The organism is Mesorhizobium sp. M1312, from assembly GCF_040318115.1.
Taxonomy (GTDB): Bacteria; Pseudomonadota; Alphaproteobacteria; order Rhizobiales; family Rhizobiaceae; genus Mesorhizobium.
The window spans coordinates 1-57,671 of the sequence record NZ_JAMYLQ010000037.1 but is presented as its reverse complement, the minus strand read 5'-3'; the positions used below and the strand labels follow the sequence as shown (position 1 = coordinate 57,671).

Genomic DNA, 57,671 nt, shown 5'->3' with positions numbered 1-57,671 from the left:
TCGAGCGCATCATCGCGCGGGTCGGGTCGGCGCCCAAGGTGGCGATATCCGCTTCGTCGTCACCAACCTTGCCGGTGGGAAGGCCAAGGCCCTCTACGAGGATGTCTACTGCCGGCGCGGCGCGGCCGAGAACCACATCAAGTCGTGGAAGACGCATCTCGCCGCCGACCGCACATCCTGCACCAGAGCGACGGCCAACCAGTTCCGGCTATTCTTGCATGCCGCTGCTTACTGGTTGATGTGGGGCTTGTGGGCCGCGATGCCGAGGCGCTCGAACTTTGCCGTCGCCCAATTCGACACGCTGCGATTGCGCCTCATCAAAATCGCTGCGCGGGTGGTCGAGATGAAATCGCAAATCCGCCTGCACCTGCCGACATCGTGCCCCGACCAGCGCATCCTGCGCATCGTCCTCGATCGCATCCCCCAACTCGCGACATAACGATGGGGGCAGACGCCCCGAAACGAACCCGTCGACCGCAACCTGAAAACCCCCGCCTGCCATCACGACGGAGCAATCCCGGCGCCTGACGAGGCGCGTGGAAAAGCACCGCAACGGCGACCACAGCGTCGCTTCAGGCCGTCAAAAGCTTATCGCCGTGCATCAAGGCGGTTAGGTCGCCGCCCGCAGCCAGCACCCTGACCGGGCCATCGAAGCCCGCCGGCAGCACCAGCGGCTCCGGCGCGAAGCCGCGCGCGCGCCGCAACACCGAAATGCCGTGCCCGTCGAATCGCACCACGCTGTCGTCGAGCCGGTTGACAATCTCGCGGTCGTGCATCAGCCAGAAGTCGGCGATCCCGGCAAGCTCCTGCCGCGCCTCGTCATTGTCCGTGCATTGCGGCTCGCCCGAGCGATTGCCGGAGGTCATCACCACCGGACCGTCCAGCGCCCGCAGCAAGAGATGATGCAACGGCGTGTAGGGCAGCATGAAACCGAGCCGCTCGTGCTGCGGCGCCACGCCCGCCGCAACGCCGCAGCTGTCACGGCGCTTCACCAGCACGATCGGCGCCGCTCGGGCGGCAAGCGCCACGCACTCCTCGCCCGACAGCTCGGCGAATTCGGCAAGCTGCTCCAAGTCGCGCGCCATCAGCGCGAACGGCTTGCCGTTGCGCTTCTTGCGGGCGCGCAGCTGCGCCACCGCCGCTTCGTCCGTCGCGTCGCAGGCGAGGTGGAACCCGCCGATGCCCTTGATCGCGACGATGCGCCCTTCCCTGATCAGCGCCGCCGCCTCGCGGATCACCGCCTGCGGGCCGCCGCCGACCACGACGTGGTCTGGACCTTCCAACCAGACGCGCGGGCCGCAGGCCGGGCAGGCGATTGGCTGGGCGTGATAGCTCCGGTCGGCCGGATTTTCATACTCGGCCCGGCATTCCTCGCAGGTCGAAAATCGTGCCATAGCGGTCGAGCGGCGGTCATAGGGGATAGCCTTGACGATTGACAGCCGCGGCCCGCAATGCGTGCAATTGGCGAACGGGTAGAAATAGCGCCGGTCCTTGGGGTCGAGCACTTCCGCAAGACATTCCAGGCAGCAGGCGGCGTCGGGCACGATGCCGGTCTTCACCCGCCCGCCCGCACTCGCCGCTATGGCGAAGCCGCCCGCCGGCCGCAGCCCCTCAAGCGTCGCCGTCTCGATCCCGTCGATCCGCGCCAACGGCGGGCATTGCGCCTTTAGCCTGTCCGCGAAGGTCTCGAACTCGGCCTCGCTGCACCACAGCGCGATCTCCACGCCTGCAGCATCGTTCCGGACGTGACCCGATAGCCCCAGAGCGGTCGCGATGCGCCACACTGTCGGCCGGAAGCCGACGCCTTGCACCAGCCCCGTCACCCGGACCAGGCGTCCCTCCACTGCGGGCTCGGCGAGCGGCGGGCCCATTAGTGCACCGTGCACACTATGCACGGGTCCAACGACCGCACGATGTGCTGGACTGCAACCGGCTCGGTCTCGCCGAGCCGCACCGGCGCACCTTCGAGCGCCAGCTCCAGCGGGCCGCGATTGCCGGCCCAGTCGCGTGGCGAAAAGTTCTGCAATGCGTAGAGCAGGTCGATGTGCGCGTGGTGGCGGCGACGAACGGCGATCTGGAGGAAGAGCTGCACCCCGTTGTTCAGCGTGAGCGTGAGGTTTTCCGGATGACAGAGCTTGGTGATGTACTGGTAGATGCCGGCCTCGTTGATGCCGTCGATGGTGTCATGCGCGTCGGTGTAGCCCGAGATGATCATGCGCACGATGTCCGGCCAGCGGGTGCGCGCCTGCTTCAGGAACTCGGTGCGGCAGGTGCCGGCTACGCGCTGGTCACACAGGATGATCTGGATCCATTCCATCTCCAGGATCGAGCTGGCGGCCTTGGTGTCGCTGGCGACGTGGACATCGAAATCCTCGCTCAGGACGCACCGTAGCGCCTCCAGCGAGCGGATTTCGTCGTCGACGATCAATATGCCCGGCAGGTCGCTCACGATGCCTTTTTCCTTCCCTCCCGGCCGGCCTGCCAGGCGACGTCGCGGTGGCGGGCGATCGTCACTGGGGGGCGCGACTTCGGCACCTTGTGCACGAAATTATGCCGCGCGACGTGGTAGCTTGGGTCGAAGCCGTAGAAATTGCGGCGCATCCGCGAAAGCTCCTCCTCGCGATAGGCGCAAAGCGGCTTGGCCGCCTCGTCGGCTGCGCGCCGGGCTTGTTTTTCGGCGAGCAACCCCGGAAACTCTTCGCTCCCGGCCAGCGCGGCAGCCGACGCCCTCACTTGCGCCGTAACAGCTCGCTTGCCCCGCGAACACCCGGTTGGCCAGATTCAGATTCAGCGCCTCCTTCGCGCCCATCGGCAGGCGCGCCGCCGCGATCCGGCGGGCATTCTCAGTCCCGCAGCAGCTCGGCAGGAGATAGGTCCAGAACTCCGAGCCGTAGAGATTGCCCATGTCCTTGTAATGCGGGTTGAGGATGACGCTCGAGCGCATCCAGAGCTGGTCGGTGCTGCGGGCGAGAAACACGCCGCCCGCTGCCGCATTTCCGGCAAGCGCTGCTACGGTGATGTTTGCTTGTCGTGCGGATGATCGCGTCGGCGAGGTCGTCGATGGCATTGATGTTGACCCAGGAATCGTCGGCCGCGCTGTCGGCCGCCTCGATCCGGTTGAGGTCGAGCCCGTTGGACCAGAACTGCGGCCCTCCGCACAGCACGATCGCCCTGGTCGGACGCTCCGTCGCTTTTGTATAAGCTTCCAAAAGTCTTCGACAGGCGTCCTTTCCCATTGCACCGTTATAGAAGGGGAGGTGCAGATAGCCGACCGCAGCTTCTTCTTCGTAGATGATGTCCTGATAACCGCCCGGTGAATTGAGCGGGATCTCCGGCAGGCCTGCAACTTCCTTCGCGAAGACCATGGTCGCCGGCAGCTTGAACGGGTGTGGCGAATTGGGATGCCGGACATGGCCGATCCACAACGCGCCGTCGACGGTGACGATGGCGATCCCCGGCCCGCTTCTGGCGACGACCACTCCCGGCTCGGGGAGCGATATCTTGCCCCGTTCACCCCGCGCGAGAGGCAAGTCACCCCCTGGTTCACGTGCGTCTCGCGCGTCGAAAAGGAAGACCGTTTCGCCGAAAAGTTCGTCCCGCACGCCGGGCGCGCCGTCGGCTGCTGCGATATTCTTCAGCACCGTTTCGGTCGTGTCGGCAGCCCAATCGATCCGCCGGTCCGCCTGTTTGATCGCGTCCCGCCACCGGCCCAGCGGCGCTACAGATTGTTCTTCCAGGGCAATCGGCTTTTCGCCCTGCTTGAACCGCGCGATCGCTTCGAGCACCGCCGTCACCGCCGCGTCGGTCACCTCGTTGCTGTAGAGGCTCGATTTCGTCGCCTTTCGCATCGCGAAGGTGGCGCTCGCCCAGACCGGCCCCGCATCCATTTCGGCCGCCGCTTCCAGCACCGTGACACCCCACTGCGTCGCCCCGTCCACCATCCCCCAGTTCAGCGCGGAGGGGCCGCGGTCGCCGACGATGCCTGGGTGAACGATCATACAGCATCGATTTTCATAGACTTCTTTCGGGATTGCCCGCTTCAGAAAGGGGGCAATAACGAGGTCCGGCCGAAACAAATCTACCGCCTCCATGGTCCGCTCGTCGTTGACGTCCATCTCTACCGAGACCTCGTGTGCGTGCTCGCCAAGCGCCACGAAAATCCTCTGACTCAAGGCGTTGAAGGCGGTGACGAGAAGCAGAATGCGCATCTTCAGCAGATCCTCGGGAGCTGTTCCCCGGCGATCCAGTCGACCACGCGCATACCGCCAAGTCTCGTTTTCATCCGCACCAGCGCATGCTGGTCTGTGACGACTTCGCCAAGGATTGCGGCATCCCGGCCCTTGGGATGAGCGCGTATCTCGGCGAGCAAAGTCTCCGCGTCTTGCGCCACGCAGATGGCGATCAGCTTGCCCTCGTTGGCAACATTCAGCGGGTCGAGGCCGAGCAGTTCGCACGCCGCCGCGACCTCCGGCTTCACCGGAACCGCCGCTTCCCGGATTACCATTCCGACCTTGGACTGCACCATCATCTGCGTGGCGATGCCGGCGTGGTCCATGCCGGGCTGCCACAGCACGTTCTTGCCGCGCATGCGCTCGAAGCGCACCAGAATATCCTGCAGCGTGTTGTTGAGCGCATGACCCATATGCAGCGAGCCGGTGACATTCGGCCGCGGGATGACGATGGTGAAGGCTTCAGCCCCTTCCTCGGCGCCTGCGCCGGCACGAAACGTCTTTTCAAGCGTATTATGTTTTTTTGTGCATAGACCAACGAGTTGAACGGCGGCCCCATAAATCGCCGATGTGATAGGTCGGGCAAAGGCGTCCACCAACTCGTACTTGTCAAGACGATGCCACCCTTGATCTTGCACCCGCCTCCGATACCAGCGATGCGCTGCGTCGTATGCTCATGCCTGTCAGGATGGGATGGGCGCTGCTAGCACCGTGGCAGTTTGACAACCCGGCCATCGGGGCGGTAGCACCGTACAAGGCCAAGAATGGCAGGGCAGACCGCACCCCATCGGGCTGCGCGACCCAGACCAGCTGACGCCCAACTGGCACACTCATCGCGCATCAGCACCGTGGATGCGACATCTACTTTGTTTACTTTGTTGCGAGCGCGATATCGGAACTTGGTTGTGACGCAGCTGTGCGTAAGCGCACCGCTGTCAGCAAGTGAGTGAGCGAAAGAACTACGTGGTGGAGGTGAGATGTCATGCGGCGTCAAGATTCCCCGCCCTTTGCGGCAAACACACTGATTCCTCTTCAGAATCCGGTCTTTCGTTCGATCTGGACAGCCACGCAGATATCCAGCCTTGGCTGGCTGGTGCAGAGCGTGGCTATAAGCTGGCTTATGGCAACGATTTCAACCTCCGATCTGATGGTTGCGCTCGTGCAGGCTGCATCGACACTGCCCGCCTTCTTCTTGTCGATCCTTGCTGGAGCGATTGCAGACAGCTTCAGCCGCCGCGGCGTGATGCTTGCCGGACATTGCCTGATCGCATTGGCATCCACGGCGCTGGCTCTCTCTGTTGGACTGGGCTTTGTCAGTCCATGGCTGATCTTGGGACTGAGTTTCTTGGCGGGATGCGGCTTTGCCTTGAATGATCCAGCCTGGCACGCCTCGGTCGGCGACATCCTGGAAAAGCGCGACATACCCGCTGCAGTGACGCTGATGTCGGTGGGGTACAACGTGGTTCGGAGCATAGGACCGGCGCTGGGCGGTGTAATTTTGGCTTTGCTGGGCCCCCTTACGGCTTTCGCCTTCGCTGCGCTGACCGACCTGGCCCCGTTGAGCGCTGTACTGCGCTCCAAGTGGCAAGTTCGCTCTTCGCCTCTTCCGCGCGAGCGGATGACGACGGCCATTCATGATGGCATGCGCTTCACGGCAATCTCCTCGGAGATCAGAGTGGCGATCGTGCGTGCAACCCTGTTCGGGCTGTCAAGCATCTCGATCCTTGCTCTGCTCCCCCTCCTGGTTCGCGACCAACTGGCCGGGGGGCCAATTGTTTACGGCGTCCTGTTGGCCGGCTTCGGCACTGGCGCCTTCATCGCAGGCATTGGCAATAGCTACTTGCGACGCATCACGTCCCAAAATCGATTGATCACGCTCGCGTCCGTTGCTTGCGCAACGTGTTGCCTTTTACTGGCTCTCACATCATCGGTGGCTGTAGCAGCGATCGCGCTTGCAATCGCTGGCGCAGGCTGGGTTGTCACCTGGACCGGAACCGACGTGTGTGTGCAGTTGGCAAGCCCAAGGTGGGTCGTTGGTCGCACCCTGTCGATCTATTACGCCCTGACCTACGGCGGCATGGCAGCGGGCAGCTGGATCTGGGGTGCTGTCGCGCAGTACTATTCCCTGACGTGGGCTTTGGAAGGTGCTGCAGCGGCGCTGTTGCTGGTCGCAGCTGTGGGAAAGCTATTGCCGGTACGGCTATGGGAGGAATCGGATCAAGGGGCCTTCGACTTCAGGCCACCAGAACTGGCCCTCGATTTGAAGCCCAGGAGCGGCCCGATCGTGATCAAGGTGGAGTACTCGATACCCGAGGAGAATATCGAAGAATTTCTGAGCTGCATGCGCGAAAGGCGGCGCGTTCAGAGCCGTGCCGGTGCGCGGGACTGGACCCTCCAGCGCGATCTTCAGAACTCGACTCTTTGGACCGAGACATTCCGCACGCCGACATGGACGGACTATCTTCGTCTAAACCATCGGCTAACGGTGACTGACAGGGAGGTAGGCGAGCGCCTTGCCGCTCTGCAGGTCGGTGATTCTCCTCCTCGTCTCTCACTTTCGATCGAGCGGTCGACAAGCCCCGCCCCCGGCAGCCAAGTCCAGCCTGTGCCCTTTGTATCGCGCCCGTAAGGAAACCAGTAACTTTTCTGGGTTCGGGTTCGGACACGGGAATGGCCGAGACCTACTCCTTCTTTCGTCGGGTCTGCCCGGATTGCCATACGTTGCGGCCGGTTAGGCGAGCATGAGGATGTGGCACGTATGTCCACCACGGGCCCATGTCCAGCCCCACCGCCTCTGCCATCAGATCGGCTTGGGCACGGGTTCAGGTCGCCTGTCCCCCTGCATCGCGGCGAGCAGCGGGCAGCAAGGGGGCGGAGGGGTCTCCCCGGTCTGCACGGAGCGAAGCGGGCAGACGGAGGAATCCGCCAGCGGCGGCTTGCTGGGAGAGGGCCGCGCGCCTCTTTCCCCTCCCTCACAAAACGTGCCGCCAAGCACGTTCACGTCGGCGCAGCCGTGCCGCAGATGCGCCGCAACAAAGAAGGCCTACAAGGCGGAAGCATCGAAATGTCCTGCAGCGGGACCAATTCAGTTCGGTGCTGGAGAAAGCGGTCAACAGGCGGCCGTAGGAGCACCAGCATAGCGCCGCCGTCAGGCGCGATGCGGACCGACAGCCCCCGGCGAAGGGCGCTGATTGATCGATCGAAATTGAATCGAGTCATTCTATCAGCTGACATAATCCATGAATTACTCACGATGCTTCAGCGCGCGCCTGGATTTTATGAATTTAGCTGCAGCGAAGGTCCCGGTGGTGCGGTGGAAGCGCACCCGGGGCATCTTGGACTTATTTGATGCAGCCATCCAGGACTGCTGCATTGCCACAGCAATGGTCACAACCTGCTAGGCGGGCTTCTGGAGATGAACGCGACAATCGGTCAGACGCGCTTCTATTGGCTGCGGTCGCGCCAGACGGTCGCGGAGCTTCAAATCTGATGGGGCTCCCGAGCGAACTGCCGTCCTACGAGCATTCGGGACCGATCCCGGCCTACAGGCACGCCTTACTTCGGGCGGCGGATCAAGTGATCCGTGAGGGGAATGCCACGCCGGCATGGCTCGCCAATGACTTCAATGCAAGTGTCGGGAGTCACTTAATTAAGCATAGCTCCGCGACACATATCCCAGGCCGCGCACAATCCTGCCAATTGTCATCGCTGTGACAACAATCGCCGCACCAAGCAAAGTGGCGACCCCAATTCTGCTCGTGAGATCCCAAAGTTCTCCGAACGGTATTAGATCCATGAAGCGAAACACGGCACCCTTGAAGCAGGTAAAGCAGCAGTGTGCTCTGACCAAGCTCCACCGCGACAAAGCGAGCTACGCGAGTTGAATAGCCAACTCTCCAGCATAGGAATATAAGCTGCATCGCCACTGCAGAAGTTGCTACCGAGCCAGCGAACATCAGCAACACTTGTTTGGCCGACTGTGCATCGTAGATGAAAACGAGATTGTTGTAGACGTACGTCTCCTTTCCCCAAACAAGAAAGCACATGAACGCAGCCATCGAAAGTAACACCACAAAAATAGCCTTGTGGCGCCTGATGCTAGCTGCCTGCCATCCGATCGGCTGCGCAAACAAGAACCCCAAACAAAAGAACGGGTATGTGTATCGTACCAACGGGGCTATTGACCACGGGACGGGCGCGAATGCGATCGCAATTGCAGATGCGCCTATGATCCACACCGACGAGCCATTGAAAGTCGTGAGCAACTTAATAAGGACGAAGGACGCGAAAGCTGCCCAGATGAACCAGTATGTGCCAATGAACTCCCTAAAAAAAATCCAACATTCCACTGGTTAAACTGTTCGCCGAAGACATTACGGCGGCCTTCGATATCCAAATCAACGCACACCAAAAAAGCATGGGCAATACTAGTTGCACTGCTCGATCACTGACGCCTTGGCGGAACGATTTGCGCAGAATCGCTCCCGAAGAAAGATATCCACTTATCGCCATAAAAAGAGGCATGTGAAACATGTAGATTGACTTAAAATATGGCGACAGCCAAAAGGCGTCAGTGCCTCGATAGATAACATATTGCAATAGATGCCCAACTATCACCAAGATAATGAGTACGCCTTTGGCGAAATCGAAGCTTAGGTCTCGGGGCTTTGTCCCTTCTGGGCGCGAGTCGCGCCCCTTCGAACCGACTGTTATGTGATTAAGCATCAGGCCTCCAGCTATGTCTTGCCGTTATTGCTTCCGCTTTGGTTCTAGAGTGGTTCACGCACGGCATAGGGGCTTTTGGATTCCCATTCTGGATTCTCGCACCCCAATCCAGCCGGTAATGGAGAGGATGGATGGCCGCAGCACGACAGAAGCCGAACAGGCCTGTTCTAGGCTAACAGGCCGAAATATTTCCATTGAACTTCGTCCTCATCGCCTCAATAGCGGCAGTGCCGCCGCCTGGAATGTAGATCAACCGGAACTCAGGGCTCGCGCCGGCCAACTTCGATTGGTTTCGAATGGTCAAGCGGCGCCGGTCGGTCCATAAGCCTTCCTGAAGAAACGGACGGTATCCGCTATTCTCTTTGGTCGGTAAAATCGATTGTGTTTATGGAACGCATGCGCACGATGGATACATGCGCATCAGGCGCACGTGACTGCCCACGGATAGGACTTTGCTTCGGGGGTCACCCTCCTTTCGCGACTCTTGCAGTGCATGGATGAGGCGGCAATTCCCGTGGTGCAGCACCTTTCGAGCGCGTGCCACAAATCGCTGGGTTCGACCTGCGCGGCGACTGGGTGGAGATCCGCCTGATCTAAAGCGTCACCCATCCGACGGGCAACATCTCACGACGCGCCGAGCGGCTTGGTCAAGCATCCGCACTGGCCGATCTTGCGGGGCGTGCGATCGCCTCCTGATAGTATTCGAGCAATACCTTCTTGAAATCGGCCTGTGCCGGGAATTTGTCGTAAAGCTCATGGTGGCGACTCCCGCACGCGCGCAGGACAGCCGACAGATCGCGCATCTTGGCGATCAATCCTGCCATTCGGCCCGTCGTTCTTCTTTATTCCAATCGAGATCGTAATCAGGTCCGGCCGGTCACGCAGTGAAGTGTTCTCCCTTCGAGCAGCCACGTCAGCGCCGCTCAGAATCTTCGACGAGCGCGCCAGGACAGCATCGATCTCCGCAAATTCTTGCCAGCAGATCGTCCTCACATCATCATGCCCTTGGCTTCAACCGGGCTGGTGCCCTCCCCTTCCCGGCTTTTTGTCCCGACGCTCGGGTCGCGCCGCCCGGCCCGGTCAAGGCCAAAAAAATCGTCGCGGCTGAGCGCCCACTCCGGCTGCTGCCAAATATTCGTCGGCGGGTTCGCAGCACCGCGGGCGCAGGGGTGAGCTCGTGGGTAGGAGTGCGGATGGAAGTAGGCGATGCACATCGTCACCAGCACCTCAGATTGTGTGAGGTCCACGGCTCACTCGTTTCCGCCGACGGCGGCGCGGCGGGCGTCGGTATACGCAGAGCGGGTCCGTCGCCTTGGCCTCATTTTCGTGGCAATGGCAAGCACCCCGGTCCGGGCGGCGCCGAGTTGGGCGGAAAGATCGACGGCGCGCAACGCGGGGCTCCTACGCGCCGAGCAGGTTTTCCCCCGGTCTGACCCGGCCTCGACTCCAGATGGATGCCGCAATGACCGTCGCGGCCCGGCGCGATTGATCGGGTCTCATGCCCAAAGCTGCCTCGGTGCCCAGTAGCGGCACCGCATGGCCCCACCCAGGCGCTGCGCCAGTAAAGCGTCGGCGAGCCAGCATCCGACGGTGCGTTCGAAGCGATCTCATTCGGCGGCCGTGCGGCAGCGGAAGCTGCCGAAGCTCGTCTGGCCAGGTCGCTGACCACCTCGTCGTCGCGGGCGACGACCGAAATCTTCCCACCGCAGCGAGGTTTCTCCCGTTAGAAGATCCTCGGCGGGATGGGCTGCCAGTTCACGCCCGGCCAACAGCATCCGGCCCGCGTGGCCGACCTCGTCTCCCGGTCGTGTGAGCAGAAGAGCATCGCGAAGTGCGGCTTCATCCTCGACGCCGCGAGCCTGCTTCGCCGTACCACGGCCGCCGAAAGCCCTAGGCGCTGTCACCAGGCGCCAGCCCACCTCTCTAGCTGGCGGACCATCGCATCGAGCGCGCCGATGGCCGTACCGGCAGTGATTGCAATGTCCTCAATGCGCCGCAACTGTTTGGGTCGGGGGCAGCCCTGCGCAACCAGGCCGGCACCGCCGTCGTCGGCGCGGCTTCCGTGGCACCGGGAAGAGTGCCGTGGTGGCGCAGGAGGGTTTTGGCTCAGAATCATGGAACACGATGAATGATCGCGGCGCTTTTTGTAGAGCGAACGATAAGTCTTGCACGACCAGCCATTTATCCCTCGCCAAATCAATGCCGCGGGCAAATTAGCAGGCGAACTCCGTCCGGACTGAGTTCCCGTTTCAACGCGGGCAAAAGAAGTTGTGTAGCCATGTCACGAAATGCTTGGTCCGCTTCTCTGCCGGCCGATGGTCCATGAAATCCCCTCCCCACCCACGACACCAGACACCTCCTTGCCAATATGCCGATCAAGCACTGGCCTCCATGGTACCAGCGTGAACTCGCGCGCCTTCTCGACTATGACGTACTTGCCGCTGGCAAGGTCGATCGATCGGCGCAATCGACCCTCTATTCGATCACCAGGCTGCGCTTCGGAATACGAGAGTCCGAGTTCGTCAGACAGTTGACCGGCAACACGGTTCAGCTCACGTTGACGCAGGATCGAAAGCATGTTGACGCGATAGACGATCCGGTCCTGCTCTTCCCGAGCAAGACCTTGCGCAATCAGCCACTGCCGTCGGCGGCCTTGCGCCTCTCGGACATCGCGGCCGAAACCAGAGCTGTGCAAGGCCTCCGGTGTGTCGGAAACCAGCTCTCGATCGAGCCAGGTGGCGCCGTCGAAGCTGACTTGGCTCTCCAGCAGCATTGATGAGAGCTTGTCGACGGCAACAGGCTCGGCCCTCGCTCGCTGACGCTCGTAGCCCGCGACGCGATCGAGATGGTCCGGCGCGATAGTCCATGTACCGTCCGGCTCGCGCTCGACACCATCGGTCGCCCGGCGGATCGCCTCCAGTCGCCGCACGTGCGTTTCGGCAAAGCGTTCGGTGGCCGATTGGTCATGCTTGAGATGGATATCGATGCTGTAGCGCCCGTCATGGGCCGTGGCGATCTCGGCGATTGTGCGGTCGACTTGCCTTGGCCCGGTGTCCCTCGGCGTGACCCGCACTATGCAGCCCTCTGGCGTCGGTTGGGTGGCCTCGCCTTTGCCGATATCAACATAGTGGCTTTTGCCGTCCACGCCGTCGACGACGAGGTAATGGCGGTCAGTGATTTCGTCGGCCAGGCCGCGCGCAACGATGCGGCCGACGACAGGCTGCATCTGCTCTGCAGATCGATCATGGACAAGATAGTCGGCGGCACTGCGGGCGAGCCCCCTGCCGGTCAGTTCGCGGTGCATGGTCTTGATGATGTCGCCGCGCTCGCCGATGCGGCGCAGCGTCGCTTCAAGCTCGCCATCAAGGCGCCAGCGGCCCGAGCCGACTTCCTCAGCCAGACCCATCCGCTCGAGCTTGCGCAGGCGGCCCTGGTGCAGCGTCTGGCGAAACGTGTCTCGGCTGGCCGGTGAGACATGCCCGTCATCGTCGCGCATGCGGAGCAGCTGCCGATCGATGCTGGTGAAGCGTTCCCGCTCCATTTCCTGGCGCAGGCGTTGCTCGATCTCGCGGTCCGTTCTCGGGCCAAGGTCGAGGCTGACCAGCTCGGCCGCCCGTTCACGGATTCCAGACGAGATGTAGTCCCGCGCGATGACGAGGTTTTCGTCGCGGTCGTCCTTGCCGCGGACGATAATATGGGTATGCGGATGACCAGTGTTGAAATGATCGACGGCCACCCAGTCGAGCCTGGTGCCGAGGTCTTCTTCCATCTGCGCCATGAGGCGCCGCGTGAGCGGCTTCAAGTCATCATACTCGATGCCGTCTTCAGGGGCGACGATGAAGCGGAACTGATGCCGGTCGCCATCGGCACGATCGATGAAGGCCTTACCATCGACGCGGTCGCTGTCGGCGCTATAGAGCTCGCCAGGCTCGCCTTCGCGGGTGACGCCGTCGCGCTGGAGGTAGCGAAGGTGTGCACGTGCCCCGTCAACACCCTTGCCGGCCAGCTTGACGATACGCGCCTTGACGACGGCGCGCCGCTGCCGAAACGCCGCGTGGCGGTCGCGCGCTCTGAGAACGGCGGCAGCAGCCCCGCCGCGCCCCGCCCGGCTTCCGATGAAGCGGCCACGGCGACCGCTGCCGCCGCCGGCTCGGTTGATCGCGGCGCGGATCTGGCCGGCGAAACGCTTGCCTGCCTTCGAGCCGCGCGATCCGATTTTGCCCAGGCTCGGCTTGAACTCTTCATCCTGCATTGAGCCTCCTAGTAATCTTGAGCAAAATCAGAGGGTTGTCGGAAGCAGCTCTCCTGACGCTGAAGACAGCCTCCGTGAAAAACGATGTGCAGACAAAGACTTCGCCGCCTCCAGGAGGCGATGCCTTTATCTTGCCTTCCGCGGACCTGCCTCCCCGCCCCCGCCCGACCCACGGTACCCCTGCCCTCACCTGCGATCCGGCCGGCCTGACCTTGCTCGCTCCGATCCGAGCGGCACCACAATTTGGCCATTCGGATCGGTCGCGGAAACACCGTTTCGCAGGAAAAACAGCGACTGCCCGGACGGGATTTCCGGCGCTTTTCCGGAACGGGATTTGACGGTGAACGCGTCCATGTCGGCGGCCGAGATCCCCGCCGCCTTGAGGTCTTCCAGATACGAAACCGTCTCGCTGGGCAGCGGTCGCCCACGCTGCAAATGCTGTTCGTAGCGGTCCGGCCCAGCGTTATAGGCGGCAAACAGGCCGGGAAAGCCGAAGCGGTCATACATGGCGCGCAGATAGGCAGTGCCTGCCAGAATGTTGTCGCGAGGGTCGTGCGGACTGGCTCCCAGGCCAAGCTCTGCGCGAATCTCCTCGTAGGTGCCGGGCATCACCTGCATGAGGCCAATGGCGCCGGCGCTCGACGTGATCGGCCGTCCATTCAGCTTTGTCTGCCCCCGGCTTTCGGCATCCATGACGGCATAAATCCAGGGCTGTGGAATGCTGAAACGCCGGCTTGCTTCGGCTACGTAGTGCTGCCATCTTGCCAGCTGCGGACCACGGGAGATGGCGGCCGGCTGAGCGTCGGTCGCGGCGGAACAGGCGCCTGGCGCTATCGCGACCATGCCCAGCATCAGGAGGGTTACTCGGTCCACAGCGGCACGAGCCTCCCGATGATATTTTCGGCCGGCACCGGCCCGAAATAGCGGCTGTCGAAGGAGCGATTTCTATCGTTGCCGAGCAGGAAAAACTCGTCGGCGGCGAGCTTGCGGCAGGCATTCCACCAAGGCAGCGGACGGTGCTGCGTGTCGGTTGCCAGCCGGCGCGCGACGATCTCGCCGCCGATGATGATGGCGTCGCCGAAGGCGCAGACATGCTCGCCAGGCAGCGCGGCAAGGCGCTTGACCAGCGGCACGTTGCTGGGCAGATAGAAGCGTTCGGCGGCGAGATCGGCGACCGGTTTTGGCGGGCGGACGAGCACGAGGTCGCCCCGAGCCGGTGATCCGGACGCGACGCGATAGAGGCCGACCGGCGCACTGGCCGAGGCGTTCCAGACCAGCCAGGGCGATGGTTTGCCGAAGGCGGCGAAGCCGATCAGGCCGAGGCCTATCGTGGCCACGGCGATCGTCTTGCGCGCCCGAATGCGCCGCAGATGGCTGCCGATCAGACGGATAGTGGGACGCCGGCTCATGAGCGGCCTCCCTCACCGGCCGAGCCGGAATCGTGCCCGACATCCTCGGACCGGGTCTCCTGCGCGCGCCCTTTCGACCAGTCGTCGAGCTCGTCGATGTGATAGCGGACATAGCGGCCGTGCTTGCGAAATTGCGGGCCGCCGCCTTTGAGCCGCATCTTCTCCAGCGTGCGCTGGGACAGCCCGATATAGAAGGCGGCCTGCGCGGTGCTGAGAAACGGACTGCCCTTCTTCGCGCGGGCCGCGCGTTCGTTTTCGTCGTCCATGATGGTCCTCGTTTCGCTACGGACAAGCGAAGGCGAGGATCGGCGAGCGAGATCGTTTCGGGGACGGGCGAAGAGTGGGGGGCGAGTTTTCGCCGCCCCTTCCCGAAAGAGCCCCGCGCCGGGGCGGCGCAAGGCTTTCCGGATCGGCCGGTCAGTCGACCGGGTTCCAGATGATGGCGTATGTGTCATCGTCATCCTGGCCGGCGGCGCGGCCGAGATTGGCGTAGAGCTTGCGCGGGCCGAACTCGGGGGCGGCAATCGACAGGCTCACATAGTCCTTGCCGGAGGTCTCGCCGGTGCGGATCCAGCCCGCCCCCACTTCGACCCCTTGCGTCAGCACCCGGAAGTCGGGATGGGTGTCGGCGCTCTTTGCCTGATTGGGCACGATGTCGATGTCGGCGCGGACGCTGAGCGTCTTGAGCTGGCCCTTGTAGCCGCCGTTTTCCTGTTTGGTGACGTATCCGATCGCGGTCATTTTCAGTCTCCTTTGGTGCTCGCAGGGGACCATTCCCCTGCGATGGCGGACCGTGATGGGCGCGTCCGGACCGCCGGAACCGGGACGGCCGCAGCGATAGCGGAGGACCCGAGGGTGCAGCTTTTTTGAAGCGAAGCTGCGCGAGGAAGCCGCCGCAGGCGGCGGGGAAAAAAGCTGCTGGCGAGGGTTTCGGGCGGGCCGGATCCGCCCATAGGTCGTCAAGCCAGCCGCAGGGGAATGGTCCCTGAGACACATGGAGACAGGTGGCGCGATCGGTGGCACAAGAGCCGGCGGCAATGCAGGGCGCCGGCTGCGCGGGCTCTCTCGGCAACCGGATCGGACAATTGGCCCCATGCGCCTGGCGCCTCAGCAAGCAACCCGGCGTGGTGCAGGGCTGCCGAAACGGGGGCGAATTGGCGTCGGGATTTCTCGCGCGCGGCAATGGCTCGACAAGACGACCCATCGGCAGCCGGCGCGGCCCGGAGCGGCGCGCGCGACCTGAGCGGCGGCACTCGAGAGAACCGCCGCTTGGGCCCTGATCGATTATTCGCGGACGAACAGCGGCTGCACTTGTGTCCACTGATCGGCGGTGCGGAAGCCGCCGCGGCTGGTGTAGCTTTCGGCCGGGGATTTCACCCAGCGCGGCAGCCGCGCACCGTCTCGGCGTCGATCTCCTCGCGGCGATAGGCTTCGCGGATTTTGGGCAAGTGGTCGCCAAGCGCCATGAATGCGTTTGACCTTCAGGTCAGTGATGCCGAAGGTCGCAGCGATGTCTGGAACGGTGCGGCCTTGCCTGACGAGCCGCGAAAACGTCTCCCATTGCGATACTCCGTCAGGATCGAGGCGAGCGAGGTTTTCGATCAGCGAGGCTTCCAGCGCATCGGCGTCGTCATCGTCCTCCATGATGGCGCAGGGCAAGGGATCGCCTTCGCCGCGCTCGTCGGCAAGCGATTTCGCGGCGAAATAGCGCCGCCTGCCGGCGACGATCTCGAAGGTTTCCGGCTGGCCGTTGGGCAGCACAAGGAGAGGCACCAGCACGCCGCGCGCACGCACGGATGGCAGGATGTCGGAAATGTCGGGCGCGCGTTTTCATGGCGCATGTTGAGCGCGGAAATGTTGAGTTGATCCAAGGGAATGTGGGCAGCTACATGGTTACTCTCCTTCGCTTTAGTTGAGGTTGTCCCGCCGCAGAGGCCGAAGGGCGGCGCGGCGGGACGGTTTTGCGCCTATCGGCGCTGCTGTTCCGCCGTGTCGGGCGGAAGCTCGGAATGGGGCTTTGAAAGGGCGTCTGCTGCCTGCCGCAGAAGTCGCTCGGCCTCGGTGATGTGGCCGCAAATGCGAGCGGCTTCGGCATAGACGGAGAGCGTAAAGCGCGCCTGGAAATGCAGGTCGCGCTCGATGCCGAGGCCAAGCGGACCTTGTACGGATGCAAGCTCGGCCAGACTGACGCTGCCGAGTTCGGGGAAGCCGAAGCCGAGATCGCAAAGACCGAACAGCGTGTCGCCATCGGCGTCGAGTTCGCTCAGAAGCCACGTGGCGGCACCTGTCGGATCAAACAGTTTCACAACGGGAAAATGGTCGATGTCGGTGTCGGCGGCGCCATTGGCGAGCAGTCGTGTGCGCAGTGGATCGGTGATCAGGATCATGGAAAGACTCCTTGTCAGAACAGGTCGAGTTGATTTCTGCTGGCTTCATCGAAGAGGTCGACATCGAGCGGCTTTTGCGCCGCGCGCGGACACATCGGCGCGTCCATCAGGAGGGTGAGCCCGATCGCGCGTGGTGATCGGCCGAACGAAGGGAATGAGCATCTGCTCGCCTGCGGCGTCGGCTCGGTCGCGGTCAGTTGAGGATCGCGCATCGTCATGCCGCAATCCCTTCCTGCGCCTCGCCTTCGGCATCGTCCTTAAAGCCAAGCAGGAAATCGGCGGCTTTTGAGGCAAGGCTGGCGGCACGGAAGATGGCGCGGTTGTCCTCGCGCAGCACTTTCAGCCATGAGCCGATGTAATCGGCATGACGCACGGTCGGCTCGATACCGAGATTGCTGCAGACGAAGGCGGCAGTGATTTCGGCGACCAATTCTTCACGCGCGTAGGCCTTGGAGCCGAACGAGCCGGAGAGGTCGCGAGCAAGCCGCGTCGGGTGGCCGGTCCAGTGGCCAAGCTCGTGAAAACAGGTCCGGTAATAGTCGATCTGCTGATGGAACGCCGGCTGCGGCGGCACCTGAATGTGGTCGCTGCCCGGCATGTAGAAAGCGCGATCGCCGCCGACCCTGAAATCCGCGCCGCTGGCGCGAATGAGCGTCTCGGCCTGCGGCACGATCTCGCACTGAGGCAGCGGCTCGGCGGCGGCATAGAGGTGTTCCGGAAGATTATCGCACTGCGCGACATTGAAGACGGTGAAGCGCTTCAAAAAAGGCACGGCCTGTGGTTCATCGCCCGCATGGCGTGCGCGCTCCTTTTCGTCCTTGGGAACAAAGCGGTCGGCATGCACGATGGTCGTGCCGCGCTCGCCCTTCCTGACGTTGCCGCCAAGGACAAGCGCCTGCCGGAACGTCAGCCAGTTCTGGCTGGGATAGCTGCGCTCGATGACCGCGCCCCACAGGATGAGGATATTGATGCCGGAGTAAGTGCGCCCAGTGGACGCATTCCTCGGCAGGCCAAGGCCCGCCTTTGCGCTGCCCCATGGCTTGACCCATGGCACGGTGCCGCGCTCCAGTTCGGCAATGATGCGGTCGGTGATCGCCTGATAAAGGCTGGCGCCGGGGCGCCCGCCCTTGCCTGCGCCAGCCTCTGTGCTGGCACAACGCCTGCTGTTTGCATGCATGTCTTATCCTCCGCTCACCAATCGCCGCGCCTTTCCCCGGAAGCGGGGTGGGCGGCGAGTCGCGACCGGAAAGGCCCGCCGTGGTAGGCGGACCGCATCCGAAGGACCGGAACGAAGAGGAGGACCCTGAGCGGCAGCGAAGGGTTGCGGGCTGCCGCGGCGGGCCTAGAAGGGAGTGCCGCCCACCCCGCGCCACCGGGAAAGGCCAACAGACAAACCGCGCCGCCCGCAAGGGCGGCGGCCGTCACAGCCCGAAGGGCTGCCCGCGCCAAGGGGCGAAGCCGAATGGCCGAGACCGCCTGAGCTTGCCGAAGAAAAGCGGGCTCGGTTCACGAGCACCTGGTGCGCGCCAAGGCGCGCGGGCGCCCGCCAGGACGGCAGGCTGGACAGATTTTTCGCACGGATCATCGTCAAGCGCCGCAGTTACGTCGAGAAACTCGACGACATCGCCGCCGTGCGCGCGGCTTCCTCCGAACAACACCAGCGCTCGCCTTTCAACAGGTTGAGGCGCGTGTCCCAGTAATATTCCTGTCCGGGATCATGATAGACGCGCTCGCCGGTTTTGTGGCTTATATTGGCTTTTGATGTTGCAGCCGACAGCGGCAGGGTCGATTCGAAGGCAAGAAAGCCAGCCAGGAGTTGTCTTGATAGCGATGGTTGCCCACGCCCCTCCCTCCGAAGAGAGAATGCGACGTTTGCAGCCTGGAGTTACAAGTGGGGTCTAATTCACCGGTCCTGTTCCGAACCATTGAATGAACGACGCATCCTTACCCGTGATGTCCTTCACCGTCCTTAACAGCGCTTCATGGGTGCGTTGGAGAGCCCGGTAATGGTTGCTGGTAGGTGATAGAAGCGGCTGGACGATGCTCTTGTGCAGCCGTTCCGCCTCCGCCAGAAAGTGCTCGATTTCAGCCTGTGAAAGCTGCTGGGAAAGTTTGGTCCTAGCCATTGCGATCTCCGTTGAGGAATCGCCCCCCTAGGACTATCATCCTATATCGGCATGGCATGGTAAAGACCCACCCGCAGCGGAATGGCAGCTTGCCGAAGAAAAACGCGCTCGGTCGACGAGCACTGGGGCGAGCCGTTAGGCGCGCGGGCGCCCGCTAGGACCGCAGGCTGGACAGAATCTCGCACGGATCAGCGTCAAGCGCCGCAGTTAAGTCGAGAAACTCGATGACGTCGAGACGCCGTTCTCCACCCTCGTACTTGGCCACGAAGGATTGGGGACGATCAAGCTTCTCGGCCACCTGCGCCTGAGTCAGGCCTTTGGCCTTGCGCAGGGAGACCAACTGGGCCAGAAACCGCTGGTGGCGGGGCGATCGAAGAGACTTGGGCATGTAGGCGAACCGGTCGGGTAAAGACCGGATCAGCGACTAATCCCGGTTTCGGATTATCCCATTTTGGGATATGCTGCGTGTGCTCAACAGGCGAGGTTGGCAGCAGGCATGAATCGAACAATGGGAACAGATGAGACTCGAAGCTCAACGTTGAGCGACGAAGTCCCCTGGTCGGAGAGCCTGACGGCCTACGACAGGCAGCATTTCACGATCTACCTGCGGATCCTGGATGCCTGCGCCGACAATGCCAGCGAAGAGGAGATGGCCGATCGCATTCTCGGCATCGACCCGTCCATTGAACCGGTCCGCGCCCGCAAGGCTCTTCGCAGCCATATCGACCGTGCGAACTGGATGGTGACGACTGGCTACAAGGAACTGTTCGCCGGCTGACGCACAGCACGGACTTTCATGCTCTTCAAACAAGGAAGTTCAGATACCCGCCATTCATGAGCGCACGGCCGCGAGAGACGGCGCGGCGGGAGCGGTCACAACTGGTTCGCGTGCTGTTTGACTGCCATTTCTAGTGCTTGGCTCAGAGGCACAGCCTTGGAGAACAGGAAGCCTTGAGCGGTTCGGCAGCCAAGCTTGTGCAGGGTTTGCCGATCCGCCTCTGTTTCGACGCCCTCGGCCATGACCTCGATCCCGAGCATGGTACCGAGATCGATGACCGATTTGACAAGCAGTCGGTCCTCTCGGGACTTGGCCAAGCCGCGAATGAAGCCTTGATCTATTTTCACCTTGCGTATCCGACTGTCCTTGAGCGATGCCAACGTGGAAAAGCCGGTGCCGAAGTCATCGAGCGCGATGGAAATGCCGGCATGTGAAAGCCGTCCGAGCTTTTCATCCACTCTGTCCGGGTCCACCGGGGATTCTTCGGTAATCTCGATTTCGAACATCGTTGCAGGGAGGCCTTTTGCCGCCAGACCATCCAGAACTATGTCGTCGATATCGCCGGCTTCCAGTTCGCGCGGCGAAACATTCATCGCCACATGAACATGACGACAGTCGGCTTTCAGCAAGCCGTCGATAAGAGCACAACAGTCGGAGAATACCGTTTGAGTCAGCAGCTGAAGCATTCCGGTTTCGCGTGCGGCTGTCATGATTTCGGGCGGAGAGATGGAACCATGAATCGGATGGGACCACCTTAGCAAGGCTTCAAAACCGATCACGGCTTCGGTGTCGAGTCTTACGATGGACTGGAACCAAGGGCCCAAGCTTCGTGTCTCTATCGCCGAATGAAGGTCGCGTTCGATGGACTGGCGGCGTTGCAGTTCCTTCTCGAGTTCGGCATCGAACAGGCAAAATTCGTTCCTGCCACGACGCTTGGCCGTGTAAAGGGCGACATCCGCCCGCAGCAACATTTCCGTTAGCACCGGCCTTTCAGCTAGGTATATTCCTATAGATGCACCGATCCGGACGGACGCGACCTTAGGATAAGGGCGGGCAACTTTGGCTATGATATTGGATGCGAGGTTACTGGGAGAAAGCGAATCCCTGAGTGAGGGAAAAAACAGCACGAACTCATCGCCGCCGATACGGGCGAGCGTTGAGCCTTCCGGTGCTTCCTCCTCTATGCGGCGGGCGATCCTGACAAGCAGTTCATCACCGGTCCTGTGACCGTAGGTATCGTTGACGGATTTGAACCCGTCCAGATCAATCAGCATTGCCACGAAGGGGCCATCCGCGGTCTCGAACCATCCGATAGCGTGTTCGAGGCCACGCCTGTTGAGAAGGGCCGTCAGGTGGTCCTGCCTGGAACTGGCCTTCATCTCCGCCGCAAGCCGCTCGGCCTCATGTCTCAGGCGGCTCGTTTCGCGGAAGCGCGCCTGTCCAACAAACGAGGCTCGAACCAAGCCGCCCATGAAGAGCAGAACGGCAAAAGCCAGAATGTAGTCTTCAAAATTGCCTTTCGCCAAAAGGCATCCCACCGTGATGAGGAGCGGAGGTGTTATGAAGTTGGTCGCCGCCGCGGCATATGCACTGCCGTATGTAACCGCACCAGCTGCGGTGCCCGCCAGAATAACCAGATGCAGCGGTGCTTGAGGTGTCGTGTACCCAAGCGTAAGGACGGCAAGAAAGGACCATGCAAACCCTGCCAGAAGGGCAAGGATGCCAAACCAGCGAAGCTGCGGAAAAACCCCCACTAAACCGTCATGGCGCCCCATTTCCTTTAGCTGATAACGCGCGAGTGCAAGGCGGGCGGCATTTATCGCATTGACGACCAGGAACCAGATTGCAGCGGCAAAGCCGCTGCCAGAAAGGGCGTGCACCGCCCAAATCAGGCCTGACAGGATAGCGCTTATCGGCATCGACACGAAGAGGCCGGTCCTCAGGTCAGCAAGCTGATCCTGACGGATTTTGGCCTCCAGCGTGTCTTCTTTCTTCAGGGCCATGGACGGACCAGCTTGCTTCCCATCGTTGTTCGCGAGGACCAAGCCTACGCAAGCCCACTGAAGGACGGGTTAACTATCCAGCGGGGGTAACCAGTGCGCTCACCATGGCTTCGAGTCGCACGTCTGCTCTTAGGGTTGCCAGCTGATCATCGAGGTCTTGCCCGCGCGCGTGCCTTGATCCGAATCATCCCAGGATCGGCAACGTCACCAAGGAAGCAGCCTTGCCCGGCATCAAAGCGCGCCCGGCGAGACAAAAGGAAGCCGGGCCGAGATAGCGTTCCAGAGCGGCAGCGCTGTCTGCGTCACCGCCTGAGCATGGCCGAAATGCCATGGCGGACAAAGGGAAGATATTGGGCAAAGCGGAGCCCCGCATGTCTTGCAAGCCGTGCCGCCGGGTGCTCGCCTGAGTAGAGACCGACAAGTATATTCGTAGCATGATAGAGCGGTGCCGCCGACAGGCGCAGCCGGCTTTCGTATCTGCCGAGCATGCCGGGATCAGCAATGTCGCGGCGCTCACGACATGCCGCCAGGATTCTATCGGCGAGTTGCTTCTGGCCACTGAGGCCGATGTTGAAGCCATGCGCGGTCACCGGGTGCATGCCGAGGGCAGCATCGCCGATCAGTACCGCACTCGGAGCCCAGAACTTGTGCGCCCACGTCGTGACCAGCGGATAGGCATGGCGGGTGCTTGCCAAGGTCATCTCTCCGAGGCGTCCTCGACAACGGTTCGTCAATTCCATCAGGAACAAATCGTCGTCGAGAGCAAGCAGTCTGTCGGCCTCGTTTGAGCGCAACGTGAGAAGCAGCGACGACACGCCTTCCATGAGCGGCAACATCGCTATCGTCTGATGGTGATCGAACCATTCGACCGCGATCTGGTGATGGGCGCGCTCGTGCCTCACCCGGCAAATCAGCATGGAGTTGCCAAGCCGATTGATGTCGGCGCCAATGCCGAGCAGGTCGCGCGTTGCCGACAGACGCGAATCCGCTGCAACGAGCAGCCGAGCGGCCAATTGCCTGCCATCACAGAGCGTTATGACTGCTTCTTTGTGGCTGGTTGTTGCATTGACGACCGAGCGGCCGCACAGCAGCTGGGCATGATCCTGGAAGTGGACAAGCTTGAACAGGGCGTCGCGGATCCGACAATTTGGGATCAGAATTCCGAGTGGTTCCCCAGATCCGCTGGGAGAATCGAAGCACAGGGCGAAAGGGCTCGATCCGTTGAGCACGCGCGCGCCTTGAAGTGGTGATTTGTCCGAAGCCGGGATGGCATCCCAGGCGCCGAGCTCGCGAAGGATTCCAACCGAAGCGTGGGTCAGCGCGATCTCGCGACCGTCGAAAGCCGGATTCGCCAGGTTTTCGAGCGACTGCCGTTCAACCACTGCCACCTTGAGTCGGCTCTGGGCAAGCGATGCGGCGAAGGAAAGTCCGACCGGCCCGGCTCCGACGACAATGATGTCGAATCTCTCGACAGAGCCGGCCATCAGCGTGCCGCCATTGCGTCGGCTATCTGCGATACGAAGGGCTCTGGAACGCATCGCAATCGATCCACGGTTTGCGGCCATCTCCCCCAGCGTCTCACGTGACCTAACCGTCCGTTAGACATCCGTTCTCCGTTGAAAAACTGGTCAATGAAACCATGCCGATGAAGAGATAACCCTGATCTGGATCAACCAGGCTCGACAAACGCGGCAACGGCGGGTTCACGGCCGACTGGTCGATCGCCACGCCATGGTCTGGTCAGGTCATCATGGAATGGCGGGCTTCCCCTTCGGTGCGGCCCTTCCTGGCCGAAATTCGGCAACGTATTCTGGCTGATCCGTTCGCACCCGTCGCGCGCCGAAATCGGCATGACGCGAAGCAACCGCGGAAAATATTCGAGCGAGTCGTTGCAGGGCAGGCTGGGTCAGCTGCGTGGCTCGTCGCGGTTGATCAGGATCCGCTCGGCGGCGCCATCGAGATCTTCATATTGGCCGCTCCTCAAGGCCCACAGGAACCCGGCCAGCCCAAGCGCTCCGAGGAACAGGGCCACAGGTATGAGGTAGGCGAGCGTCGTCATGAGGATTGTGCCAGTGCGCCAATGTCGGAGCGCCTGTCATGCCGGGCATCTTGCACCGATGCATTTGACACGAAACCTTGCAGGCGTAGCGCATTGCCGATGACCAGGAGGGACGAGGCGGACATCGCGACCGCCGCGATCAGTGGCGTAACGTGCCCCAGAATGGCGACCGGCACGGCGCTGCCATTGTAAATGATCGCGATGGCGATGTTCTGCCGGATCAGCAGTCCGGCCTTCCGCGAAATGTCTAAAGCAAGTGGGACCGCCAGAAGACTTTTACGCAGGAACACGAAATCCGCGGCGTTGCGACCGATATCCGCCGCCGTGGCCGGAGCGATCGAAACGTGTGCGGCGCCCAATGCAGGCGTGTCGTTGAGCCCATCGCCGACCATCAGCACCTTGTGGCCAGTTCGCGTCAATGCTTCGATGTGTTCGACCTTCCCGGAGGGAAGCACCGCGGGAACGAAGCGCTCGACGCCCAGTGCTTCCGCGACTTCGCCGCAGGCAGCTTCTGTGTCGCCCGACAGCATCTCCACCGACAGGCCGGCGCCGTTCAGTTGCTCGATGGCCGCCTTGGCATCGGCACGCAGCTCATCCTCGAAATCGAAAGTCGCGACAATGACCCCGTCCTTCGTCAGAACGGTTCCGCCATAGCCTTGTTTGCCTTCGCCGCCGGTCCGGGCTTTCCACTCACCCCATCCGCGGCGACCCAGCCGCCAGGTACTGCCCTCGGCGATGGCTTCGATGCCGAAGCCCGGATGCTCGCTGACGGACGCGAGTTTCGGCTGGCCGGCAAAGGCTGCATGGCCAGCGATTGCCTTCGAAAAGGGATGGCGGGAATGCGCTGCCATCTCGGCCGCGATGGCGAGCATCGTCGGATCGATGGACGGCGCATTGATCAGCCTGGGCAGTCCGAGCGTAAGCGTGCCGGTTTTGTCGAACAATGCCGTGTCGATCCCCGCCAGGCGCTCCATGGCGGAGCCGTCCTTGACCATGACGCCGCTTTCGAACAGCCGGCGCGCAGCGACCACATGTACGATCGGCACGGAGAGACCGAGCGCGCACGGGCATGTGATGATCAAAACGGCGATGGCGATGGTTATCGCCCGGTGCCAGTCGCCGGTCGCCGCCATCCAGCCGAGGAACGTCACAAAGGCGGTGAGGTGGACCACGGGGGCATAGAGCGCGGAGACGCGATCGGCCATCCTGCGATGGCGGGCGCGGCCGCCCTCTGCCGCTTCCATCAGCCGAACCATTTCCGCCAGGAAGGAATCCTTCGCGGCGGACGTCGCCTCGATGGTCAGCGGACCGGTGAGATTGAGTGTACCGGCCTGGACCTGCGCCCCCGGGCCCACCGCTCTGGGCGTGCTTTCCCCGGAAACCAGGGAACAGTCGAGATCCGACGCCCCGCCAATGATCCTGCCGTCGATGGGCACCCTCTCGCCGGCCGCGATCAAGAGCTCCATTCCTGGTTCGATCTCGCCAACCGGCAAGTAGTCGCGCGAACCATCCTCGCGCAGCACCATGGCACCGCGGGCGGCCAGCCGAGAAAGGCCTTTCACGGCGGTCCGTGCGCGCTCCCGCATCAAATGATCCAGCGTGCGGCCAATCAACAAAAAAAACAGCAGCGACACCGAGGCGTCGAAATAAGCATGGTCGCCATGGTTGATCGTCTCGTAGAGGCTCATGGCGTAAGCGAGCGATACCCCGACCGCGATCGGCACGTCCATGTTCATGCGGCTGTGGCGCAGCGCATTCCAGGCCGAGCGAAAATAGATGCCGCCGGCGAAAGCGAGCGCAGGAATGGCAATCAAGGCCGAGACCCAATGGAAAAGATCGCGCGTCGCGCCTTGCGCGCCGGACCAGACGGAAACTGAAAGCAGCATGATATTGCCCGCCGCAAAGCCGGCGACCGCGACGGCGCGGATCAGTTCTGAAAGCGTCTTGTCCCTACCGTCCGCCTCGGGATCGAACAGGTGCGCGCCATAGCCCAGCCTTCCCAGCGTGGCGACGAATGGCGGAACCTCGTCGCCGCGCCACCGGACCGAAACACGTTTCGTCGAAAGATTGACACGAGCGCCTTCGACGCGATCCAGCTTGCCGATCGCCGTCTCGATCGTCTGGATGCAGGCGGCACAATGCACGGCCGGCACCGAGAGGTCGGTCTGGCGAAGATCATCGCCCAGCGAGCGGCTCGCCAGTCTGATTTCCTGGCTAGAAGGCCGGACGAGTGCGACCTTGTCCAGGTCCAGCGCCATTTCGGCGCCTGGCGCGCAGCAGCTCATTGCAGCGCCCCGTGGGAAATCATGATCCGGCGAACGTCGCGATAGGGTTCCGCAAGGCTCGCATCGGCGTCGATTTCGACGATCCAGACGCCATCCTTGGGCATGTGGTGCGCGGCGAATATCTGACCGTAGGCAGCGGCAAGAGTGACGGATTTGTCCTCGGCCTCGTAGGCGGGATGACGAAACAGCACCTTGACGCCATGCAAGGCAACCGGCTTGCCGACAGCATCGGTGAGGCTGTAGCGGACCTCACCGCCTGCGATGGTTAGCTTGCCAGTCCAACCGAGGGCTGCCTGAGCTCGCCCTTGCTCGGTCTTTTTGTTGAATTGCTGGCTCGCCACATAGGTGTTTTCGACGACAAGGCCGGTCCAGCTCGTGTTGGCGAGCGTCGCCATCGTCAGATTGACCGCTATGACCACGCCGAAGAAGCCAAGGATGGTGAACAGCATATGCCTGCCGGTGAATTCGCGGGATTGTCGCGAGGTGTCGCTCATCTGGCGATCTCCGGTGCGTTGAAAGTGGCCGTGTATTCGTCCGACTCGAACGTTGCCTTGTTTTCGACCCGGAACTTGAAGCTTTGCGCTGCACCCCGAACCTGATCTGCCGGCTGACGCACGAAAACCTTGAGCATCTTCAGCCGGTCGGGTTCGACCGGGATGGCGAAGGAGCGATCCGCCGGCAGGTCGATGCCGACAACGCTCATTTCGGCTCCATGCAGGCCCTGCATCGTGACAATGATCGTTCTTGGTTCGGGGATCATGTTGAGCAGCTTGACGGTGTAGCCGTTGCGGATCGAACCGTCGGACAGCGTCACGAACTGCGGGTTGCGATCGTGCAGGACATTCAATTCGAGCCGTTCGCGGGTCAGCAGCGAATAGAGCAGCGCGAGACCGACCGCCGACCAGGCGCCCATGTAGATGAAGGTGCGTGGGCGAAAGATCTTGCGGATATGGAAACGGGCCACCTTGTCGGAGAACAGGCCGTCAGCGCTCCTGACCAGTGACGGGTTGACTGACCCGGAGCCGCCCGGGGTCGCCAGCATCATGTTGGCGTTGTAGTCGGCCAGCGTCGCATAGGAAATCAGTCCGCGCTCCCTGCCGAGCTTGTCCATGATGCCGTCACAGGTATCGATGCAGAGCGCGCAAGTGATGCATTCAAGCTGCTGGCCATCACGAATGTCGATCCCCATCGGGCACACCGCGACACAGGCATTGCAGTCGACGCAGTCGCCGACGGGCTGCCCGGCGGCAAGGACCCTCTTGGCGTGACGCGAGCGCGGTTCGCCGCGCCAGTCATTATAGGTGACGGTGAGGGAATTCTCGTCGAGCATGGCCGCCTGGATGCGCGGCCATGGGCACATGTAGGTGCAGACCTGCTCGCGCATCAGCCCGCCGAACGTATAAGTCGTCGCCGTCAGCACGGGCACGGTGATGTAGGCGACGGGGGTGGCGGTGCCGGTGAAGAGTTCACCAGCCAGCGTCGGCGCATCGGCGAAATAGAAGATCCAGGCGCCGCCGCTCGCCGCGCCTATGACCAGCCAAATGGCGTGTTTGGATGTTCGCAGCACGAGTTTGCGCGCAGTCCAGGGCCCGGCATCGAGCTTCATGCGCGCGTTGCGGTCGCCCTCGATGGCTCGCTCGACGACCAGAAACAGATCGACCCACACGGTCTGCGGGCACGTATAGCCGCACCAGACCCGGCCGACGGTGGATGTGATCAGGAAAAGGCCGATACCGGCCATGACCAAAAGGCCGGCGACATAGTAGAATTCCTGCGGCCAGATCTCGATGAAGAAGAAGTAGAAGCGGCGGTTGGCAAGATCGACCAGCACGGCCTGGTCCGGGGCAAATGGCCCGCGATCCCACCGCAGCCAGGGCGTCAGGTAGTAGATGCCCAGCGTGATTGCCATCACCGACCACTTGAAGCGGCGGAAACTGCCAGAGGCCCGCTTCGGGAAGATCTTCTTGCGTGCGGCATAGAGCGGCTGACGGGTCTTGGCGGAGTTGACCGCATCGGCTTCCTGCCGTTCTATTTGCGTGTTATCAAGCACGAGAAGCTCCAGTCACCAGCGACGATTTCGCCGGAAGCCCGGCGCATCGGTTCTGGATGATGTCGAGGCCCGGCTCGCGCCGGGCCTCGTCGCTTGGCGGTGAGGGGGAGGACGAGAATAGGCTTGCGTTCCTATTCTCCGCCACCAAGCGAATGGACATAGACCGCGAGTTCCTTGGCCTTGATCTCGCCGAGACGCCCGATCCAGGCCGGCATGACGCCGTGCTTCGGCGCGCGGACCTGCGCGGCGATGGCTGTTTCGCCAGACCCGTAAAGCCAGATCGCGTCGGTCAGGTCGGGTGCGCCGAGCTCCCTGTTGCCCTTTGCACTCTCACCATGACAGGTGGCACAATTCTCGGCGAAAACATTGGCGCCGGCTTCGATCAGGCTGGTGTCCTGAACAGGACCGGAGAGGCTGGCGACATAGGCGCCGACCTGCTTGATCTGATCCGTCGTGATGATGTCACGAAAAGCAGGCATTTCCGACAGGCGCGTATCCGGGTCTGATGCGAAGCGGATGCCGTGCGCAATCGTCTGCTGGATCTGTTCGGCGTTGCCACCCCAGAGCCAATCGTCGTCGTTTAGGTTGGGAAAACCCTTGGACCCTTGAGCGCCCGAGCCATGGCACTGCACGCAATTGACCTTGAACGCGGCGCCACCTGCGGCGACGGCGAATTCGCGTAGCGTATCGTCGGCAGCAATCTCGGAGACCGTCTTCGCCTGAATGGCAGCGACATATTTGCCCTTGGCCACTTCGGCCGCCGCCAGTTCATTCTTGACGTCTTTGCGGCTCGAATACCCCAGCACACCCCTGGTCGCGGAAGTCAGCATCGGCCATGCCGGATAGGCGACGGTGTAGCCGATCGCCCAGGCAATGGTGATGTAGAAGGTGATGACCCACCAGCGCGGAAGCGGGTTGTTGAGTTCCTTGATGCCGTCCCACTCATGCCCGGTCGTCGAGATGCCCGAAACCTCGTCGATATGCTCGCTGCCCATGATCAGTCGTCCTTGAGAGGAATGTGAGCGGCTCTCTCGGCTTGCCTGCGGCTGCCGGGACGAAGTGCAAAGGCAACGCATCCGACGAAGAAAAGCGCCATGACAAGCAGGCCCCAGCTGTCGGCAAACTCCCGCATGAAATTGTAGGTCATCGCGATTCTCCTCAGCGGTAACCGGCGGCTTCGTCATAGGTCCTGAAATCGACCAGCGTGCCGAGCATCTGGAGATAGGCGACCAGCGCATCCATTTCGGTGACCTGCTGCGGATCGCCGTCGAAGTCGCCAAGCTTGGCCTTCGGATAGCGTCTCTCCAGGCCCGATGTGTCGGCGTTGGGATCAGCCTGCGCCATGAGATCGGCATTGGCATGAGCGATCATGTCGTCTGAATAGGGCACACCGACACGGCTGTTGCTGATCAGATGCGTCGAGAAATCCTTCACCTCGATTGGCATGTCCTTCAGGAAGGCATAACTCGGCATGATCGATTCCGGCACCACCGAACGCGGCTCGGTGAGATGCTGGACGTGCCATCCGTTCGAGTAGCGGTCGCCGACCCGGGCGAGATCCGGCCCCGTGCGCTTGGAGCCCCATTGGAACGGGTGGTCGTACATCGACTCGGCCGCCAGGCTGTAGTGGCCGTAGCGCTCGACCTCATCGCGGAACGGCCTGATCATCTGGCTGTGACAGAGGTAGCAGCCCTCGCGCACATAGATGTTGCGTCCGGCGAGTTCGAGCGGCGAATAAGGTCGCATGCCTTCGACCTTCTCGATGGTGTTGTCGAGATAGAAGAGCGGCGCGATCTCGACGATACCGCCGATTGTTACGACCAGCAGGGACCCGAGGAGAAGCAGTGTGGCGTTCTTCTCGATGACCGCGTGTCTGTCCATCAAGCCCATTTTCTGGCTCCTGATCGCACAGGCTGGAGGGCGGGGATGGAGCGCGGCATCGGATCCTCCTCGCGCTGGTAGCCGAGGATGGTCATGGCGATGTTCCAGGCCATGATGAGGGCGCCCGACAGATACATCGCGCCGCCGATGGCACGCATGATGTAGTAGGGATGCATGGCGGCGACGGTTTCGGCGAACGAATAGACCAGGAAGCCCTGCTCGTCGTACTCGCGCCACATCAGGCCCTGCATGATGCCGGACACCCACATGACAGCGGCGTAGACGACGATCCCAAGCGTCGCCAGCCAGAAGTGCCAGGTGACGAGCCGCAGCGAATAGAGCCGTTCACGGTTCCAAAGCTTCGGCACCATGTAGTAGATCGCGCCGAACGATATCATGCCGACCCAGCCGAGTGCGCCGGAATGGACGTGGCCGATGGTCCAGTCGGTATAGTGGCTGAGCGAATTGACTGTCTTGATCGCCATCATCGGGCCTTCGAAGGTCGACATGCCGTAGAAGGCGACGGCCATCACCATCATGCGGATGATCGGGTCGGTCCGGATCTTGTCCCAGGCGCCGGATAGCGTCATTAGGCCGTTGATCATGCCGCCCCATGACGGCATCCAGAGCATGATCGAGAACACCATTCCGAGCGTCTGCGCCCAGTCAGGGAGTGCGGTGTAGTGGAGATGGTGCGGCCCGGCCCAGATGTAGAGGAAGATCAGCGCCCAGAAGTGGATGATCGAAAGGCGGTAGGAATAGACCGGCCGGTTCGCCTGCTTGGGCACGAAATAGTACATCATGCCGAGGAAGCCGGCAGTGAGGAAGAAGCCGACGGCATTGTGGCCGTACCACCATTGCGTCAGGGCGTCCTGTACGCCGGAGAAGGCTGAATAGCTCTTGGAGCCCAGGAAGGAGACCGGCATCGACAGGTTGTTGATCACATGCAGCATCGCGATGGTCACGATGAAGGCAAGGTAGAACCAGTTGGCGACATAGATGTGCGGTTCCTTGCGCTTTAGGATCGTGCCGAGGAACAGGATGAGATAGGCGACCCAGACAATGGTCAGCCAGATGTCGACGTACCATTCAGGCTCGGCATATTCGCGGCTTTCGGTGATGCCAAGCAGGTAGCCGGTCGCGGCCATGACGATGAAGAGCTGATAGCCCCAGAACACGAACCAGGCGAGGTTGCCGCCGAACAGACGCGCGCGGCAGGTGCGCTGCACCACATAGAGAGACGTGCAAATCAGCGCGTTGCCGCCGAAAGCGAACACAACACCGGATGTGTGCAGCGGCCGCAGTCGGCCGAAATTGAACCAGGGCTGGATGTTGAGATCCGGGTAGGCGAGCTGCAGGGCGATGACCACACCGACCAGCATGCCGACGACGCCCCAGAATACGGTGGCGATGGCACCGTAGCGGATCGGCCCATCCATGTAAGCGGCGGGTTCGATCGGAACTGCCGGCTTGAACTCCGTGTTGCGCAACAGAATCGCAGTGAAGCCAGCCACGGCGAAGAACAAAACCCACATATGCTGGCGAAAGGGTTCATCTACGCCGAAGCCGGCGGCCACCAAAGCCGCGAATGCGAACAGGCTTAGAAGGACGATCTCTTTGCCGAATTTCATCGCAAGTCCCGATTTCCAATTCCCGCGGACGCCAAACCGCGGTGCCTTAATTGCGCAGCCGTGGCCTGCTCGCCCTGATCCATGTCAGAGCCGCACGATTTTGCTTCGGGCGGCATCGAGTTCGGTGCGATGAGACTGGGGCGATCGAACGTGGAAACGCAGCACCGGCGGCCACGCTTATGGACAGGTCCGGCGTCCCCGGGGCCGGGCCGGGTGGAGGCGAGTGCGGGCTTGTGAGGAAGCGCGCCTTCTGTGACGCTGGAAAGTAGGCCGATGCCTTGCCGAACGTCGATCGTTTCAATGCCTTGGGACAGCCAGCGACAGCGTTGCGCTGCCTTCGTGACGTTCATGGTTCGGGGAGACGGTGATTTTCCCCTGCGTATGAGGCGTACTAACCTCGGCCGAGTGCAATCCTGCCTCGAACAGCCGGTTCCACGTCGAGCACCTCGAGAATGAATGCTTCGCCGACGAGTTGGCCGAAACGCACCTGGCTCATGCGATTGGATGGAGAGCGGGCTGTCGCTACGCGGCTTCTTCTAAGCCCAACGCGAGCAATGCCCTGCCCCGAACGAAGTAAGCGACGCAGGCCAAGCAGCTTCGGTGTCATTCAAACGGCGGTTGCGCCTCGGCCGCCGCAGCGCCGTTCCAGCCGGCTCATACTATCCACGGTGACACGGCGGTTGTTCTCGATCCGGATGACGCCGTCCATTCTCAGTCCAGTCAGCTGACGGCTCACGGTCTCGTTTGTAATTCCAAGGAAATCAGAGATGTCGGCACGCGTCATCGGCAGCTCGAAGCACGCCGACCTGGCCGCCGGGTCAACACTGGAATCGATGTTCCGGGCGATCATGAGGAGAAAGCTCGCCACCTTCTCCGGTGCGGTCTTGCGCCCCAGAGTCACCATCCATTCGCGTGCCTCGTCGAGTTCGTTCAGCGTCTGCTTGAGCAGGCGATGCACAAATTCCGGTGATTCCTTCATCATCCGTTCGATGGCCGCTCTCGGAAACGAGCACAGCGAGACAGCTGTTGCCGCTTCCGCATTGATCGCGCTTTTCACCTTGAAGGGCCGTCCCAGAAAATCCGGCGCGAACTGGAGGCCGACGATCTGCTGGCGGCCGTCCGAAAGGCTCTTCGTCAGCTTCACCACGCCTGAAAGCACGTTTGAATAGCTGTCGACCGCCTCGGCGTCGCCGATCAGTTCGACCCCCGGCTCGATTTTGTGCCGCGACGACGTCTTGGCGAGCCGAGCCAAATGGTCTGGTTCGAGCGCACCGCAGACGCCGCGGTGCCGTGCCTCGCAAGACAGGCAAAGAACGGGAATGCCGGAAGTGTGAATGTCCTGCCGTAATGTCATTCGATCGCTCTACCGGTCCCAAGTGCCGGCAGGATAGCAATCTGCGGTAGAAAAATCCTTGCGGCAGTTTGTCCGTGCTGAAGGTTGACCGAAATCAGGGCTTTGCCTCATCAAGGCGTCCAGGGTTCCGGCGACGCAAAGACGGTGGACCACGACATGCGACCGGAGCTAGCTGCCAGACTTGGCGAGAATGTCCCGCGCTATACCAGTTATCCGACCGCGCCGCATTTCCATACGGGGGTCGATGCTGTCGTCTACCGAGGCTGGTTGGAGGCGCTCGAAGGCGGTGACGAGATATCGCTTTACCTGCATATTCCCTATTGCGACAGGCTCTGCTGGTTCTGCGCGTGCCATACCAAACAGACGCGCCACTATGAGCCGGTGGCCGCTTATCTGCGCTCGCTGTGTGCGGAGATCGCGACGGTTGGCGGCCTTGTCAGCGGCAAGGGCCGAGTTCGCGCAGTTCATTTCGGGGGCGGTTCGCCGACGATGCTGAGGCCCGAGGACATGCTGACACTGGGCACGGTGCTGCGGGACAATTTCGATTTTCTCGGCGATGCGAAGGTCAGCGTCGAGATCGATCCGAACGATACGGACGAAGCCCGCCTTGATGCGCTTGCCGAAATCGGCATGACGCGGGCGAGCCTCGGCGTGCAGGATTTCGATCCGAAAGTGCAAAAGGCGATCAACCGCGAGCAAAGCTTTTTGCAGACCAAGGCAGTCGTCGACCAAGTTCGTTCCCGCGGAGTGGATTCCGTGAACCTTGATCTGCTCTACGGCCTGCCGCATCAAACCAGGGAGAGCCTGTGTTCCACCGTGGCGCAGGCGCTCACCCTGGAACCGGACAGGATGGCGCTGTTCGGCTACGCTCACGTGCCCTGGTTCAAGAAACATCAGACGATGATCGACGAGGCATGGCTCCCCGGTCCCACGGAGCGGTTCGCTCAATCGCGACTTGCCGCGCGAGCGATTGTGGACGAGGGCTATGAATCAATCGGGCTCGACCATTTCGCAAAGCCGGGCGACGCGTTGGCGGTAGCGGCCCGCGCGGGCGCTTTGCACCGCAATTTTCAGGGCTACACGGACGATCGCTGCGAGACATTGATCGGACTTGGCCCTTCGTCGATCAGCCGTTTTCGCCAGGGCTACGTGCAGAACATGCCTTCGACCGGCGAGTACGGCCGCATGGTTGCAGACGGCAGGTTGGCGGCTGTGCGCGGCATCGTGCTCTGCGACGACGATCGCGCCCGGGGCTGGATCATCGAGCGGCTGATGTGCGATTTCGCCTTCTCGGCGATCGACCTGGTGGAGAGCTTCGGGCAAGCCGGCCAAAGGCTCCTGCTTCAGGCAAGCTCCATCGCCCTTAAGGATCCTGCTCAACTGCTTGAACTGCAAGGCGACAGTTTCGTCGTGCCGGCGGCAAATCGCCCCTTCGTGAGGAGCATTGCGGTGAAGTTCGATAAATATTTCGAAAGTGGAACGGCCAGGCACTCAGCGACGGTCTGAGCGCCGCACAGGAACGGTCACGGTTTTCAGTCGATCGTGAACCGATTGCGCTACATTTTTGACTCTTCATATGCGACCGTCGCGTCAAGATAGGATTTCAGAACGGACCAGATGCGAAGGTCTTTGGCATAGCGACGATGTCGTCCGGTCGTGCCTTTCGGCGCCGTATTCCATTTCGATGTGCCTCAAGCGCCACGTCGAGTCCGGCCTCTTTTTCTGTATCGGAAGCAGTCGCCAATCGTCTTTGCCGGCTCCAAGATCGGGGTCTCGACCTTGTCGATAACATGCCGCTCGATGCCCACCGACATTGCGTTACCTCGAAACGAATGATTCGATCGTCGGATAGGACATGGCATCGCGCTATCGCAACCCAGATGTGACCAGCATCTGGAGCGTAAGCTCGTGGTACTGGAGTGAGGTAGGCAAATAACGCCCCTATGACAGCTTTTTCCGCCAGACCATGCGCCGGTTTGATGTTCTCATCGGTCCGATCGGGCGACAAGGCCGGCAGTTAAGACATGGGTCGGGCTCCAATTAGCGGTGAACGGCCGGGCAGCAACGGTGCCTTTGGCGTCAAAGTGGGTCATCGCTTTTGCCCAGCAGTTCCCCGAGCACGGGACGTTGCCGGGCTCTATTGGTGCCGATGCCAGCGGACGGTTCCTCTACTGCGGCTTTGCGCCCTGCCCCCAATGCTGAGCGGCGTTCGCGCGAGCTGGCCAGCCGCGACCGCCCTTAGACTAGCCACGCCGGACGACTTGATCCTTCACCACCAAAGCGCCGGCGCCGAGGGTCCGCTCGCGAGGGCCTCTGCCGGTCGAACTTCATCCGGCTCGCCCTCCGCGGGCGACGACGAGCGTTCCCACTGCGTTGCTGAGCAGATTCGTCAGCGCACGGCATGCGAACATGAAGTCGTCGACACTAAGGATCAGCGTCATGCCGACGAAAGGGGCGGTCGGGACGACAAAGAGCGTTACAGCCAACGTGACGAAGCCTGCACCGGTAATGCGGTCTGCTCCTTTCGAAGGGAGCATGGCGAAAAGAAGCAGCAGGATACTACCGCCGATCGAGAGATCCGTGTTCGTCGCCTGCGCGATGAAGAGGGCCGCCAGCGTCATGTAGATGTTGGTGCCGTCCAGATTGAACGAATATCCGCCCGGGATGACGAGGCCCACGACCGAACGCCTGGCGCCCGCCTTCTCCATCTTCTCCATGAGCGAGGGCAGCGCGGCCTCCGAGGAGGACGGTGCGAGCACAAGCAGCAGCTCTTCCTTCATGTAGCGAATGAGAGAACAGATCGAAAAGCCGTTGTAGCGGCAGACCGCACCGAGAACCCCGAACACGAAGAGCAAGGCGGTGAAATAGAACGTCGCGACCAGCATCGCGAGGTTCACGACCGAACCGATGCCATATTTGCCGATCGTGAAGGCCATTGCGCCGAAAGCGCCGATCGGCGCGGCCTTCATCAGAATGCCGACGAGCTTGAAGACAGGGGCGATGAGCGCCTGAAGGAAGGAGACGACAGGCTTGCCCGTCTCTCCGACCATCGCCAGCGCCATGCCGAACAGAACCGAGAAGAACAGCACCTGCAGGATGTCGCCTTCCGCGAAGGCACCGACAATCGTTGACGGGATGATGTTCATCAGGAAGCCGGTGACCGACTGCTCGTGCGCCTTTGCGGCATAGGTATTCACGGCCTGGACATCGAGCGAGGCCGGACCGACGTTGAGGCCGGCGCCGGGCTGGACGACATTGGCGACGATGAGGCCGACGATCAGCGCGAGCGTCGAGAAGGTGAGGAAATAGACCATCGCCTTGCCGGCGACCCGGCCGACCTTGTGAAGATCGTTCATGCCGGCAATGCCGGTCGCAATTGTCAGGAACATGACAGGCGCGATGATCATCTTGACCAGCTTGATGAAGGCATCACCCAGCGGCTTCAGGCTCTCGCCGGTCCCCGGATAGAAATAGCCAATTGCGACGCCGAGGGCGATGGCGGCAAGCACCTGCGCGTAAAGCTTGGCACAGAAGGGTTTGCGGGGCGCGGGACTCGCGCCGCAGACTTGTGCGGGTGACACTGTTTCTCTCCCTGATCGGATCGAGGTGGGTTCCGACCTTCCCGGGCTCCTCCCCATCGCGGGGCTCCGGCCGAACGCTGCACCAACGCCGCCGCAAGCTCCGTGCCAAACCGCGGCGGCGCGAGAAACGCGCAGGCCCTCTCACGCCGTGCTTCTGCGGATTTCTGCACTCGCCGCTGGCGCGTGCCCTTCATCGAAAGAAGGGCCGACTGTCGGGGATTGGAGGTCGCTCTGGGCGTTACACGCAGCCTGGCAGCCGCTGGAGGCCGTCGACACAAGCTCTTTGCCTCAGGTGACTGCGATCGGCATCCAGATGGTCGAGATCTTGTATGGCTATGCCCAAGGCCGTCGCCCCAGCGGGCGCAGGCTAGACGCCTCTCTTGTTACCCCAGAGCATTACGTGCAGCTGCGGCAGCACGCGGGCTTCGAACCACCTGTCGCGGGTCACCTTTTCAATCAGCCACTCCATGCGTTTGATTATTCCTTCCAGGTCGACGGACGCGTCTTCGTTGCCAGCACGTGGCGGCGTGTGATTGCCGGGTTGCAGATAGACCGGAAGTCGCGGAAATCTCGCGGCGGCGTCTTTCGCGTAGGCGTAGTCACTTTCGTCGAAAACAACGAGCTTGAGCACGATTTGCGGCTTCTCCTGCGCCGCTTCGACGCACGCCGCGACAGCGGCCCAATCGGTCCTCATTTCGCTTGACGGCGGCTTCGGGCTGAGGACCAGCACGTCAAGGTCGGCAAACCAGTCCCTGACCACGGAACCTTGGGTTTCCAGCGCGAAACGGTAACCTTCACCATGGCCTCGCTCGATGAGCGCACGAAACGGCTGAATGGCAGGATTGCCGCCTGACAGTGACACCATCACTGGCCGGCCACTGGAAAGCGCAACGACGGTTTGCCACACCGCGTCAATTGGCATCATCTCCCATTCATGGCGGAATTGATTATCCACCGCATGGAGGCTGTCACACCAGGAACAGCGATAGTCACACCCGCCGGTTCTGATGAAGACCGTCGGCAAACCGATGAGCACGCCCTCGCCCTGGATCGTCGGCCCGAAAATCTCGCTGACGCGAATTGCGGGATGCGTATCGGTCATGGCCTGTACTCCGCCCAGGTTTTCGGCGTTTCGCTGACCCGCACGGCCGAGGTCTCGGGCAGGCGTGCCTTGCACCATCCATAGAAATGTCTGGCCAGACATTCCGCCGTGACTTGCTCATGCCCCAGCACCTCGTTGAGATGTCGGTGGTCGAAGCTCTCGTCGATATAGCGTTTGAGCGGCGCCAGATCATGATAGTCGCGCACGAAGCCGTGCTCGTTCAGTTCCTTCGCCGAAAGCTCTACTTCGACGATGTAGTTATGCCCGTGCAGGCGCGCGCATTGGTGCTCGGGCGGCAAAGAGGTGAGCTGATGCGAGGCCGAGAAGTGGAATTCCTTAGTGATGCAGAACATTACACGATCCTCCTGCGCAGCGCGTCGAGCCAGAAGTCGGAGTCCTCGTAGTCGGTGGGGTCCGGGTGCCCTGCAAGATGAAACGCCTCGCGCCGCTCGACGCAGGTCCCGCACCGTCCACAGTGACGCTCGCCGCCCTTGTAGCAGGACCAGGTCTCCGCAAATGGTGTGCCGTATCTTGCTCCATCCTCAACGATGTCCGCCTTCGTGAGGTTCACATAAGGCGGATAAAGGCGAATGTTCGCGTAGCCGTCGAGCGCGCGGTCTTGCATGATCTGGAAAGTGTCGATGAAGGCCGGGCGGCAATCGGGATAGATGAAATGATCCCCACCATGCACGGCCGTCGCAACCGCTTCGGACTTCTGCGCGGCGGCGAGACCGAAGGCAATTGCCAACATGATGGCGTTCCGGTTCGGCACCACCGTGACCTTCATCGTGTCTTCGGCGTAGTGGCCGTCCGGCACGTCCACATGATCGGTCAGCGCGGAGCCGGAAAGGCCGCGGCCGATTTCGCGGATGTCGATGATGCGGTGCGGGACGCTCAGACGCTCCGCGCAAAGGGCGGCGAAGCCCAATTCCTTCCTGTGCCGTTGGCCGTAATCGAAAGATAGGAGGCCGGCGAGCTCGTGCTCCGCTGCCACCTTGTGAGCAAGCGAAACGGAGTCCAATCCGCCGGAGCAGACGACGAGAGTCTTCATCGTTGGGGTCCCTGTTTTGACCGGGTAGGCTGCACCGGAGATTTCTCTGCGCTCCCAGTACTCCAGCGAATCAACGTTGTGAACCGTGGGCGAGTTTGATGCGCTGACGTGCCGCTGCGCAGAGCGCCGTCAGGCAGGCTCCCGGCCTGAAAGAAGGCACGGACTAACGAAAAGGTACTGTTCGGTAGATTTTCAAACCCAAGCATAACCAGAATGCGCTGAAGGAGAAATCGCCCCGGATCTCCGGAGACAAGGTTCTCGAAGATTTGATCAAGCACCTGGTGGTCCCGAGCTCAAGAGACGTCTGGCGAGCTTTCCTTTTCAACACTGCTTCCCCGATCTGCCGACTAGCCTGGGGGAACCATCTCTAGCCGTTCGAGCCGATGCAGAGCCGAGTGTTCCTTGCAAAATCGGAATTGTGCTCCATGATTGTAAGGGCCGCATCGCAATTCGCACGGCCATCGCCAGCCTGTCGAGCTACGCCCACCACCAAGCCCAACGGTGCGGTCACAAGGGGCCAAGCCGAACCGTCAAATCCTCATAGACTCAGAATGGCGATCTCCACTCCGCGGGTTCCTTCCCTGTAGGCCTCCGGACGCCGGCCCGGAGCCGCGGCACCTCAGTAGAGGGGCCGGCATCCTAACCCACTTTGATCTAGCAAATCTGCCTTCGAGAAGCGGACGCTTGCCGCATCGATTGGCGAAGCAGATAAGGAAGGAACGGAGTTCGTTAGCGGCCGTCGAGCAGAAGCCCAACTTCATTAACAGCCCGCACCTTCCGCTTCAGGATCGGTTCGCATCGGAGCACTCCGTCGGTCAGTGGCCGACCGGCAAACCCTGAATGGTCGGTCGTGAGCCGACATCTGTGAACAAGCGGTGTGGTCGATTGCAATCACCCATGTGTTGCGCGCAGGTACCTTATGGCGGTGGATGAACTGGATTTGATGATTTTACAGATGGCGGTCGAAAGCGTCCGCTCGCTCTCCTTAAGCTTCGCTGAAAAGGCCGCCGAGGTAGCCACCAGGAGCCGCGGCATCCTGCTTTTCGAAGTGCGGATCGACGGTGACGCGGAGGTCCAGCGGGTCGCAGCCATCCGATATCAGGGCGACCAGATCGGCGTGCTTGCGTTGGACAGACAGGGCCTTGTTACCCACCATTGCATCGTCAACGGTACGTTCTCACATTTCATTGCGCCCTTGGAGAACTGGCACAGCATGCCCCTGTCGATGCAGGCCAAGGTCGATGCCAACGCCCATGCCAGTCTCTTCCTAGGGGCATTGCGAAATGCCGGACATATGCCGGGCAGCTAGCATTTGGCTACAATGCATCTGTGAATTTTTGCATGCGCATCGCTGCCGACCGCCGGCATGATTGTCGTGCTCGAAAACGGCTGCGGCGATCACGGCAAAGCGATCGCCGCGATGATGGCGATCAACGCGTGGGCGTTGCATCGATGCGCGATACAGAGGTCTCGACCTGGCATCGAGCAACGTGCACGGAGGTACGCAAAGCGCAAATGCATGAAGTAGTTGAAGGGACGAGCCCCTCATGCAAATGGAGCTTGCGCTGCCGCTGTCGTCCCATCGTGCCGCCGAACTCGGGGCGTGACGATCGACCACGATGCCTATTTTTGCAAAGTCGAATGTCCCAATTCCGAAGCCAAGGAAAAAGCTCCGACCACAGCGAAGAATAGTAACAACACGGGCGACCGAAGCCGCCTTGCCCTCTGGCAGTGGAGGTGCTTGCGGTGCTCTCACCGACACGAGATCGCAAATGGCACGTGGATGAGCACCAGAACTGGCGACACCCATGGTGATCGGCTTGACTCGCTGGAGGAAGCACAAGGCCTCGGCGGGCAGAGGCGCAAGCGACGGTCGAACACTGGCTGGCTGCTCGGGATCTGATCGAAGCGTAGTCGGTAGTGCCCTACCTCGATGTTCCTAGAAGCGCGCCGGCAGCCTGGGCGGGGGGCTTGGGGTTAGACTGCCGACGCACGCCACTCATGAAGAGCGGCCCCTTTTCGCGGTTCGGACACCCATAGTCAACCCGGCAGCGTCTGGATGCCCGCTGTGCTCTTTTCAGAGCGGCGCGCGATGCCGGCCATGTCGGCCGATCCTGCCTAGGACGGTGGGCCACTCTCGTCGGCCGAGTTGATGCTCCAGCCAGTATCGCTTTGCCGACCAGCATGAGTTCGCCGTTAGCAATCCATCGTCGCAAGCCGATGCTATCGTGCACGTGTCGCAGCACTCCGGGCGGCTATATTGCCTAAGACAGCATGACGAAGCGTTGCAACTTCCTGTTCGGCGAGCCCGTGTGCAGTTCCTGAATCGGACAGTGGACGAGAATTCTCTTGGCGGTACTGCGCCAGAAGGCATTCGCGTCCAGCGCAATCAAGCGACGACTATCAGCCGCAAACTTCACATCACAAGAGCGGTCTTCCACCCATTGCAGATCATCCGACTGATCAGGCGGCGTGCGATATGTCCGACTCTGCCTCAAGGATTCCCACAGGTATGGACAGCGATCTCGCTATCCGATTCCGATAGCCCTTGTTGTACCTTAGACCCCGCTCGATGTTTTGGATTTCCTGAGCGGCAAGCCCGCACGCCACCGCGAGATCCTCGATTGAATACCCAAGGTGCTCACGATAAGCGCGGATGATGTGGGTCCCCTGCGACATAGCCGTCAAGACTGGCTCGGGAATGCGCGAATCCTTCATAAACATCTCCAAGAAGATGGGAGCGCCTGACAAATCGGGAGATTTCTTCCCCGACCCTGGCGCACACCCAGCAAATCAAAAAAATGGACGTCCATTCGGCCGGACCGGCCTCATCCATGGAATGGGCCACTTGAAATTGGCAGCCGGGTCGGAATATGGCGGCTCACCTGCTTCTGATCAAGTTCCAAGAACCTGCCCGCCCTGAGATGGCCTGATCGGCTGTAGCGCATTCGACCTGCGATCCTACACGACTGATTCTCGCCGATGGCTTTCTTGAACAAGCAACTCGAACTCCCCCCTGACGCCTCCAGTGGCTATTCGCGGCACCGTCCATCCAGCCTCGCGGACGCTGATACCTTCGACCAATTTCCACCGCCGATGCAGCGAAAGACGCGCTTGTGCTTGAATCACACATCGATCACCGCTGTTAACCAAATTTTTTAAGCCGCCGATGCTTGTTCGGAGGCCGAAAGGATGAGGCGCCCGAGGAAACAGCCGAAAGGGCCGCAGGCTTTTGTGCTGACGTCGGCTTGAGCAAACTCGATCCGGCTGCCCTGTGCAATCGCCTGACCGGCCGAAAAAAGGATGGCGATTGTCATGATGCGGCGACCGCGAGTTTCCCGAAATTGCAGCAAACAATGGTCATCCGGATTTCATCCGAGCTTCGGATCCAGACAGGGGGTAGCGCTTTTCGATGGACGAGCATCGCCACCTATAAAGGTTCACAATCATTCGACCGTGACCGATTTTGCGAGATTGCGCGGCTGGTCTACATCTGTGCCCATGAAGAGGGCCGTGTGGTAGGCAAGAAGCTGTATCGGCAGCGAGAAGATCATCGGCGCGATAATCTCGTCGACAGCCGGCAGCACGAGCGTGTGCATGGTGTCGAGTTTCGATGCGGCTGCCCCTTTTTCATCGGTGATGAGGATAATCCGCCCTCCACGGGCAGCCACTTCCTGCATGTTGGAGACGGTCTTGTCGAAAAAGCGATCATGGGGCGCGATGACGATCACTGGCATGTTCTCGTCTATCAATGCGATCGGACCGTGCTTCAATTCACCCGCCGCATAGCCCTCGGCATGGATGTAGGAAATCTCCTTGAGCTTCAGCGCACCTTCCATCGCTAGCGGGAAACTGGTGCCACGGCCGAGATACAGGACGTCACGACACTTTGAAAGTTCGCGCGACAGGAACTCGATCTCCGGCTGGATGCTGTTGAGTACCTGGCCCATGACGCGCGGCACTTCGGCGAGGCTCCTGACGAGCGCCTGCAGCTCGTCTTCGGTTACGGTCCCGCGGGCTCTGGCGGCGCCGATTGCGAGTGCGGCTAGAACGGCAAGTTGGCAGGTAAAAGCCTTGGTGGAGGCGACGCCGATCTCCGGTCCGGCAAGGATCGGGAAGACCGCATCGGCCTCCCGAGCGATGGTCGATTCGCAGGCATTGACGATAGCGCCAATTTTCAGCCCATGCTCCTTGCAGTACCTCAATGATGCGAGCGTATCGGCGGTTTCGCCGGACTGCGAAATGAAAAGAGCCGCCGACTGCGGCGACAACGGGATCTCGCGGTAACGGAATTCGGACGCAACGTCGATTTCAACCGTCAGGCGCGCATAGCGCTCGAACCAGTATTTTCCGATCAGTCCGGCGAGATAGGCGGTCCCGCAGGCAGAGATCGCCAAGCTCGGGATCCTGGCGAAATCGATGCCAGAAACCATGTCGGCGCGATTCTGTATGATGTTGCTATAGTGACGGAGAGCATGGGCGATGACTTCGGGCTGCTCGTAGATTTCCTTCTCCATGAAGTGGCGATGGTTGCCCTTGTTGGCCAGATCGGCCGCGGCCGTGGAGGTATGGCGCGGACGCTCGACGGGATGGCCCTCGACATCGAAGATATGGGCGCCCGAATTGCCGACAACGGCCCAGTCGCCCTCGATGAGATAGGTAATTTCATTGGTGAAGGGAGCAAGCGCGATCGCGTCGGAGCCCAGGAACATCTCGCCGTCGCCGTGACCGATCGCCAGCGGTGGTCCGTTGCGCGCCGCCATGATGGTCGACGGATCATCTTCGAAGAGGACGGCAAGCGCATAGGCGCCCCTGACGCGTTTCAGCATGGCACGCATCGCCTCTTGCCGCCTCATGCCCTCCCGGCGGTGTCTTGCCAAGAGATGCGCGACGACCTCGGTGTCGGTGTCGGTCTGGAACTCGGCGCCCGCCGCCGCCAATTCGTCCTTCAGCTCGGTGAAATTCTCGATGATGCCGTTATGGACGACGGCGACACCGTCGGTAAAGTGCGGGTGCGCATTGCGTTCCGTCGAGGCCCCATGGGTTGCCCAGCGCGTGTGGCCGATGCCGATGTTGCCGCTCAGCGGCTCTTCCTTCAGTCTCCTCTCGAGATTGACGAGCTTGCCCTCGGCGCGCCGGCGGTGCAAGGCACCCTCGGTGATCGTCGCAACGCCGGCGGAATCATAGCCGCGATATTCCAAACGCTTCAACGCGTCGACCAACCGATCCGACACCGGCTGTTGCCCAACGATGCCAACAATCCCGCACATGTTCGGTCTCCGCATTCTTGCCGGCAGCTTCAGCCCACGCGAGACGGATACCCATCCGGCCGCTTTCATCGAGGATCTTGTAGTAGTATTCGGTAATATTGGTACAATTGATTGTAGGGATAACTACCATCCACCCCATGGATGAGCCGGGGTTGTGGGCCCTGATCTAAACTTCTCGTTGCGCCTGACGCTCTCATGACCGAACGCAAGCCCACACCCCGCGGCACGAAGGAACAATCGGCCATGCGCGACCATCCCGGCTACGCACCTGACCACGAATCGCCGCCGCTCGTGATCACGCGGTGATCGGCATGATCACAAGCACTGTAGTTAGGCAGCATCAGCGACGCAGGATCGGCATCATCATCATCGGCAACGTCGGCGGCGTCGGCGCCGTCGGCATGATTCACGTGTTCGCCACGTTGATCATAATCATCGTCGCCGCCGATCAAGTCTCTGATTGCCTGCCGCTGTTGACGCGGCTTTCGCCGGTAGAGCTTAGCCCGCGATGGTCTATCAATACGCTGTTAGTCGGCATGGCCGAAACCGAGAGTCAGGCGGCGCAGGCCACAGAGCACGTTCAGCGACCATTTCAGTCAGCGCCGGCTTTGTCGGGGTTCGTAACGGTCATCAGGATTCTCGGGGCATGAATGCACTATCACGAAAGCGTTGGTTCTCAGTGCTTCGTCCGTATTACTCAAACCCGATTCCCGCAGCGGAAGAACTAGGCGCGTGTCCGTTTTGTACAAGGCACAATAGCAGTGAGAAATGGAGCTTGATGCCTGCGCGTTTTCGAATAAGACAATCACGAAGCTGTCACCCCAATTACATCAGGAACTGTCTGTAGCCGCCGCCCATCAGGTAGCGGCCACGTTGGATGGCGCGACGCACCTGATCGCGAAGATGGCTACCTGGATGAGACCAATCTTCTTCGACACGGCGTCTCCCGAACAGGGCAATGGCGATCTCCTGATGAGATGCTCCCGCAAGCGAGCCATCCAAAGCCTGGAGCACGTTACGCAGACGCCCTCCGCGGGGTTCCGCCGGAAAGCAAGCGGCTGCCAGGCGGCCGCTACCATTGATGTCATTCAGAAATTGAAGGGCAGCGACATGCAACTTCAAGTGCCGCAGCGGCACGATTGCGTCCACATATAGCCGCAACGGGCGGAGAACGGAGGCACCGGAAACGGCGATCTGCAGACTCCGGCAGTCCTCCCTCAGCAGCACGTGCTGCACGCCGGCAGGTGCCAGCAGGATGTCCTTGCCGCATGAGAGCGAAAGAAGATCGAGCGTTTCAAAATCGTGGTCGAGCCCAACCGGCTCCGCGGCCGCTCGCAGGACACGGGCGCAGTCGCGCGGATCCCAAAAAACGCTTGCCGACGTGGCGTCCAATTGTGGCGCATCCGCGAAAAAGCAGGCTCCATTGTCTTAGGAAAGATGATCCTGTCGTCAACTCGATTATCTTCATGTCGGCCTGGGCTCCGACAATGCAGGCGGACGGTGCAATCTTGGCGTGGTCGCGCTGGAATTGCGGATTGCGCCGAAGAAACTCCCAGGCCCAGGCCGTGCGTGGCAATCGTCTGGCGTAGTGGTAAGCTTCGTGACGACGCCAGTCCGGCCAGCATGCGTGACCGACCGGCCCATCCGTGGGCAGACGAGCATTCTTCACGGCTCAGCGGTCCGCAATGGCGCTATGCTGACAGGCCTAGAACCGGTTGCCACAGTACCGGTCCGCTCAGACGTCCCCTGCAGCGGATGCGCAAAAGATTCGTGTGGGAAATCTCGAGAAATCCGGCCACCGCCTCCGTTTTGCCGACGGACTTGGGTTGTCCGATGCGCGACAATGGCCACGTCGCGAGGCGAAGGATCCGTTCCATGCGCGTATCCGTCACCGTTACTATCCGGGTCAGATCCTTGGCCAAGCCGAACTCGATCATGCCGGCGAAGAGCTCGTAGGTTGCTTGGGCCAACCCGCCCGCTGCCTTGGGCGCTGACGGAGGAAGATCGAGCGCGAAACGACTGCTCTCCCATATGTCGGGGGTCGAGGGCACAACGTCAGCACCCAGCAGCACCGAGAACGTGTCGCGCAACATTGTGGGTCCGGTGCTGGGCAAAAGACGCACGCAACCGCGAATTCGCCAATCGGATCCCTTGAGAAGCAGATAGACAGGCTTCAGGCCATCAAACGCGTCGGTTTCCATTTGGTCTTCGGCGTCAACTTCCCAATCGAGCCTTTCCTTGAAGACCCGATACCTGAGCCCGTGCATCTCTTTGAGCTCGCTTGCGAACTCGCCGTAAAGGTCCGGTGTTATCAGCTGCATCATGGTCGCCTCCGTGCGGGATGTGTTCCCGCCATCGAAGGGCAAAGCTGACAGCGATGCAGCCTGTAGACGTTTACAGCTATCGTGGCGGAAGAATCAGGATCTCGCCTGGCCGGAGGCAGCCAGCCGTGCAACGGCCTGGTTGATCGTTCGAACGCCAAGCTTTGCTTTGGCGTTTTCCAGATGAAAGGTCACGGTGCGCTTTGAGACGCCGAGAAGCTGGCTGATATCCCAAGCCGACTTGCCGCGCGCCGCCCATTTCAGGCACTCGAACTCCCGCGGGGTGAGCGTTACGCCATCCACCACGCGATCGTCGGCGAGCCTGCGCCGGACATGGATATGAAAGTTGATGGCCACCAGCTGCAATGCTTTTTCGTACCGTGCCAGTGACCGCAAAAGAGGCGGACGGGACTCGTCGGAAGCAAAGGTCAGGGCAGCAAACCGGCCGCGATGATCATGCATGGACATCGTCAGCCCGCCGCGGATGCCAAACTCAGCCGCACTCTCAAGAATTTGTTGCTGCGAATTCGGCAGACAGTGCCGAGCGCGATCCACACCCCAATCAAAGGTATCCCAGCCTTGCAGCCCGCGCAGGATGACCGGATCAAGACTGTGGTACCGCTGTTGCAGATAACGTGATGTCCAGGATGAAGGATAGTTTGAGATCAGTTGCGGGGCGTCGCCGGAGGCCGACGGGTAAGTGAAATAGGCGAATAGCGGAAAGTCGAAGCCGGCTGCAGCGGATGCCATTGCCTCACGGAGATCGACAGCATCAACACTTGCAGACAGTTGCTCGACGAAGTTCTCAAACACGCGATGCATTTGCGCTTTGCGTAACCTCCGTGATCGCTCGATGCCTGGCAGAGACCTTGTTTTAAACGATCCCGGACGGATACAGCGCGTGCCGAGAACTCCGTTAGTCTGTTGAAACAATCCGTGATATTCTGACGTTGTCTATGAGCCGTGTGCCGCCGAGCCAGGCCGCGACAAGCAAGCGTGCCGGTTGGTCAAGGCTTGTCATCGGTCGCAGATCTGCCTCGTCGCGAAGTTCCAGGTATTCGACCTCGCGATAGCCTGCAGCCAGAATTGCTGCGCGCGCTTCGGCAAGCGTTGGCAGGACGGGCGAGCCGCGGGCAAGCCGCTCAGCCGTCTCGAGCAAGACCGATGGTAGCTTAGGGGCAACAGCACGCTCCGCTGGCGAGAGTCGGACATTGCGCGATGATAGTGCAAGACCGTCGGCTTCGCGGACTGTCGGACAGGGAACAATGGTGATTGGAATATCCAGGTCCCGGACCATGCGCCTGACCAGGTGAAGCTGCTGAAAGTCCTTTTCGCCAAAGAAGCCGACGTCAGCGCTGGTCCGTAGGAAGAGCTTGGCGACGACCGTCGCCACGCCATCGAAATGGCCCGGCCGGAAGGCGCCGCACAGGCCCTCGCTGACGCCGGACACCGAAACGGTCGTGGCGAAGGCCGCCGGGTACATCTCCTCTGCATCCGGCGCATAAAGCAGGTGCGCACCAAGCGGTGCCAGCTTGGCGGCATCCTCGTCCTCGGTGCTCGGCGGATACGCGGCGAGATCGGCCTGGCTGTTGAACTGCTTCGGATTGACGAAGAGCGTCACGATCACCCGGTCGGCCTCCTCGATTGCCGCGCGCACCAGGCTGAGATGGCCCTCATGCAGGACGCCCATGGTTGGCACCACGGCAATCCTCGCGCCCTGGCGGCGCCATAGGGCGACTGTTTCGCGAAGCTGGGCAACGCTCCTGACAATCGGCACGCTCACGCTGCTTCTCCGCTCTTGATGGCGTCCGCGTCGGCGGGCTTGGGCGCATCGGCAAACACGTGCTCGGCGGCCGGAAACTGGCGCTCCTTCACTTCCCGCGCATAGGCCGCGATCGCAGCCGCAGCGGCCTCCCCCAGTTCAGCGTAGCGCTTCACGAATTTGGGCCGGAAGTCGCCGAAGAGGCCCAGCATGTCGTCGACGACGAGAATCTGGCCGTCACAGGCTGCCGAGGCACCGATGCCAATGGTCGGGGTCGCCACCTCCCCGGTGATCCGGCGGGCGAGCGCCTCGGGAACCTTCTCCAGCACGACCGCAAAGGCGCCCGCTTCGCTCACCGCAAGCGCGTCGCGCCTGATGCGCTCGGCATCCCCGCCTCTGCCCTGCACGCGGTAGCCACCGATGGTGTTGATCGCCTGCGGCGTCAAGCCGACATGGGCCATGACCGGCACGCCGCGCGCGGCGAGGAAGCCGATCGTCTCTGCCATCGTTTCGCCGCCTTCGAGCTTGACGGCCGCGCAGCCGGTCTCGGCCATGACGCGCGCGGCATTGCGGAAAGCCTGCTCGGGGCTTTCCTCGAAGGAACCGAACGGCAGGTCGACGACCATCAGCGCCTGCTCGAGGCCACGGCGCACGGCCTGGCCGTGCGTGATCATCATCTCCAGCGTCACACCGAGCGTCGAGGGCAGGCCGTGGAGAACCATGCCGACGCTGTCGCCGACCAGCACCACATCGCAATGGGGATCGACAAGCCGGGCGACTGGGGTCGTGTAGGCGGTAAGGCAGACGAGCGGCGTCCCACCTTTGCGCGAACGAATATCCGGCGGTGTAATTGCCTTGGTGTCACCAAACGCACTCAATGGACCCTCCTTCCCCAACGTTACCAACCGCGGGTGTCGCGTTTGCCACATTTTTGTGCAAGTGCGAAGAGCAAAAAAATGGCCGTGCAGCTGTGCGGTGTTGACGTGCGGACAGGCGCGCTTACACTTAAATCGATTCAGGCGCCCCCGAGCTGGCCAACCACTTTCGCGAACATGGACGATCAGGCAATAGGACCCAGGAAAGACAGAGCCGCCGTCAAGGCCGACGAAGTCAAAGTGGACCTGATCGCCTTTGTCGTCGCCGTTAACGACAGTGAACCCTGTGTCCTCACCATTGGCCAGGCGGACACCCTGCCCTCCGGACCATTTGCGCTTGAGCACCGATCGCTGCAATCCGGTTTGAGGGGGTGGGTCGAGCAGCAGACCGGCCATCCTCTGGGGTATATTGAGCAACTCTACACCTTCGCGGATCGGGATCGCATCGGCGCCGAGCGCCAGCAGCGCGTCATCTCCATCAGCTATCTCGCATTGACCCGCAAGGAACAGGCAGCTGGCTCGCCCAAGTGCGGCTGGCAGAGTTGGTATGAATATTTTCCATGGGAGGACCACCGCTCCGGCACGCCTCAGGTCGTGCTGGACGTTCTGCGACCGCGCCTGATTGAATGGGCAGACGGCGTCAGCGACGCGGCCACGCGACGTGAACGCTGGCAGCGGGCGACGATAGCCTTCGGCTTCGACAATCGCCTTTGGAACGAGGAACTCACGCTTCAACGCTATGAGTTAGTCTACGAAGCAGGCCTGGTCCAAGAGGCCGGAAGCGGACGGGACGCGACGCCGCCTCCGCTGGTGCCCAGCAAGTCCATGGTCGCCGATCATCGCCGCATCGTGGCGACCGGCATTGCGCGGCTGCGCTCCAAGATCAAATACCGGCCGGTCGTCTTTGAGCTGATGCCGCCGGTCTTCACGCTTTTGCAGCTGCAGCGAACGGTGGAGGCGCTCGCCGGCAGGCTCATCCACAAGCCGAACTTTCGCCGCCTGATCGAGCAGCAGGAGCTGGTCGAAGAGACCGGAGAGGCCACCACGGAGACCGGCGGCCGGCCAGCGAAGCTTTACCGGTTCCGCCACGCCGTTCTCGACGAGAGGGTCATCGCCGGGACAAAATTGCCGCTGGCCCGGGGTTGACATCCCTTATACTCACAGCAAGTATATGCTGGTTATTTTCAACTAGAGTATAAGCTGGAGGGGTCGATGAGCGCCATGCTGCCTACGGCCGCGTTTCTCTACGAGCGGGTCCGACGAGTGATCCCGCCGATCGAATGGCCGGCTTTCGTCGAGGATATCGAGGCGATCCTTGCACTGAAGCGCGAGCGCAACGCCATCATCCTGGCGCACAACTATCAGACGCCCGAGATCTTCCATTGCGTGGCCGACATCGTCGGCGACAGCTTGGCACTGGCCCGCACGGCTGCGACGATCGAGGCGCAAGTCATTGTGCTGGCGGGCGTGCATTTCATGGCCGAAACGGCCAAGCTGCTCAATCCGCAAAAGACGGTGCTCATTCCCGACCTGCGGGCAGGCTGTTCGTTGGCGGAATCGATCACGGCAGAAGACGTGCGCTTGATGCGCCAGCGTTATCCCGGCGTGCCGATCATCACTTATGTCAATACGTCGGCCGAAGTGAAAGCCGAGTCGGATATCTGCTGTACATCCGGCAACGCCAAGGCGGTCGTCCAATCCCTTGGCGTTCCCCAGGTGATCATGTTGCCGGACGAATATCTGGCCCAGAATATCGCCGCCCAGACCGATGTGCAGATCATCGCCTGGAAAGGGCATTGCGAGGTGCATGAGCGCTTTACACCGGCCGACATCCACGAGTTGCGCGAAAGCCATCCCGGCGTGATCGTGCTCGCGCATCCCGAATGCCCGCCCGACGTCGTGGCTGAAGCAGATTTTTCGGGCTCGACCGCTGCCATGTCCGACTATGTCGCAAGGCAAAAGCCGCCACGTGTCGTGCTGATGACGGAATGCTCGATGAGCGACAACGTCGCGTTAGCGCACCCAGAGGTCGAGTTCATCCGGCCCTGTAATTTGTGCCCGCACATGAAACGGATCACGCTTGCCAACATCCGCACTGCGCTCGAGCAGAACCGCCATGTCGTAACCATCGAACCCGGGATCGCCAGGCGCGCGCGGCTTGCGGTCGAACGGATGCTGGCAATTTGAACGCCGATGTCCGCAGCTTCTTCGGGCGGCCCATCATCATCGGCGGCGGCATCGCCGGACTGATGACCGCGCTTCAACTGGCGCCGGAGCCGGTGCTTCTTATGTCCAGGACGCTGCTGGGAGCTGACACTTCGAGCACCTGGGCACAGGGTGGTCTGGCTGCAAGTTTCGGCGAAGACGACGATCCGGCACTGCACCTGGCCGATACGCTTGCCGCGGGGGATGGTCTCTGCGACACAGACGTGGCGACCCGCATCCTCCAAGCCGCGCCCACGGCGATCGAGGGGCTTGCGGGCTTTGGGGTTCCCTTCGACCGCACGCCGAAAGGATCACTGTGCCTCGGATTGGAGGCGGCACACAGCCGACGTCGCATCGTTCATGCGCATGGTGACGGCACCGGGCGTGAGATCATGCGTGCCCTGATCGCGGCTGTGCGTTCCACTCCGACGATTGTTGTCGTGGAGGGCGTGGAAGCGCGCCGGCTGGCGGTGCGAGAGAATGCGATCCGAGGCGTCTGGGCGAGCTGTTCGATCGGACCTTTCTTCTTCGGCTCACGGCGGGTCGTCCTCGCCACCGGTGGGATCGGGGGATTGTTTCTCGACACCACCAATCCTTGGGGCAGTTGCGGACAGGGCCTGGCGCTTGCGGCCCGCGCTGGAGCTGTCCTTGCCGACCTCGAGTTCATCCAGTTCCACCCGACCGCGCTTGACGGCCCGGAACGCCCTATGGCGCTGGTCAGCGAGGCCGTCCGCGGCGAAGGTGCTGCCCTGATCGACGAAGCCGGCCAGGCTTTTCTCCAGAGCGTGCCAGGGGCGGAACTTGCGCCTCGCGATGTCTTGGCGCGCGCCGTCTGGAACCATCTTGCCAACGGCCACCGTGTTTTTCTCGACGCGCGGCAACGGCCTGGCCCGGAATTTGCTCGACACTTCCCGACAATCGCATCAGCCTGTCGTGGAGCGGGCATCAATCCCGCGCGCGATCTCATCCCCATTCGTCCGGCCCAACACTACCACATGGGTGGCGTTGCCGTGGACGGCTCCGGTAGGACCTCCGTCAAGGGGCTGTGGGCCTGCGGCGAAGTCGCTTCGACAGGACTGCATGGCGCCAACAGGCTCGCCAGCAATTCCTTGACCGAGGCCGTCGTGTGCGCGCGCTGGGTCGCTGAAAGTGTCGCCGGAACGCCTGCTCGCAGAACAAAGCCTGCGTTTGCGGACGTTTACCCATCGCCCGCTCCGATTCCGGTGCGTGGTTTCCTGTCGCGCGCACTCGGCATCATCCGGGATGGTGAAGGTTTGAAAGCAGCCGCACGTGCCTTATTGCCGCTCGCCGAAAGCAAGGACGCGGCCTCGGATCCGGCGGCTGTCGGGCTGATGATCGCGGTTGCCGCCTTGTTGCGCGAAGAAAGCCGCGGCGCTCATTACCGGACAGATTTTCCTCATCATGCGACTGTCGCCCGACGGTCCGAAATCACCCTCGAAGCCGCCTTGGCCGCTGCGCGGGAACTCGGACACTCGCCAAGCCTCGAAGGGGCAAAGTGATGACGCTCTCACCGCTTCCCACGGTCATGCTTGAGCCGCTTGTAAGGGCAGCTCTTCTTGAAGACCTTGGCAGAGCCGGCGACTTGTCCACGCAGGCCATCGTCCCGAAGGAACACCAAGCGGGAACCGTGCTGGCGGCGCGCCAGTCCGGAGTTGTCGCCGGCCTCGATCTGGCGATGCTCGCTTTCCGCTTGATTGATCCTGATGTCGAAATCTCGGTGGAGCGGGCAGACGGCTGCAATGTCATGGATGGAGAGGTCATTGCATCAGTGGTTGGCCCAGCCCGGGCCATTCTCACAGCCGAACGGACGGCACTCAATTTTTTGTGTCATCTGAGCGGCATCGCTACAGCAACGGCATCGATCGTCGCTGCGGTTCGTGGATATGGCGCGAAGATCGTCTGCACGCGCAAGACGACGCCCGGATTGCGGGCAGTCGAAAAGTATGCCGTGCGGGCAGGTGGCGGATCCAATCACCGCTTCGGCCTCGACGACGCAATTCTGATCAAGGACAACCACATCGCCATCGCAGGCGGCGTTCGCCCGGCGCTCGAGCGAGCACGAAGAGGGGCCGGTCATTTCGTCAAGGTCGAAGTCGAGGTCGATACTCTGGGCCAGTTGGAGGAGGTACTTGGCTTCGCTCCCGATGCGGTTCTGCTCGACAACATGTCCCTCGCCGATCTTCGCCGCGCCGTCGCAATCGTTGGCGGCCGTGCTATCACCGAGGCTTCTGGCGGGATCACATCCGACACAGCGCGAGCGATTGCCGCGACCGGCGTTGATCTGATTTCGGTCGGCCGACTGACCCACAGCGCGCCGATCCTGGATATCGGCCTCGACTATCGGGGCTCATGATTGTCTGAGGAACGAACAGGATCGGGTCAACTGTCCTTTCCGATCGTCAGTCAGACAGCAAAGACCCCGCAAGGCAGAACCGGAGGAACAGCATGGACATGCAAACAGCCAGTCCAACGCAGACATCGCCACAGGCTCAATCCCCTGACCCTGGAGCGTGGACCCTGGAGAAGGCTCAGGCACTTCACGATGCCCCCTTCAACAATCTCCTCTTCCTCGCGCAAACCGTGCACCGCCAGAATTTCGATCCTAACAGGGTCCAGCTCAGCCGGCTTCTCAGCATCAAGACGGGAGGATGCCCGGAGGATTGTGGCTATTGCAGCCAGTCGGCGCGTCACGAAACCGGGCTGAAGGCGTCCAAGCTGATGGAGGTCAGGCGCGTCATCGCCGAAGCGGCCAAGGCGCGTGATGCCGGCGCCACCCGTTATTGCATGGGCGCTGCCTGGCGAAACCCCAAGGCGCGCGACATGAATAAGGTCGTTGCGATGGTCGAGGGCGTGAAAGCGCTCGGCATGGAAACCTGTATGACTCTCGGCATGCTCGATCTTGAGCAGGCCGCTCGCCTCAAACAGGCGGGTCTCGACTATTACAACCACAATATCGATACGTCGGAACGCTACTACAGCGAGATCATCAGCACGCGGAGCTTTGCCGACCGGCTCGAGACGCTCGAGCACATTCGCCAGTCCGGCATCAAGGTCTGCTGCGGCGGCATTGTCGGCATGGGCGAGGAGCCGGTGGACCGGATCGACATGCTGGTGACGCTGGCCAATCTGCCGGAACATCCGCAAAGCGTTCCGATCAACATGCTGATTCCGATCGCCGGCACGCCGCTTGCCGACGCCAAGCCCATTGAGCCGATCGAATTCGTGCGCGTGATCGCGCTGGCGCGCATCATGATGCCGAAATCGCATATCCGTCTTTCCGCCGGCCGCACGGCCATGACCGACGAGATGCAGGCGCTGTGCTTTTTTGCCGGCGCCAACTCGATCTTCGTCGGCGACACGCTGCTGACGGCGGACAATCCCGGCGAGGACAAGGATACCCTGCTGTTCCGGCGCCTCGGCATCGAGCCGATGGAACTCGAGGCGCAATGAACGGGGCACAGCTTGCCCGCTATGAGGCGACGTTGCAGGGACTCGCGCGCAAGGACCGATTGCGCACGCTGAAGCCGCGCGCCGGGCTCGACTTCTCGTCGAACGACTATCTCGGGCTTGCCGCCTCCAAAAGACTGGGCGAAGCGGTTGCGGCGGCGATTGCGCGGGGCACGCCGGTTGGCGCCACCGGGTCGCGGCTGTTGCGCGGCAATGCGCCGGAACACGAGCAGCTCGAGGCAGACGCGGCGATGTTCTTCGGAGCCGAACGCGCGCTGTTCTTCGGCAGCGGCTACATCGCCAACTTCGCTCTCCTGACCGCACTGCCGCAGAAGGGCGACCTGCTGGTCCTCGATGAACTCGCCCATGCCAGCATGCATGAGGGTGCGCAGGCCGGGCGCGCACAGTTCGTGCTGGCCGCGCACAACGACGCCAACGCTGTCGAGTATGCGATCACGCGTTGGCGCGCCGAAGGCGGCATGGGATGCGTCTGGATCGCGGTGGAAAGCCTCTACAGCATGGATGGCGACTGCGCGCCTTTGGAGAGCCTCCTCGCACTTGCCGATCGGCACGAGGCATTCATCGTCGTCGACGAGGCTCATGCCACCGGCGTCTGGGGACCGGATGGCCGCGGGCTGGCCGCCGCTTTCGAGGGCCGCGACAACATCATAGCGCTTCATACATGCGGCAAGGCGCTCGGCGCATCCGGCGCACTCGTGACCGGACCGCGAACGCTGTGCGACTATCTCGTCAACCGTTGCCGGCCATTCATCTACGCCACCGCGCCATCGCCGCTGATGGCGGTCGCGGCGCGCGAAGCGCTCGCCATCCTGTCCGACGAGCCCATGCGGCGTGTTCAGCTGCATGAACGCGTTGCCCTCGCAGGCCGCCAATTGGCCGATCGCTGTGGCGTAAAGCCCAGCGGCTCGCAGATCCAGCCAGTTGTCATCGGCGACGTCAGCCGCACAATGGCGGTGGCGGCGGCACTGCAGGCCCGCGGCTTCGACATACGCGGCATTCGTCCGCCGACCGTGCCCGAGGGCACATCGCGCTTGCGCATTTCGCTGACGCTCAACGTCGACCAAGCCGCCATTTCCGCCATGGTCGAGGCGCTCGTCGAGGTGTTGGCCCAGACATGACCGGAGGCGACATGACCAAGCGGATCGTCATCACCGGAACAGACACCGGAATTGGCAAGACGGTGTTTTCGGCCGGGCTTGCCGGCCTGCTTGACGGTTTCTACTGGAAGCCGGTGCAATCGGGCCTCGACGGCGAGACCGACAGCGAGGCGGTTGCGCGGCTTGCCGGGCTGCCATCGGGGCGCGTGCTGCCGGAGGGCTACCGCTTGAAGAGCCCGCTTTCGCCGCATCGTTCGGCCGAAATCGACGACGTCTCGATCGAGGCTGCCGATCTTTCATTTCCGGTCCTGCCGACACCACTCGTCATCGAAGGCGCCGGCGGGCTGATGGTGCCGCTGAACCGCCGGACAAGGTTCATCGACATATTCGAGCAATGGCAGTTGCCGGTCATTCTGTGCGCCCGCACCGCGCTCGGAACAATCAATCACACCCTGCTGTCGATCGAGGCCCTGCGGGCGCGCGCTATCCCGCTGATCGGCGTCGCCTTCATCGGTGACGAAGTGGCCGACACCCAAAGAACGATCGCGGAATTCGGTGATGTGCCGCAACTTGGCAGGCTGCCGCACCTCGATCCGCTGACGCCCAAGACGCTGAGGGACGCGATGATTGCCGGGTTCAACCTCAGCCTGATAGCTGGAGGCGGATGATGTCGCAGTCGCAGGTCTGGCATCCCTTTACCCAGCACGCGCTCGAGCCGGCGATCCCTGAAATCGTGCTGACCGAGGGCGCCTACCTCCACAAGGCCGACGGCTCCCGCATCCTGGATGCCATTTCCTCCTGGTGGGTCGTCACACATGGCCACCGCCATCCCCGCATTATGAAGGCGATCGAGACGACCGCCTCGAGCCTCGACCAGATCATCTTCGCAGGTTTCACGCACGAGCCTGCCGAATGCTTGGCCAAGGCGCTTGTCGGACTCGCTCCCGCCGGACTCGACTGGGTGTTCTATTCCGACAGCGGCTCGACCAGCGTCGAAGTCGCGCTGAAGATGGCGCTCGGCTATTTCCGCAACATCGGCGCGCCGCGCTCGCGCATCGTGGTCATGGAGCACAGCTATCATGGCGACACCATCGGCACTATGAGCGTCGGTGCCCGCGGTGTGTTCAACGCCGCCTACGAACCTTTGCTGTTCGAGGTCGACACCATTCCCTTCCCTGCCGCCGGGCGCGAACAGGAAACACTGGATCGTTTCGAGGCCGTCAGCCGCGACCAGCGCGCCGCCGCGCTGATCGTCGAGCCGCTGGTGCTTGGCGCCGGCGGCATGCTGATGTATCCGGCCTGGGTTCTTACCGAATTGAAGAAGCTCGCTGAGGCCTCCGGCACGCTGCTGATCGCCGACGAGGTGATGACAGGCTGGGGACGTACCGGAACTATGTTCGCCTGCGAGCAGGCATCGATTTCTCCGGACATCCTGTGCACCTCGAAAGGCTTGACCGGCGGCACCATCCCGCTGGCCGCAACGCTTGCCACCGATGCGATCTTCCAGGCTCATTATTCCGAGGACCGGAAGAAGACATTTTTCCACTCGAGTTCCTACACTGCCAACCCGATTGCCTGCGCTGCCGCACTCGCCAATGTCGAGATCTGGCGCGACGAGCCGGTGGCCGAGCGCATTGCGAACTTGGGCGCGAGGCAGGCCGCCGGGCTTCGGCGCTTTCGCGACAATCCGTTCTTCACCGACAGCCGGGGGACCGGCACGATCGCGGCCCTCGATCTGCGCGCCGGCTC

53 protein-coding genes and 5 pseudogenes (1 of these 58 running past the window's edge) are annotated in these 57,671 nt (G+C 61.8%); 15 read left to right on the top strand and 43 right to left on the bottom strand.

Translation table 11 applies throughout. From position 1 onward, the window contains the following. Positions 1-439 (top strand): annotated as a pseudogene (locus tag NKH36_RS30320) (IS1380 family transposase); its annotated part reaches 216 nt to the left of the window's first position; the annotation flags it as partial. A gap of 133 nt (positions 440-572) precedes the next feature. On the opposite strand, the gene hypF reads toward NKH36_RS30320, so the two are convergent. From hypF to NKH36_RS30290, 5 genes and pseudogenes are all read right to left on the bottom strand, one after another. Beyond that, the gene (gene hypF / locus NKH36_RS30315) at positions 573-1,871 is read right to left on the bottom strand and encodes a carbamoyltransferase HypF (protein WP_352965689.1); all 1,299 of its coding nucleotides are present in this window, start codon (positions 1,869-1,871) and stop codon (positions 573-575) included. Beyond that, a complete protein-coding gene (locus tag NKH36_RS34940; RefSeq protein WP_502912145.1) occupies positions 1,871-2,449 on the bottom strand; it encodes a response regulator in 579 nt (192 codons plus the stop codon). The genes hypF and NKH36_RS34940 overlap by 1 nt, the downstream gene beginning before the upstream one ends. Further along, positions 2,446-2,685 (bottom strand): hypothetical protein, encoded by a 240-nt coding sequence (locus tag NKH36_RS30300; protein WP_352965686.1) that lies wholly within the window; start codon positions 2,683-2,685, stop codon positions 2,446-2,448. The genes NKH36_RS34940 and NKH36_RS30300 overlap by 4 nt, the downstream gene beginning before the upstream one ends. 158 nt (positions 2,686-2,843) lie before the next feature. Further along, positions 2,844-4,208, bottom strand: coding sequence for a formyltransferase family protein (locus NKH36_RS30295; RefSeq protein WP_352965685.1), 1,365 nt, complete (start codon positions 4,206-4,208; stop codon positions 2,844-2,846). A 2-nt stretch (positions 4,209-4,210) separates the two neighbouring features. Then, a pseudogene (locus tag NKH36_RS30290) lies at positions 4,211-4,726 on the bottom strand (class I tRNA ligase family protein); the annotation flags it as partial. A gap of 485 nt (positions 4,727-5,211) precedes the next feature. Between NKH36_RS30290 and NKH36_RS30285 the strand changes: the two are divergent. Next, positions 5,212-6,858 (top strand): MFS transporter, encoded by a 1,647-nt coding sequence (locus NKH36_RS30285; RefSeq protein WP_352965683.1) that lies wholly within the window; start codon positions 5,212-5,214, stop codon positions 6,856-6,858. A 768-nt stretch (positions 6,859-7,626) separates the two neighbouring features. Continuing rightward, a pseudogene (locus tag NKH36_RS30280) lies at positions 7,627-7,862 on the top strand (hypothetical protein); the annotation flags it as partial. A 16-nt stretch (positions 7,863-7,878) separates the two neighbouring features. On the opposite strand, the pseudogene nolL reads toward NKH36_RS30280, so the two are convergent. The 15 genes and pseudogenes from nolL to NKH36_RS30205 all read right to left on the bottom strand — a co-directional run bounded on the left by nolL (position 7,879) and on the right by NKH36_RS30205 (position 19,516). After that, positions 7,879-8,954 (bottom strand): annotated as a pseudogene (gene nolL, locus NKH36_RS30275) (nodulation factor fucose acetyltransferase NolL). 647 nt (positions 8,955-9,601) lie between these two features. Further along, entirely contained in the window at positions 9,602-9,778 is a 177-nt protein-coding gene (locus NKH36_RS30270; RefSeq protein WP_352965681.1) for a hypothetical protein, read from the bottom strand. 165 nt (positions 9,779-9,943) lie between these two features. Continuing rightward, the gene (locus tag NKH36_RS30265; protein ID WP_352965679.1) at positions 9,944-10,201 is read right to left on the bottom strand and encodes a hypothetical protein; all 258 of its coding nucleotides are present in this window, start codon (positions 10,199-10,201) and stop codon (positions 9,944-9,946) included. A gap of 360 nt (positions 10,202-10,561) precedes the next feature. Then, the gene (locus NKH36_RS30260; protein WP_352965677.1) at positions 10,562-10,858 is read right to left on the bottom strand and encodes a DUF1403 family protein; all 297 of its coding nucleotides are present in this window, start codon (positions 10,856-10,858) and stop codon (positions 10,562-10,564) included. A gap of 377 nt (positions 10,859-11,235) precedes the next feature. After that, positions 11,236-13,206: a relaxase/mobilization nuclease RlxS gene (gene rlxS / locus NKH36_RS30255; protein ID WP_352965676.1), complete on the bottom strand. Its 1,971-nt coding sequence runs from the start codon at positions 13,204-13,206 to the stop codon at positions 11,236-11,238. Between the two features lie 186 nt (positions 13,207-13,392). Further along, complete coding sequence (locus NKH36_RS30250) at positions 13,393-14,079, bottom strand: lytic transglycosylase domain-containing protein (RefSeq protein ID WP_352965673.1); 687 nt, start codon at positions 14,077-14,079, stop codon at positions 13,393-13,395. Then, positions 14,067-14,615 carry a signal peptidase I gene (gene lepB / locus NKH36_RS30245; protein WP_352965671.1) on the bottom strand — a complete coding sequence of 183 codons (549 nt, stop codon included), beginning with the start codon at positions 14,613-14,615 and terminating at the stop codon, positions 14,067-14,069. Before lepB ends, NKH36_RS30250 begins: the two co-directional genes overlap by 13 nt. Next, positions 14,612-14,881: a helix-turn-helix transcriptional regulator gene (locus tag NKH36_RS30240; RefSeq protein ID WP_352965668.1), complete on the bottom strand. Its 270-nt coding sequence runs from the start codon at positions 14,879-14,881 to the stop codon at positions 14,612-14,614. The genes lepB and NKH36_RS30240 overlap by 4 nt, the downstream gene beginning before the upstream one ends. Positions 14,882-15,032: 151 nt before the next feature. Next, entirely contained in the window at positions 15,033-15,356 is a 324-nt protein-coding gene (locus tag NKH36_RS30235) for a DUF736 domain-containing protein (protein ID WP_023672372.1), read from the bottom strand. Between the two features lie 543 nt (positions 15,357-15,899). Beyond that, positions 15,900-16,409, bottom strand: a complete 510-nt coding sequence (locus NKH36_RS30230) for a ParB/RepB/Spo0J family partition protein (protein WP_352965666.1) — start codon at positions 16,407-16,409, stop codon at positions 15,900-15,902. Positions 16,410-16,582: 173 nt separating this feature from the next. Beyond that, complete coding sequence (locus NKH36_RS30225) at positions 16,583-17,002, bottom strand: DUF2958 domain-containing protein (protein WP_352965664.1); 420 nt, start codon at positions 17,000-17,002, stop codon at positions 16,583-16,585. A gap of 14 nt (positions 17,003-17,016) precedes the next feature. Continuing rightward, positions 17,017-17,220, bottom strand: coding sequence for a hypothetical protein (locus NKH36_RS30220; protein WP_352965662.1), 204 nt, complete (start codon positions 17,218-17,220; stop codon positions 17,017-17,019). After that, the gene (locus tag NKH36_RS30215; protein ID WP_352965660.1) at positions 17,217-18,179 is read right to left on the bottom strand and encodes an ArdC family protein; all 963 of its coding nucleotides are present in this window, start codon (positions 18,177-18,179) and stop codon (positions 17,217-17,219) included. Before NKH36_RS30215 ends, NKH36_RS30220 begins: the two co-directional genes overlap by 4 nt. A gap of 721 nt (positions 18,180-18,900) precedes the next feature. Next, positions 18,901-19,128, bottom strand: coding sequence for a hypothetical protein (locus NKH36_RS30210; protein WP_352964252.1), 228 nt, complete (start codon positions 19,126-19,128; stop codon positions 18,901-18,903). A 154-nt stretch (positions 19,129-19,282) separates the two neighbouring features. After that, a complete protein-coding gene (locus tag NKH36_RS30205) occupies positions 19,283-19,516 on the bottom strand; it encodes a helix-turn-helix domain-containing protein (protein WP_023679646.1) in 234 nt (77 codons plus the stop codon). Positions 19,517-19,624: 108 nt separating this feature from the next. Here NKH36_RS30205 and NKH36_RS30200 point away from each other — a divergent pair, with 108 nt between their 5' ends. Continuing rightward, positions 19,625-19,906, top strand: coding sequence for a DNA -binding domain-containing protein (locus NKH36_RS30200; protein WP_352964249.1), 282 nt, complete (start codon positions 19,625-19,627; stop codon positions 19,904-19,906). Positions 19,907-20,001: 95 nt separating this feature from the next. On the opposite strand, the gene NKH36_RS30195 is transcribed toward NKH36_RS30200, so the two are convergent. The 11 genes from NKH36_RS30195 to NKH36_RS30145 all read right to left on the bottom strand — a co-directional run bounded on the left by NKH36_RS30195 (position 20,002) and on the right by NKH36_RS30145 (position 33,169). Then, on the bottom strand, positions 20,002-21,909 hold the full coding sequence (locus NKH36_RS30195) for a putative bifunctional diguanylate cyclase/phosphodiesterase (protein WP_352964247.1): 1,908 nt from the start codon (positions 21,907-21,909) through the stop codon (positions 20,002-20,004). A 302-nt stretch (positions 21,910-22,211) separates the two neighbouring features. Next, positions 22,212-23,393, bottom strand: a complete 1,182-nt coding sequence (ubiM, locus tag NKH36_RS30190) for a 5-demethoxyubiquinol-8 5-hydroxylase UbiM (RefSeq protein ID WP_352964261.1) — start codon at positions 23,391-23,393, stop codon at positions 22,212-22,214. Positions 23,394-23,815: 422 nt separating this feature from the next. Next, entirely contained in the window at positions 23,816-23,968 is a 153-nt protein-coding gene (gene ccoS / locus NKH36_RS30185; protein ID WP_352964245.1) for a cbb3-type cytochrome oxidase assembly protein CcoS, read from the bottom strand. Beyond that, positions 23,965-26,253, bottom strand: a complete 2,289-nt coding sequence (locus tag NKH36_RS30180; protein WP_352964244.1) for a cation-translocating P-type ATPase — start codon at positions 26,251-26,253, stop codon at positions 23,965-23,967. The genes ccoS and NKH36_RS30180 overlap by 4 nt, the downstream gene beginning before the upstream one ends. After that, complete coding sequence (locus NKH36_RS30175) at positions 26,250-26,747, bottom strand: FixH family protein (protein WP_352964243.1); 498 nt, start codon at positions 26,745-26,747, stop codon at positions 26,250-26,252. Before NKH36_RS30175 ends, NKH36_RS30180 begins: the two co-directional genes overlap by 4 nt. Further along, the gene (gene ccoG, locus NKH36_RS30170) at positions 26,744-28,303 is read right to left on the bottom strand and encodes a cytochrome c oxidase accessory protein CcoG (protein ID WP_352964242.1); all 1,560 of its coding nucleotides are present in this window, start codon (positions 28,301-28,303) and stop codon (positions 26,744-26,746) included. The genes NKH36_RS30175 and ccoG overlap by 4 nt, the downstream gene beginning before the upstream one ends. A gap of 131 nt (positions 28,304-28,434) precedes the next feature. Continuing rightward, positions 28,435-29,298 (bottom strand): cytochrome-c oxidase, cbb3-type subunit III, encoded by an 864-nt coding sequence (gene ccoP / locus NKH36_RS30165; RefSeq protein ID WP_023800954.1) that lies wholly within the window; start codon positions 29,296-29,298, stop codon positions 28,435-28,437. 2 nt (positions 29,299-29,300) lie between these two features. Further along, positions 29,301-29,450, bottom strand: a complete 150-nt coding sequence (locus tag NKH36_RS30160) for a cbb3-type cytochrome c oxidase subunit 3 (RefSeq protein WP_023800953.1) — start codon at positions 29,448-29,450, stop codon at positions 29,301-29,303. 11 nt (positions 29,451-29,461) lie between these two features. Beyond that, positions 29,462-30,193, bottom strand: a complete 732-nt coding sequence (gene ccoO / locus NKH36_RS30155; RefSeq protein WP_352964241.1) for a cytochrome-c oxidase, cbb3-type subunit II — start codon at positions 30,191-30,193, stop codon at positions 29,462-29,464. Beyond that, positions 30,184-31,815 (bottom strand): cytochrome-c oxidase, cbb3-type subunit I, encoded by a 1,632-nt coding sequence (gene ccoN / locus NKH36_RS30150; RefSeq protein ID WP_023800951.1) that lies wholly within the window; start codon positions 31,813-31,815, stop codon positions 30,184-30,186. The genes ccoO and ccoN overlap by 10 nt, the downstream gene beginning before the upstream one ends. Before the next feature lie 607 nt (positions 31,816-32,422). Next, the gene (locus NKH36_RS30145; protein WP_031255605.1) at positions 32,423-33,169 is read right to left on the bottom strand and encodes a Crp/Fnr family transcriptional regulator; all 747 of its coding nucleotides are present in this window, start codon (positions 33,167-33,169) and stop codon (positions 32,423-32,425) included. Positions 33,170-33,325: 156 nt separating this feature from the next. Between NKH36_RS30145 and hemN the strand changes: the two genes are divergently transcribed. Further along, positions 33,326-34,675 (top strand): oxygen-independent coproporphyrinogen III oxidase, encoded by a 1,350-nt coding sequence (gene hemN / locus NKH36_RS30140; protein ID WP_352964239.1) that lies wholly within the window; start codon positions 33,326-33,328, stop codon positions 34,673-34,675. Positions 34,676-35,438: 763 nt separating this feature from the next. Here the strand turns inward: hemN and NKH36_RS30135 are convergent. From NKH36_RS30135 to queC, 4 genes and pseudogenes are all read right to left on the bottom strand, one after another. Continuing rightward, positions 35,439-36,750: pseudogene (locus tag NKH36_RS30135) on the bottom strand (dicarboxylate/amino acid:cation symporter). 367 nt (positions 36,751-37,117) lie between these two features. Next, the gene (gene queE / locus NKH36_RS30130; RefSeq protein WP_352964235.1) at positions 37,118-37,852 is read right to left on the bottom strand and encodes a 7-carboxy-7-deazaguanine synthase QueE; all 735 of its coding nucleotides are present in this window, start codon (positions 37,850-37,852) and stop codon (positions 37,118-37,120) included. Further along, a complete protein-coding gene (gene queD / locus NKH36_RS30125) occupies positions 37,849-38,205 on the bottom strand; it encodes a 6-carboxytetrahydropterin synthase QueD (RefSeq protein WP_352596072.1) in 357 nt (118 codons plus the stop codon). Before queD ends, queE begins: the two co-directional genes overlap by 4 nt. After that, entirely contained in the window at positions 38,205-38,903 is a 699-nt protein-coding gene (queC, locus tag NKH36_RS30120; protein WP_352964233.1) for a 7-cyano-7-deazaguanine synthase QueC, read from the bottom strand. The genes queD and queC overlap by 1 nt, the downstream gene beginning before the upstream one ends. Positions 38,904-39,822: 919 nt before the next feature. Between queC and NKH36_RS30115 the strand changes: the two genes are divergently transcribed. Then, positions 39,823-40,212, top strand: coding sequence for a hypothetical protein (locus tag NKH36_RS30115; RefSeq protein ID WP_352964230.1), 390 nt, complete (start codon positions 39,823-39,825; stop codon positions 40,210-40,212). Between the two features lie 1,154 nt (positions 40,213-41,366). Here NKH36_RS30115 and NKH36_RS30110 read toward each other — a convergent pair. Beyond that, complete coding sequence (locus tag NKH36_RS30110) at positions 41,367-41,582, bottom strand: helix-turn-helix domain-containing protein (RefSeq protein WP_245277737.1); 216 nt, start codon at positions 41,580-41,582, stop codon at positions 41,367-41,369. A gap of 767 nt (positions 41,583-42,349) precedes the next feature. Beyond that, positions 42,350-44,173 (bottom strand): glutamine--fructose-6-phosphate transaminase (isomerizing), encoded by a 1,824-nt coding sequence (glmS, locus tag NKH36_RS30105; RefSeq protein ID WP_352964227.1) that lies wholly within the window; start codon positions 44,171-44,173, stop codon positions 42,350-42,352. 302 nt (positions 44,174-44,475) lie between these two features. Here glmS and NKH36_RS30100 point away from each other — a divergent pair, with 302 nt between their 5' ends. After that, on the top strand, positions 44,476-44,823 hold the full coding sequence (locus tag NKH36_RS30100) for a hypothetical protein (RefSeq protein WP_352964225.1): 348 nt from the start codon (positions 44,476-44,478) through the stop codon (positions 44,821-44,823). Positions 44,824-44,998: 175 nt separating this feature from the next. On the opposite strand, the gene NKH36_RS30095 is transcribed toward NKH36_RS30100, so the two are convergent. From NKH36_RS30095 to panB, 6 genes are all read right to left on the bottom strand, one after another. Next, positions 44,999-45,565 carry a DUF2285 domain-containing protein gene (locus tag NKH36_RS30095; RefSeq protein ID WP_352964223.1) on the bottom strand — a complete coding sequence of 189 codons (567 nt, stop codon included), beginning with the start codon at positions 45,563-45,565 and terminating at the stop codon, positions 44,999-45,001. Then, positions 45,468-45,842 (bottom strand): transcriptional regulator domain-containing protein, encoded by a 375-nt coding sequence (locus NKH36_RS30090; RefSeq protein ID WP_352964220.1) that lies wholly within the window; start codon positions 45,840-45,842, stop codon positions 45,468-45,470. Before NKH36_RS30090 ends, NKH36_RS30095 begins: the two co-directional genes overlap by 98 nt. A 22-nt stretch (positions 45,843-45,864) precedes the next feature. Then, positions 45,865-46,497 carry an acyl-homoserine-lactone synthase gene (locus tag NKH36_RS30085; RefSeq protein WP_352964218.1) on the bottom strand — a complete coding sequence of 211 codons (633 nt, stop codon included), beginning with the start codon at positions 46,495-46,497 and terminating at the stop codon, positions 45,865-45,867. 93 nt (positions 46,498-46,590) lie between these two features. Next, positions 46,591-47,316 carry a LuxR family transcriptional regulator gene (locus NKH36_RS30080; protein WP_352964215.1) on the bottom strand — a complete coding sequence of 242 codons (726 nt, stop codon included), beginning with the start codon at positions 47,314-47,316 and terminating at the stop codon, positions 46,591-46,593. Positions 47,317-47,410: 94 nt separating this feature from the next. Then, on the bottom strand, positions 47,411-48,277 hold the full coding sequence (gene panC / locus NKH36_RS30075; RefSeq protein ID WP_352964212.1) for a pantoate--beta-alanine ligase: 867 nt from the start codon (positions 48,275-48,277) through the stop codon (positions 47,411-47,413). Further along, entirely contained in the window at positions 48,274-49,134 is an 861-nt protein-coding gene (gene panB / locus NKH36_RS30070; RefSeq protein ID WP_352964210.1) for a 3-methyl-2-oxobutanoate hydroxymethyltransferase, read from the bottom strand. The genes panC and panB overlap by 4 nt, the downstream gene beginning before the upstream one ends. Positions 49,135-49,308: 174 nt before the next feature. On the opposite strand from panB, the gene NKH36_RS30065 reads away from it, so the two are divergent. The 8 genes from NKH36_RS30065 to NKH36_RS30030 all read left to right on the top strand — a co-directional run. After that, positions 49,309-50,277, top strand: a complete 969-nt coding sequence (locus tag NKH36_RS30065; RefSeq protein WP_352964258.1) for an NUDIX hydrolase — start codon at positions 49,309-49,311, stop codon at positions 50,275-50,277. A gap of 66 nt (positions 50,278-50,343) precedes the next feature. Then, positions 50,344-51,318: a quinolinate synthase NadA gene (gene nadA / locus NKH36_RS30060; RefSeq protein WP_352964207.1), complete on the top strand. Its 975-nt coding sequence runs from the start codon at positions 50,344-50,346 to the stop codon at positions 51,316-51,318. Then, the gene (locus NKH36_RS30055) at positions 51,315-52,856 is read left to right on the top strand and encodes an L-aspartate oxidase (RefSeq protein WP_352964204.1); all 1,542 of its coding nucleotides are present in this window, start codon (positions 51,315-51,317) and stop codon (positions 52,854-52,856) included. The genes nadA and NKH36_RS30055 overlap by 4 nt, the downstream gene beginning before the upstream one ends. Next, positions 52,856-53,710, top strand: a complete 855-nt coding sequence (gene nadC, locus NKH36_RS30050; RefSeq protein WP_352964201.1) for a carboxylating nicotinate-nucleotide diphosphorylase — start codon at positions 52,856-52,858, stop codon at positions 53,708-53,710. Before NKH36_RS30055 ends, nadC begins: the two co-directional genes overlap by 1 nt. 98 nt (positions 53,711-53,808) lie before the next feature. Continuing rightward, on the top strand, positions 53,809-54,807 hold the full coding sequence (gene bioB / locus NKH36_RS30045; RefSeq protein WP_352964256.1) for a biotin synthase BioB: 999 nt from the start codon (positions 53,809-53,811) through the stop codon (positions 54,805-54,807). Further along, positions 54,804-55,943: an 8-amino-7-oxononanoate synthase gene (locus NKH36_RS30040; protein ID WP_352964198.1), complete on the top strand. Its 1,140-nt coding sequence runs from the start codon at positions 54,804-54,806 to the stop codon at positions 55,941-55,943. The genes bioB and NKH36_RS30040 overlap by 4 nt, the downstream gene beginning before the upstream one ends. An 11-nt stretch (positions 55,944-55,954) precedes the next feature. Beyond that, the gene (bioD, locus tag NKH36_RS30035) at positions 55,955-56,590 is read left to right on the top strand and encodes a dethiobiotin synthase (protein ID WP_352965645.1); all 636 of its coding nucleotides are present in this window, start codon (positions 55,955-55,957) and stop codon (positions 56,588-56,590) included. After that, the coding region (locus NKH36_RS30030) for an adenosylmethionine--8-amino-7-oxononanoate transaminase (RefSeq protein ID WP_352965643.1) at positions 56,590-57,671 on the top strand (1,082 nt) is incomplete at its 3' end. The genes bioD and NKH36_RS30030, both read left to right, overlap by 1 nt.

Coding starts and splice junctions, on each gene's coding strand:
- hypF (WP_352965689.1), bottom strand. CDS start 1,871: ATGGGCCCGCCGCTCGCCGAGCCCGCAGTGGAGGGACGCCTGGTCCGG.
- NKH36_RS30295 (WP_352965685.1), bottom strand. CDS start 4,208: ATGCGCATTCTGCTTCTCGTCACCGCCTTCAACGCCTTGAGTCAGAGG.
- NKH36_RS30285 (WP_352965683.1), top strand. CDS start 5,212: ATGCGGCGTCAAGATTCCCCGCCCTTTGCGGCAAACACACTGATTCCT.
- NKH36_RS30270 (WP_352965681.1), bottom strand. CDS start 9,778: ATGGCAGGATTGATCGCCAAGATGCGCGATCTGTCGGCTGTCCTGCGC.
- rlxS (WP_352965676.1), bottom strand. CDS start 13,206: ATGCAGGATGAAGAGTTCAAGCCGAGCCTGGGCAAAATCGGATCGCGC.
- lepB (WP_352965671.1), bottom strand. CDS start 14,615: ATGAGCCGGCGTCCCACTATCCGTCTGATCGGCAGCCATCTGCGGCGC.
- NKH36_RS30240 (WP_352965668.1), bottom strand. CDS start 14,881: ATGGACGACGAAAACGAACGCGCGGCCCGCGCGAAGAAGGGCAGTCCG.
- NKH36_RS30235 (WP_023672372.1), bottom strand. CDS start 15,356: ATGACCGCGATCGGATACGTCACCAAACAGGAAAACGGCGGCTACAAG.
- NKH36_RS30225 (WP_352965664.1), bottom strand. CDS start 17,002: ATGATCCTGATCACCGATCCACTGCGCACACGACTGCTCGCCAATGGC.
- NKH36_RS30220 (WP_352965662.1), bottom strand. CDS start 17,220: ATGACGATGCGCGATCCTCAACTGACCGCGACCGAGCCGACGCCGCAG.
- NKH36_RS30215 (WP_352965660.1), bottom strand. CDS start 18,179: ATGCATGCAAACAGCAGGCGTTGTGCCAGCACAGAGGCTGGCGCAGGC.
- NKH36_RS30210 (WP_352964252.1), bottom strand. CDS start 19,128: ATGGCTAGGACCAAACTTTCCCAGCAGCTTTCACAGGCTGAAATCGAG.
- NKH36_RS30205 (WP_023679646.1), bottom strand. CDS start 19,516: ATGCCCAAGTCTCTTCGATCGCCCCGCCACCAGCGGTTTCTGGCCCAG.
- NKH36_RS30200 (WP_352964249.1), top strand. CDS start 19,625: ATGAATCGAACAATGGGAACAGATGAGACTCGAAGCTCAACGTTGAGC.
- NKH36_RS30195 (WP_352964247.1), bottom strand. CDS start 21,909: ATGGCCCTGAAGAAAGAAGACACGCTGGAGGCCAAAATCCGTCAGGAT.
- ubiM (WP_352964261.1), bottom strand. CDS start 23,393: ATGGCCGGCTCTGTCGAGAGATTCGACATCATTGTCGTCGGAGCCGGG.
- ccoS (WP_352964245.1), bottom strand. CDS start 23,968: ATGACGACGCTCGCCTACCTCATACCTGTGGCCCTGTTCCTCGGAGCG.
- NKH36_RS30180 (WP_352964244.1), bottom strand. CDS start 26,253: ATGAGCTGCTGCGCGCCAGGCGCCGAAATGGCGCTGGACCTGGACAAG.
- NKH36_RS30175 (WP_352964243.1), bottom strand. CDS start 26,747: ATGAGCGACACCTCGCGACAATCCCGCGAATTCACCGGCAGGCATATG.
- ccoP (WP_023800954.1), bottom strand. CDS start 29,298: ATGGGCAGCGAGCATATCGACGAGGTTTCGGGCATCTCGACGACCGGG.
- NKH36_RS30160 (WP_023800953.1), bottom strand. CDS start 29,450: ATGACCTACAATTTCATGCGGGAGTTTGCCGACAGCTGGGGCCTGCTT.
- ccoO (WP_352964241.1), bottom strand. CDS start 30,193: ATGGGCTTGATGGACAGACACGCGGTCATCGAGAAGAACGCCACACTG.
- ccoN (WP_023800951.1), bottom strand. CDS start 31,815: ATGAAATTCGGCAAAGAGATCGTCCTTCTAAGCCTGTTCGCATTCGCG.
- NKH36_RS30145 (WP_031255605.1), bottom strand. CDS start 33,169: ATGACATTACGGCAGGACATTCACACTTCCGGCATTCCCGTTCTTTGC.
- hemN (WP_352964239.1), top strand. CDS start 33,326: ATGCGACCGGAGCTAGCTGCCAGACTTGGCGAGAATGTCCCGCGCTAT.
- queE (WP_352964235.1), bottom strand. CDS start 37,852: ATGACCGATACGCATCCCGCAATTCGCGTCAGCGAGATTTTCGGGCCG.
- queD (WP_352596072.1), bottom strand. CDS start 38,205: ATGTTCTGCATCACTAAGGAATTCCACTTCTCGGCCTCGCATCAGCTC.
- queC (WP_352964233.1), bottom strand. CDS start 38,903: ATGAAGACTCTCGTCGTCTGCTCCGGCGGATTGGACTCCGTTTCGCTT.
- NKH36_RS30115 (WP_352964230.1), top strand. CDS start 39,823: ATGGCGGTGGATGAACTGGATTTGATGATTTTACAGATGGCGGTCGAA.
- NKH36_RS30110 (WP_245277737.1), bottom strand. CDS start 41,582: ATGTCGCAGGGGACCCACATCATCCGCGCTTATCGTGAGCACCTTGGG.
- glmS (WP_352964227.1), bottom strand. CDS start 44,173: ATGTGCGGGATTGTTGGCATCGTTGGGCAACAGCCGGTGTCGGATCGG.
- NKH36_RS30085 (WP_352964218.1), bottom strand. CDS start 46,497: ATGATGCAGCTGATAACACCGGACCTTTACGGCGAGTTCGCAAGCGAG.
- NKH36_RS30080 (WP_352964215.1), bottom strand. CDS start 47,316: ATGCATCGCGTGTTTGAGAACTTCGTCGAGCAACTGTCTGCAAGTGTT.
- NKH36_RS30065 (WP_352964258.1), top strand. CDS start 49,309: ATGGACGATCAGGCAATAGGACCCAGGAAAGACAGAGCCGCCGTCAAG.
- nadA (WP_352964207.1), top strand. CDS start 50,344: ATGAGCGCCATGCTGCCTACGGCCGCGTTTCTCTACGAGCGGGTCCGA.
- nadC (WP_352964201.1), top strand. CDS start 52,856: ATGACGCTCTCACCGCTTCCCACGGTCATGCTTGAGCCGCTTGTAAGG.
- bioB (WP_352964256.1), top strand. CDS start 53,809: ATGCAAACAGCCAGTCCAACGCAGACATCGCCACAGGCTCAATCCCCT.
- NKH36_RS30040 (WP_352964198.1), top strand. CDS start 54,804: ATGAACGGGGCACAGCTTGCCCGCTATGAGGCGACGTTGCAGGGACTC.
- bioD (WP_352965645.1), top strand. CDS start 55,955: ATGACCAAGCGGATCGTCATCACCGGAACAGACACCGGAATTGGCAAG.